Annotated in this window: 36 protein-coding genes, 1 tRNA gene and 1 pseudogene (1 of these 38 only partly in view); 20 read left to right on the forward strand and 18 right to left on the reverse strand. The window is 46.0% G+C overall.

The window, feature by feature from the left end; all coding sequences use genetic code 11:
* A protein-coding gene (locus KG118_RS02520) for an AraC family transcriptional regulator (RefSeq protein WP_117711075.1) crosses the window boundary here: on the reverse strand, nt 1–602 show its 5' portion. 268 nt of this gene lie to the left of the window's left edge; the window shows 602 of its 870 coding nt (coding positions 1–602); its start codon is at nt 600–602; the stop codon falls past the left edge of the window.
* 190 nt (nt 603–792) lie between these two features.
* Between KG118_RS02520 and uxuA the strand changes: the two genes are divergently transcribed.
* Together uxuA and KG118_RS02530 are read left to right on the forward strand one after the other, a co-directional pair.
* Nucleotides 793–2,049, forward strand: a complete 1,257-nt coding sequence (uxuA, locus tag KG118_RS02525; protein WP_233514865.1) for a mannonate dehydratase — start codon at nt 793–795, stop codon at nt 2,047–2,049.
* Nucleotides 2,021–2,836: an SDR family oxidoreductase gene (locus tag KG118_RS02530; protein ID WP_117711069.1), complete on the forward strand. Its 816-nt coding sequence runs from the start codon at nt 2,021–2,023 to the stop codon at nt 2,834–2,836. The genes uxuA and KG118_RS02530 overlap by 29 nt, the downstream gene beginning before the upstream one ends.
* A 60-nt stretch (nt 2,837–2,896) precedes the next feature.
* Here KG118_RS02530 and KG118_RS02535 read toward each other — a convergent pair whose 3' ends face one another.
* Nucleotides 2,897–5,677 carry a sensor histidine kinase gene (locus KG118_RS02535; protein WP_117711068.1) on the reverse strand — a complete coding sequence of 927 codons (2,781 nt, stop codon included), beginning with the start codon at nt 5,675–5,677 and terminating at the stop codon, nt 2,897–2,899.
* Between the two features lie 182 nt (nt 5,678–5,859).
* On the opposite strand from KG118_RS02535, the gene KG118_RS02540 reads away from it, so the two are divergent.
* The 9 genes from KG118_RS02540 (at nt 5,860) to KG118_RS02580 (ending at nt 17,858) form a co-directional block, all read left to right on the forward strand.
* On the forward strand, nt 5,860–8,568 hold the full coding sequence (locus tag KG118_RS02540; protein WP_117711067.1) for a TonB-dependent receptor: 2,709 nt from the start codon (nt 5,860–5,862) through the stop codon (nt 8,566–8,568).
* Between the two features lie 55 nt (nt 8,569–8,623).
* Nucleotides 8,624–9,787: a hypothetical protein gene (locus KG118_RS02545; protein ID WP_117711066.1), complete on the forward strand. Its 1,164-nt coding sequence runs from the start codon at nt 8,624–8,626 to the stop codon at nt 9,785–9,787.
* A 374-nt stretch (nt 9,788–10,161) separates the two neighbouring features.
* Nucleotides 10,162–11,907 (forward strand): tetratricopeptide repeat protein, encoded by a 1,746-nt coding sequence (locus KG118_RS02550; RefSeq protein ID WP_147331363.1) that lies wholly within the window; start codon nt 10,162–10,164, stop codon nt 11,905–11,907.
* A 180-nt stretch (nt 11,908–12,087) separates the two neighbouring features.
* Nucleotides 12,088–12,609: a hypothetical protein gene (locus KG118_RS02555; protein WP_147331362.1), complete on the forward strand. Its 522-nt coding sequence runs from the start codon at nt 12,088–12,090 to the stop codon at nt 12,607–12,609.
* Nucleotides 12,610–12,703: 94 nt separating this feature from the next.
* On the forward strand, nt 12,704–13,777 hold the full coding sequence (locus KG118_RS02560) for a toxin-antitoxin system YwqK family antitoxin (RefSeq protein WP_117711063.1): 1,074 nt from the start codon (nt 12,704–12,706) through the stop codon (nt 13,775–13,777).
* Complete coding sequence (locus KG118_RS02565; protein WP_117711062.1) at nt 13,752–14,444, forward strand: hypothetical protein; 693 nt, start codon at nt 13,752–13,754, stop codon at nt 14,442–14,444. Before KG118_RS02560 ends, KG118_RS02565 begins: the two co-directional genes overlap by 26 nt.
* Nucleotides 14,445–14,449: 5 nt before the next feature.
* Complete coding sequence (locus KG118_RS02570; RefSeq protein WP_147331361.1) at nt 14,450–14,956, forward strand: hypothetical protein; 507 nt, start codon at nt 14,450–14,452, stop codon at nt 14,954–14,956.
* 370 nt (nt 14,957–15,326) lie between these two features.
* The gene (locus KG118_RS02575) at nt 15,327–16,865 is read left to right on the forward strand and encodes a hypothetical protein (RefSeq protein WP_117711059.1); all 1,539 of its coding nucleotides are present in this window, start codon (nt 15,327–15,329) and stop codon (nt 16,863–16,865) included.
* A gap of 36 nt (nt 16,866–16,901) precedes the next feature.
* Nucleotides 16,902–17,858 (forward strand): hypothetical protein, encoded by a 957-nt coding sequence (locus KG118_RS02580; protein ID WP_117711058.1) that lies wholly within the window; start codon nt 16,902–16,904, stop codon nt 17,856–17,858.
* A 33-nt stretch (nt 17,859–17,891) separates the two neighbouring features.
* Here KG118_RS02580 and KG118_RS02585 read toward each other — a convergent pair whose 3' ends face one another.
* The 3 genes from KG118_RS02585 to KG118_RS02595 all read right to left on the reverse strand — a co-directional run bounded on the left by KG118_RS02585 (nt 17,892) and on the right by KG118_RS02595 (nt 21,083).
* On the reverse strand, nt 17,892–19,145 hold the full coding sequence (locus KG118_RS02585) for a mechanosensitive ion channel family protein (protein WP_117711057.1): 1,254 nt from the start codon (nt 19,143–19,145) through the stop codon (nt 17,892–17,894).
* A 43-nt stretch (nt 19,146–19,188) separates the two neighbouring features.
* Nucleotides 19,189–20,193: a DUF4435 domain-containing protein gene (locus tag KG118_RS02590; protein ID WP_117711056.1), complete on the reverse strand. Its 1,005-nt coding sequence runs from the start codon at nt 20,191–20,193 to the stop codon at nt 19,189–19,191.
* 62 nt (nt 20,194–20,255) lie between these two features.
* Entirely contained in the window at nt 20,256–21,083 is an 828-nt protein-coding gene (locus KG118_RS02595; RefSeq protein WP_117711055.1) for an AAA family ATPase, read from the reverse strand.
* 97 nt (nt 21,084–21,180) lie between these two features.
* Here KG118_RS02595 and KG118_RS02600 point away from each other — a divergent pair, with 97 nt between their 5' ends.
* Nucleotides 21,181–22,092: a DMT family transporter gene (locus tag KG118_RS02600; protein WP_117711054.1), complete on the forward strand. Its 912-nt coding sequence runs from the start codon at nt 21,181–21,183 to the stop codon at nt 22,090–22,092.
* 150 nt (nt 22,093–22,242) lie between these two features.
* On the opposite strand, the gene meaB is transcribed toward KG118_RS02600, so the two are convergent.
* The 5 genes from meaB to KG118_RS02625 form a co-directional block, all read right to left on the reverse strand.
* The gene (gene meaB, locus KG118_RS02605) at nt 22,243–23,340 is read right to left on the reverse strand and encodes a methylmalonyl Co-A mutase-associated GTPase MeaB (protein ID WP_117711053.1); all 1,098 of its coding nucleotides are present in this window, start codon (nt 23,338–23,340) and stop codon (nt 22,243–22,245) included.
* A 14-nt stretch (nt 23,341–23,354) separates the two neighbouring features.
* Nucleotides 23,355–24,425 carry a DUF1573 domain-containing protein gene (locus KG118_RS02610; protein ID WP_117711052.1) on the reverse strand — a complete coding sequence of 357 codons (1,071 nt, stop codon included), beginning with the start codon at nt 24,423–24,425 and terminating at the stop codon, nt 23,355–23,357.
* 115 nt (nt 24,426–24,540) lie between these two features.
* Nucleotides 24,541–30,348 carry an alpha-2-macroglobulin family protein gene (locus KG118_RS02615; protein ID WP_117711051.1) on the reverse strand — a complete coding sequence of 1,936 codons (5,808 nt, stop codon included), beginning with the start codon at nt 30,346–30,348 and terminating at the stop codon, nt 24,541–24,543.
* 872 nt (nt 30,349–31,220) lie between these two features.
* Entirely contained in the window at nt 31,221–32,678 is a 1,458-nt protein-coding gene (locus KG118_RS02620) for an aminoacyl-histidine dipeptidase (RefSeq protein WP_117711050.1), read from the reverse strand.
* A 78-nt stretch (nt 32,679–32,756) separates the two neighbouring features.
* A complete protein-coding gene (locus tag KG118_RS02625; protein ID WP_117711049.1) occupies nt 32,757–33,740 on the reverse strand; it encodes a lysylphosphatidylglycerol synthase transmembrane domain-containing protein in 984 nt (327 codons plus the stop codon).
* 109 nt (nt 33,741–33,849) lie between these two features.
* Between KG118_RS02625 and rsmA the strand changes: the two genes are divergently transcribed.
* The 4 genes from rsmA to KG118_RS02645 all read left to right on the forward strand — a co-directional run bounded on the left by rsmA (nt 33,850) and on the right by KG118_RS02645 (nt 40,520).
* Entirely contained in the window at nt 33,850–34,656 is an 807-nt protein-coding gene (gene rsmA, locus KG118_RS02630; protein WP_117711048.1) for a 16S rRNA (adenine(1518)-N(6)/adenine(1519)-N(6))-dimethyltransferase RsmA, read from the forward strand.
* Between the two features lie 34 nt (nt 34,657–34,690).
* A complete protein-coding gene (mgtE, locus tag KG118_RS02635; RefSeq protein WP_249671442.1) occupies nt 34,691–36,037 on the forward strand; it encodes a magnesium transporter in 1,347 nt (448 codons plus the stop codon).
* A gap of 115 nt (nt 36,038–36,152) precedes the next feature.
* Nucleotides 36,153–38,006, forward strand: coding sequence for a DUF349 domain-containing protein (locus tag KG118_RS02640; RefSeq protein WP_117711047.1), 1,854 nt, complete (start codon nt 36,153–36,155; stop codon nt 38,004–38,006).
* Between the two features lie 93 nt (nt 38,007–38,099).
* Nucleotides 38,100–40,520, forward strand: a complete 2,421-nt coding sequence (locus tag KG118_RS02645; RefSeq protein WP_117711046.1) for a polysaccharide lyase family 8 super-sandwich domain-containing protein — start codon at nt 38,100–38,102, stop codon at nt 40,518–40,520.
* Between the two features lie 128 nt (nt 40,521–40,648).
* Here KG118_RS02645 and KG118_RS02650 read toward each other — a convergent pair.
* A pseudogene (locus tag KG118_RS02650) lies at nt 40,649–41,845 on the reverse strand (phosphoribosylaminoimidazolecarboxamide formyltransferase); the annotation flags it as partial.
* An 87-nt stretch (nt 41,846–41,932) separates the two neighbouring features.
* A tRNA-Gln gene (locus tag KG118_RS02655) sits at nt 41,933–42,006 on the reverse strand.
* Nucleotides 42,007–42,225: 219 nt separating this feature from the next.
* On the opposite strand from KG118_RS02655, the gene rsfS reads away from it, so the two are divergent.
* From rsfS to KG118_RS02670, 3 genes are read left to right on the forward strand one after another with little or no spacing between them, the layout of a single operon-like run.
* The gene (gene rsfS, locus KG118_RS02660; RefSeq protein WP_009122981.1) at nt 42,226–42,585 is read left to right on the forward strand and encodes a ribosome silencing factor; all 360 of its coding nucleotides are present in this window, start codon (nt 42,226–42,228) and stop codon (nt 42,583–42,585) included.
* A gap of 9 nt (nt 42,586–42,594) precedes the next feature.
* Nucleotides 42,595–44,658 carry an ATP-dependent zinc metalloprotease FtsH gene (ftsH, locus tag KG118_RS02665; RefSeq protein ID WP_117711044.1) on the forward strand — a complete coding sequence of 688 codons (2,064 nt, stop codon included), beginning with the start codon at nt 42,595–42,597 and terminating at the stop codon, nt 44,656–44,658.
* 12 nt (nt 44,659–44,670) lie between these two features.
* A complete protein-coding gene (locus KG118_RS02670) occupies nt 44,671–45,510 on the forward strand; it encodes a phosphatidate cytidylyltransferase (RefSeq protein ID WP_117711043.1) in 840 nt (279 codons plus the stop codon).
* Between the two features lie 91 nt (nt 45,511–45,601).
* On the opposite strand, the gene KG118_RS02675 is transcribed toward KG118_RS02670, so the two are convergent.
* The 3 genes from KG118_RS02675 to surE form a co-directional block, all read right to left on the reverse strand.
* Nucleotides 45,602–46,345 carry a NigD1/NigD2 family lipoprotein gene (locus KG118_RS02675; protein WP_117711042.1) on the reverse strand — a complete coding sequence of 248 codons (744 nt, stop codon included), beginning with the start codon at nt 46,343–46,345 and terminating at the stop codon, nt 45,602–45,604.
* A 97-nt stretch (nt 46,346–46,442) separates the two neighbouring features.
* Nucleotides 46,443–47,591, reverse strand: coding sequence for a lipid-A-disaccharide synthase (gene lpxB / locus KG118_RS02680; RefSeq protein ID WP_117711041.1), 1,149 nt, complete (start codon nt 47,589–47,591; stop codon nt 46,443–46,445).
* A gap of 44 nt (nt 47,592–47,635) precedes the next feature.
* A complete protein-coding gene (surE, locus tag KG118_RS02685) occupies nt 47,636–48,400 on the reverse strand; it encodes a 5'/3'-nucleotidase SurE (protein WP_117711040.1) in 765 nt (254 codons plus the stop codon).
* A 107-nt stretch (nt 48,401–48,507) separates the two neighbouring features.
* Here surE and KG118_RS02690 point away from each other — a divergent pair, with 107 nt between their 5' ends.
* Nucleotides 48,508–48,981 (forward strand): DUF456 domain-containing protein, encoded by a 474-nt coding sequence (locus tag KG118_RS02690; protein WP_117711039.1) that lies wholly within the window; start codon nt 48,508–48,510, stop codon nt 48,979–48,981.
* 22 nt (nt 48,982–49,003) lie between these two features.
* On the opposite strand, the gene KG118_RS02695 is transcribed toward KG118_RS02690, so the two are convergent.
* The 3 genes from KG118_RS02695 to KG118_RS02705 form a co-directional block, all read right to left on the reverse strand.
* Nucleotides 49,004–50,860, reverse strand: coding sequence for a PL29 family lyase N-terminal domain-containing protein (locus tag KG118_RS02695; RefSeq protein WP_117711038.1), 1,857 nt, complete (start codon nt 50,858–50,860; stop codon nt 49,004–49,006).
* A 28-nt stretch (nt 50,861–50,888) separates the two neighbouring features.
* On the reverse strand, nt 50,889–51,101 hold the full coding sequence (locus KG118_RS02700; protein ID WP_117711037.1) for a hypothetical protein: 213 nt from the start codon (nt 51,099–51,101) through the stop codon (nt 50,889–50,891).
* A gap of 881 nt (nt 51,102–51,982) precedes the next feature.
* Nucleotides 51,983–52,513 (reverse strand): PD-(D/E)XK nuclease domain-containing protein (locus KG118_RS02705; RefSeq protein ID WP_213388342.1); only part of this gene is annotated, 531 nt, incomplete at its 5' end.

Genomic DNA, 52,513 nt, shown 5'->3' on the forward strand with positions numbered 1-52,513 from the left:
GAACGGGTATAATTACTATTAATAAAGGAGATAATCTTATCAATCCTTTTGTTTCCCACCGTGGGGAACTTCTCATAGTAACAAGGACTTGCCAATGGCTTCTTCCGAACAGATACGGATAACTCCTGCAACAAGTCCAACAATCCCGTTATCTGTCCGAAGCCTTTCAGTTCGGGGAAAGCGGATACCCTGCCACGGACAGTCCCGTTGTCGGCTGCATGAAAAACGACTCCCCGCTTGGCCTCTTTCAGCAACAATCGTATCTGATGAAACTGCGGATAATGGTCGAAAGAGTATTGCATGAAGTTCTCCTCAAACTGGACAATAGTGCCCTGAACCCTCAAAAGAGGATTGCCGCAATGATAAGCATCATCACTTCGCATATAATGAGGCAGATTGGGACCGAACAATATCATGTCTCCGTCTGAAAACTGCTCTATGCAGTCGCCTACAAAACAACGACCGTCTCCCTTCCTTACATAGATTATCTCATACTGGCTGTGGAAGTGCCAGGGATAAGTGAAGCGGTCGTAGTCATAGTAACGCGCCTTTATCGGATTGGATTCCGATATCTGGAGTTGTTCGTTTATAATCTGTCTCATAGCACAGCTAATGTTAGTTCCGACGTCTATTGCCTGTCCGTAGAACAAAGATACGAATAATAGTAATCGCTTTCTTTTGATACACGCAAATATTTGCAAATATCCTGCAAATATCCGTCTATCCTCGAACTGTTTTAGTGGCTATATTTGCAGCAAATAATCATTTTAAATCATTAATACAAAAAGAAGTATGGAAAAGACTTGGAGATGGTTCGGTAAGAAAGACAAGATAACACTCGATATGCTTCGTCAAATCGGCGTGGAAGGTATAGTTACCGCCCTGCACGATGTGCCCAATGGCGAAATATGGACAGAAGAAGCTATCAACGATTTAAAAAAATATATTGAATCCTACGGCTTACGTTGGTCTGTTGTGGAGAGCCTGCCCGTATGTGAGGCCATTAAGTATGCAGGACCGGAACGCGAACAGCTAATAGAAAACTATAAAGTCAGTCTCGCCAATTTGGGTAAATGCGGTGTAAAGACTGTATGCTATAACTTTATGCCCGTTATCGATTGGATACGCACCGATTTACAACACCCCTGGGCGGACGGCACTTCATCGCTCTATTTCGACCGGGTACGTTTTGCTTATTTCGACCTGCGCATTCTTCAACGCGAAGGGGCTGAGAAAGACTATTCGGCAGAAGAGCTGGCTAAGGTAGCCGAACTGGACAAAACCATTACCGAAGCCGAGAAAGAAAGCCTCATCGACACAATCATCGTAAAGACACAGGGATTCGTAAACGGCAATATCAAGGAAGGTGACAAGAATCCTGTGAACATCTTCAAGAACCTGCTGGCTCTATACAAAGGTATCGACCGCGACGCACTCCGCGAAAATATGCGGTATTTCCTTGCAGCTATCATGCCGGTATGCGAGGAGTACGGAGTAAATATGTGCGTACATCCCGACGATCCTCCTTTCCAAGTATTGGGTTTGCCGCGTATCGTGACCAACGAAGAGGACATTGCATGGTTCCTGAATGCCGTGGACAATCCTCACAACGGACTGACTTTCTGTGCCGGCTCGCTCAGCGCAGGAGAGCATAACGACACCCGCGAACTTGCCAAGAAATTTGCATCACGCACCCACTTTGTGCATCTGCGCAGCACTGCAGCCATGCCGGGCGGTAACTTTATAGAGAGCTCTCACCTGACAGGACGCGGACACCTTATCGACCTTATCCGTATCTTCGAGAAAGAGAACCCGAACCTGCCGATGCGTGTAGACCACGGACGAATGATGCTGGGCGATGAAAACAAAGGATACAATCCCGGATATTCATTCCATGGCCGTATGCTGGCACTGGCACAGGTAGAAGGCATGATGGCGGTAGTACAGGATGAGATGGGGAGTAAAATGAAGAATGAAGAACGAAAGATAAGAACGATAAATAAAAAAAGAAAGAAAAATTATGAACGAACAATTCAGTATTGCAGGTAAAGTGGCAGTCATCACCGGTGCAGGTGGTGTACTGGGTGGCAGCATTGCCAAGTGTTTTATGCAACAAGGTGCTAAGGTGGTGGCAGTAGACATCCGCCAAGAGCAACTGGACAAGCGTGTAGAAGAACTGAAAACATATGGTGAGGATGTAATCGGTATCGTGGGTAACGTACTGGACATAGCCAGTCTTGAAAAACTTGCCGATGATATTGTTGCCAAGTGGGGACGCATCGACATCCTGCTCAACATTGCCGGTGGAAATATGCCGGGCGCGACTTTGGCTCCCGACCAACACTTCTACGACATGGACATTGCCTGCTGGGAGAAAGTAACCAATCTGAATATGAACGGAACCGTTTATCCGTCTTTGGTATTCAGCAAAGTGATGGCAAAACAAGGCAAAGGATGTATCGTCAATGTGTCTTCAATGGCAGCTTACAGCGCTATTACCCGCGTACCGGGCTATTCGGCAGCCAAAACAGCCGTTGCCAACTTCACTCAATGGCTTGCCAGCGAACTGGCTCTGAAATACGGAGACGGTATCCGTGTCAACGCCATTGCTCCGGGCTTCTTCATCGGCGACCAGAACCGTGCCGTGCTCATCAATCCGGACGGCTCGCTGACCGACCGCAGCAAGAAAGTATTGGCAAAAACTCCGATGAAACGTTTCGGTGACATCAATGAGCTGAATGGTGCTGTACAGTTCCTATGCAGTGATGCCGCCAGCTTCGTCACAGGCGCATTGCTTCCTATTGACGGTGGTTTCAGCGCATTCAGCGGCGTATAAATCCATTCTTATAAAATGCACAAAAACAAAGGTATGTGTCGTGTGGCACATACCTTTTTTCTAAGCTATCGGTAACGTAAACCAAAAACACGCCCCTTTACCAGGTTCGCTATCCACACCGATTATGCCTCCCAACTGTTCAATAATACTCTTGCAGATAGGTAATCCTAATCCGGTACCATGCACAAAAGTATTCAGTTTGACAAAACGTTCAAAAATATCGGCCTGCTGTTCCCGACTGATACCTATCCCCGTATCAGCCACATAAAAGCGTAAATGGTTTGCATCCACCTGGTCATACCCTAAACGTATACTACCGGCTGATGTAAACTTTACCGCATTATTAATGAAGTTGAATAGAACCTGATTCAGACGGTTACGGTCGCTGACAATAATACACTCCGGCAAATGTCGTTCAAAAAGAATCTCCACTCCGGGCTGGGCTTTCATCTTCATGGTACGTACTATATCTTCACATAAGAAATTCACATCCAGTTCCTTGTGTACCAAGTCAAAAGTACCCGCTTCTATTTTTGAGAGGTCCAATATATCGGAAATAAGCTGCAACAATAGTTCATTATTCTCTTCCACAATCGCCATGTACTGTTCCCGCTCTTCGGGATTCTCATCTTGCAGCAACAAGCTGGAGAAGCCCACTATCGCATTCAGCGGGGTACGTATCTCATGGCTCATGTTGGCAAGGAAAGCACTCTTCAGCCTATCGGCGGTTTCCGCTTTCTCCTTGGCATCAATCAACATGGCTTCCGTTTCTTTCAGTTCCGTAATGTCGTAGTTCACGCCGATAAGTTCTATGATACCCTCTTCCGGTGCAAACTGATTCACCACTACATTGGTACGCACCCAGTTCCACTTGCCCTTCGTGCCCGGACGTAAGATGCGCATTTCACCTTTAAAGTTTTTGACCTCACCGATACGCGCTTTATAGAAAAAGTCCAGCATCCGCTTTCTATCATCCGGATGCATCTTGCTATACACGCCGACAACCTCCGGCAATGAAGCGCTTTCGTCCTCACCCATATTTTTATACCATTGCTTAATGGCATAACCTTTCCTGTCCAGCAAATTCAACTTGGCATAACCCACCTTTGCATAGTCGGAAATCAACAGGAAGAAGTTTTCAAAGTCACAGATACGGCTTAAAGCGTCTATGCGCTCGGTATTGTCTATATTAATCAGAGCATACCCGGTACAATTTCCGCTATTGTCATATAGCTTGCTGACTTTGGTATACAGATTTATTATATTACGCTTCGCAGAAGGATAATACCCCTCTATATTCTCAAATTCATAATCCAACCGGAAGTCCACTGCATCCAAAGCACGTATTTGTTCCGCCAGTTGGGGAGATATGTTCGGATTCTCAAACAGGTTAATGCCTATCACATCCGCTTTATCACGAATGCCGAATATCTCCATGTTCTTATTATTGATATCCAGCAGGAATCCGTTCTTATCATAAATCTCCACTCCGGCAGGTATGTTGGCAAAGATATTCTTAAAAAGTTTCTCGCTGCGGTCCAAAGCCTGATGTGCTTGTACAGTATCGGTAGTGTCCAGATAGAGAGACATAACCTCATCATTTCCGGGAGAGTAGAGAACTGTATGACACACCCTCCCGGTATGTTCAAACGTCAAGTCTTGTTCTTTATGCAAACCGCCACCCAGCAGCTCTAACAGATAATTAAGCTTCTCAGTAGGGTCTCCATAGATTTCGGAAGCAGTCTTGCCGATAAAGTTTTCCACCGGCTTTCCCAAGAATTCTTCGAATCTTCGGTTCACGCTTGTCAGACGAAAGTCGCAAGGCATCCCCTCCTTATCACGTATAATGGACATACGCACATATCCCAAAGGCATATAATGAAATAGATTGCTAAGGAAATTACGTTCACGTACGGCATTATCTTTACTATTACGCAACTCTCTACAAATAGATACGATATTGGCAAGTGATACCAACCATTGATAATCCTCGTTTGTCCACAGTACCGAACGGTCCAGAATATCCACTCCTACAAAGCCCCATACATGGTCATTCACAATAAGAGGAACTATCATTAAGGCCTTAACGTTTTGCCGTACATATATACTGTACTCATAATCCGACATCCCGGGCATCCGTCCGATGCTCTCCAGCATTACAGGTTTGCCTTGCAGCAATTGCGTATTGCACCAAGGTAACATCTCTACAGAGAGATGTTGCATCCGTTCTTTCTCAGAATCCACCCCGGAGGCTGAAACCTCATAAGTACAGTTCAGAAAATCATGATCTGCAGTATATTCAAATATATACGCACGACCCGCATGGAAGAAATCAAGAATATCTTTCAATACATTATAAACAGCACCGTCCACTTCATCTTCTTTGAGGAAGCTAAAAAGTGATTGTGAAATGGAAGTCTGGCGGAAAAGCAAGTCATTGAGCCGACGCACAATATCTTTTTCCTGAAGATCCTGTGAAGTATTGAGTAACTGCACTATACCGAACACATGGACGGAACCGTCGGGAGCCACTTCCTTATAGCCCACACGTGAATTAACCCACCGCAGCTCGTCACGCACCATCACAGGATAGGTTTGCTCATACACATCGAGATAGAGCAAGGCTTTGTACTGGCGATCTATACGGTCGCGGTAGTCTTCGGGAATCATGCGGAAGAAATCATCAAAGGTTATCACCTCGCTCTCCAGTTCCAACAGTTCGCAGACATATTCCGAACACAGAAAGGTTTGTGTAGCAAAGTCTCCCTCCCACCAACCTATTCGTCCCAGCTTGCTCATTTTCAGAAAACGTTCACTATCATCCCTATCGGTAACTGCCATAATCTCTTTTTTTGAATTAAAGCAACAAATATAATTATTTATGATAAGAACAGCAACATTTCATTCTCAAAAGCCATGTAACAGAACCTTAATACTTTTGAAAGCATAATGTACACACTCCGTATCAAACACGTAACATCATCAGCGCATCTTTGCAGCGAATTAAGAAACGTATAAAAGAGATGAGCACGAAATTAGATTTAGGAAAGATTTTCTTCCTTATTTTATTCCTTACACTTTCTGCCATGACGGTCATGGCAGGTACCATCAAAGGTACTATCACCGACAGGCAGACCCGGGAGCCGCTGACCGGAGCTACCGTACAGATAGCGGGAACTACGCAAGGCGCCATCGCCGATATAGACGGCAACTACTCTCTGGATGTAAAAAACGGAACTTACACATTATCCATTAAATATGTAGGCTACAAAGACATCGTCATGAATAATGTAAAAACAGGCAATGCCGATGTCGTACTGAACTTTGAGCTGGAGAGCGACGCGCAGGCGCTGGGTGAAGTATCCGTAGTAGCCCGAAAGAACCTTGAAGGCGAACGTGCACTGCAAATGGAACGCCAAAACGCCACCCTCGCCATCGAGAACCTCGGTTCAAAGGAAATGGGCATCAAAGGCATCGGCAATGTGGAAGAAGGAGTAAAGAAGATTACAGGTATCTCCATTGCCGACGCAGGACAACTCATCGTGCGCGGACTGGGCGACCGGTACAGCACAACCACCCTGAACGGACTTCCCATAGCTTCTCCCAATCCCGACAACAAACTGATTCCGCTGGACCTCTTTCCATCGAGCACCGTACAGAACATCACCGTAAGCAAAGTATATAATGCGGAAGCCTTTGCCGACTATTCGGGCGCGCACATCGACATCAACACCAAAGAGAGTATCACCGAAGATTTCTTCAATATCAGTTTCAACACCGGCGGCAAGTTCAACACTTTGGGCAAAGACCGCTACCGGATGAACCGCAACGGCTCGCTGTTCAAGACTTCCGGTGTAGACCAAGCCGCACTCGATATGTCCCTGTCGGATTTTGACGACTATGTAAAGACCGGAAATATATTCGACACCTCGTTTGCCGTAAAGAAGAAATCATCCCTGCCGGACTTTGGCGGCAACCTCGGTTTCGGCAAGAACATCGGCATTGGCAACCAGACACTCAGCATACTGGCATCCGTAAGCGCCGGCAACGGCTATCAAAATATGGACAACGCCTTCTATAAAACTCTGGAAGCGACAGGCAATGTACAGGATAACTTCTCATACGACAGCTATGCACAAGAGTTGAAACTCGCGGCACTGGGACACGTAGGCTATACCCTGCGCCGACACGACCGCATCGGTTACACCTTTTTCTATGCACGCAATGCCGTAGACACTTACCAGCGCCGCGAAGGTATAGACGCAGAGGACCACGAACTGACCGGAAGCAACAGCATCACACATATCTACACCCTGCAGAACCACCAACTGAACGGGCTCCACGACTTCGGCGAGCGCGAACAGTGGGAACTGACTTGGGGCGGATCGTACAGCAAGACCGGAAGCGAAGAACCGGACAGACGCCAAGTGATGTACATCAAGAATGACGACGGCACACTCGGCCTCTTCAAGCTGAACCGCCAAGAAACCATGCGTTACTTCGGCAGCCTGGACGAGGAAGAATGGAACGGGAACCTCGCCATGCGCTGGAAATGGAGTGAAAACAACTTCCTGAAACTGGGTTTCAACTACAAAAACAAGAACCGCGACTACAAAGCAACCCGTTTCTACTACAACCTGAACAGGATTAATCCCGACATCACCGACATTTACGACACCGACGGTTTCCTGAACCAAGCAAACATTGCAGACGGGAACATAGTAGTACAGCGTGTGATGCAGCCCAAAGACAGTTACCGTGCAGGAAACGAAATCTACTCCGGCTACCTTCTGACCGACTTCTACCCTGTACCGGCATTACTGGTAAACCTCGGCGTGCGCTACGAGATAAGCAAACAATGGGTGAACTATGCCACCGACGGCGGCGACTGGTATGCCGAACGACGTAACTTGGACAAGAACGACTTCTTCCCCACCCTGAATCTGAAGTATGCAGTGAACGACGCCAACAGCATCCGTTTCTCCGCATCCCGCACCGTTACCCGTCCTTCATTCATCGAAATGGCCCCCTTTCTCTATCAGGAGTCTTACGGTTCGGCGCAAATCCGCGGTAACGATGAACTGCAAAACGGCTACAACTATAACTTTGACCTGCGCTACGAACGTTTCGGCAAGAACGGAGACATGATTTCACTGACCGGTTACTTCAAATACCTCGACAGCCCGATAGAACGCATCCAAGCATTGCAAGGCGGAGCCACACTCCACAGCTTCCGGAACGCGGACAACGGAATGGCTGTCGGTGTGGAAGTGGAGTTTCGCAAGCAACTGGTAAACGACCTGCGTCTGGGTGCTAACGTCAGCTATATGTACACCAACGTAAAATTGCCCGAAGGCGGCGCGTACACCAACAAAGAGCGTCCCTTGCAAGGCGCATCCCCCATTCTTGCCAATGCGGACCTCACCTACTCCCCCCGCTTCGGCGAAGAGCGGCAACTGAACCTCGCCTTGCTCTACAACCTGCAAGGCAGCCGCATCCATGCGGTAGGCGTGTCCAAGCTGGGGGACATCAAGCAACAAACCCTGCACACTCTGAACTTCAGCGCCGGCTACGACCTCAACAAGCACTTCAGCCTGAAGCTGCAAGTAAACGACCTGTTGAACCGCGACGTTATCTTCAAGCAGGAAGTACCCGTCACCGGCGAAGAGGTGGAAGTGGAACGCTATAAGAAAAGCGCCAACTTCGAGATAGGTTTCAGCTACAAACTATAAATCCTTTTAAATAGAGTATAAACAGACGAACAGTCAATTTAAAAACAACTGAATTATGAAAGCAATGAAATTGAAATTCTATTCTTTGGCTCTTGCAGCCGGAATGCTTACCCTCACCGCCTGTAGCGATGACAACAACGACAACAACGGTGACAAAGGTAATGAGATAGAAAACGGCAGTACCCTGAAAGGTACTATCACCGAAGACGTGACCCTGACGGCCGGCAGCACCTACAAGTTGAGCGGAGAATATATTGTAGAGGCGGGCGCCACACTGAACATTGAAGAAGGCGTAAAGATTATCTCCGTCTACGACAATATCGTAGACTATATTTTGGTGAAACAGGGCGCTAAAATCAATGCCGTAGGCACTCCCGACAAGCCCATCATCATGACCAGCGAAAAAGAAGAACCCGGTGCATGGGGCGGTATCCACATCTGCGGAAAGGCACACACCAACGCTGAAGGCGGTAAAGGAAGCTCTGAAATAGGCGGCGCCGTATATGGCGGCAATGATGATGCCGACAACTCCGGTACGTTGCAATACATCCGTTTGGAATATACCGGTTTTGCTTTCGACGAAGAGCATGAAGCCAACGGAATCTCCTTCTACGGTGTAGGCAGCGGTACAATCGTAGACCACTGCGAGGCTTACAAAGGTTCGGACGATGGTTTCGAGTTCTTCGGAGGTTCGGTAAATGTAAGCAATATGGTGGTGGTGAGTTGCAGCGACGACTCCTTCGACTGGACGGAAGGCTGGAACGGAAAAGGCACAGACCTCGTTGCCTATCAGGAAGCCAAAGCTACATTGGGCTACGACTGCGACTGCCTCATCGAAGCCGACAACAACGAAAACGACAATGCAGCCACTCCCGTATCGCATCCTGTACTCAAGAACCTCATTCTTGCAGGTAACGGCGAAAGCAAGCAGGGCATCCGCCTGCGCCGCGGTACTCAAGCCGACATAGACAATGCCAAAGTATGCGGTAAAGGCCAACCGCTGGTTGTAGAAAGCCCGTTAACGAATGCCGCACTGAAAAACGGTACTTCCAAACTGACCAATATGACCATCACCGCCGCATTGAAATCCGACGGAGACTACACCAATAATGACTTCACCGCCGTAACAAGCAACAAAGTAGACGAAGCTCTGTCATACGCTTCCTTCGATGCCATTAAAGCCGCATGCGACTGGATGAAGGGAAGCTGGGTAAAATAATAATTCTTCCGACTTAGCTCTTACGGCTTGACCTTTACGCTAAGGCACATTCTGTCATTCTGAACGAAGTGAAGAATCTCCTCTCTTAATCATGAGGAGAAGAGATTCTTCACTCCGTTCAGAATGACAGTTTCTTCAACTACCCCTTCTTCTGCTTCTTCAACTCCTTCTTCACATCCTGTACCTTAATACATCCGGATGTTTTTCATAAAAACATGGAGATGTTATGGAACAAAAGAACGAGATGTTGTGACCGCTCAATATAGGCCTCAAAGGTGCTAAGTCCTAATGAGAAAAGCAATAAAGGAACATCCATTAAAAACAATCTCAAGGAAAAAGAACACACTACCGAAAACTTCCTTAATTTTGCACCCATGAGAATAAACAAGCAATCGGTAATTACCCTTTTCTTTCTGCTTTGCCTTTGCGCATGCAGGCAAGTACCCTACCCTACTGCCCTAATTACAGCCGACAGCCTTGCCAACATTATGCCGGACAGTGCCATTCACCTTCTGGAAAGCATCAAGACGGAAATATCCACCGCTCCCGAGGCCACACAAATGTACTACCGCCTGCTCTGCATCAAGGCCAAAGACAAAGCATACATCCTCAACACCACGGACAGCCTTATACTCCCCATCCTGAACTACTACGTAGAAAAAGACGACAAGCGTCATCTGCCCGAAGCCTACTACTACGCCGGCAGAGTCTATCGCGACTTGGGAGACGCCCCGCAAGCATTACCCTATTTCTACAAGGCAATGGAAGCTCTGCCCGAAGACACTGAATCACCGCTGAAAGGCAAGATATACAGCCAGATAAGCACTTTGCTGCTTTCCCAAAAACTCTATGAAGAGGGACTGGAAGTATTGAAGGAAGGGTATCGGTACAGTTTATTGAGAAGAGACAGCATCGATATGTTGTTCTGCTTGAGGGATATAGGCAGTGCCTACCGTGAACTGGAGAGGCCGGACAGCACCCTGCACTATTTCAGGGAGGCAAGAAAGCTGGCCTATGCGATGGACAACAGACGCATGATAAACATGACCGAAAGCCAGGTCGCAGCCGTCTGCGTACAATTGGAAGACTGGGAGAATGCCAAGCAAGCACTGGACATCGCCATCAAAAGTACCTATCTTCCGGGATTGTCGTCCACTTATTCCATTGCCGCAGAATACTACTACCTCACCGGGCAACCGGACTCCACCATCTACTATTGTAAACGGATAGAAGATGTAGGAAATGTCTATGGCAAAAGGAACGCCTGCCTGCGCATGGGAAACATATCTCTGGATCGCGGCAATCCGCAAGCGGCACTGAAGTACATCAATCAATATCTTCTATACAACGACTCGGTATCAAGACTGGAGAATATGGAAACTATCCGCAAGATGCACTCCATTTACAACTACCGGCTGCGGGAGAAAGAAAACGATGCACTGAAGACCGAAAACAGCCGGAAAACACTAATCATGGCGTATTCCATCGCGTCCGGCCTCATCCTGCTCTTGCTCTTCCTGCTATACTGGCAGCACAGCCGCCGGAAACAGTTACTGCTGAACGCCCAATTGGAAGACATCAGACGCCTTAAAGAAGAACAATACCAAAAGAGCACCCTCTTCATCAAAGAGAACAAGAAGAAGATAGCACTTCTGGAACAACAACTCCAAGCCCTCGGCGAAAAAGACAAAGCACTGAGAGCGCAACTACAGATGCAAAAGGAGATAACCCTCTATGCCAACAAAAGAGCCGAAATAGAGAAGGACGAACAACGTATGCTGTACTCCGTCATACAGGAATCGGATATCTACCGGTTGCTCAAAGAAGAAATCTTGCCCGACAACCGCCCCATAACCCGCGAAGAGTGGAAAGCCCTGAAAGAAACCGTGAACGATGTCTATGACGACTTCACCGGAAAACTGTACCGGTACCACAAACTCAGCGAACACGAGTTGCACATCTGCCTGCTACTCAAGATAAACATGTCACCCATAGAAATCGCCCGGTTGACCAGCCATACCAAAGAATCCATCTCTTCTGCCCGCCGAAGGCTCTACGAAAAGGTATTCAGAGAGAAAGGAGCCCCCGGAAAGTGGGACGAATTTATAGCATCCTTATAGCCGCTATGGAATAGTATGCACACAGAAATGCACACTATATGCACACTCTCCGATGAGTCATCATTCAATGAAATTGTCTTTATTTGTGATGCAAATTGAAATCTGTATCATACCCGGAAAGGTTCTTATTGTAGAAGCGCAAAAGGCATCCGGAAAGATGCACGCTAATACCATTGGGTTATGAACATTAGAACAATATTGATTATGGGATTGCTTAGTATGTTAATACCGGTTTGTAACGCACAAAGAATACTTACAGAGCAAGAACAGGCAGATATAGATACTTTTCTTTATTTACAAGCCAAGCACGAAACGGAGATAAAAGCTTTGATTACGACCGACACACTGTACTTGGTGGACAGGAAATATGTCTATGCTTACAAGGGTTACCATATTTCCTACGACAATACCAAAGTAATCCCTTTGACCTCCAAAGAGAAGCAGACAATCACCGATGCATATAAAGAAGGAACATTAGGTATTTCAGTTAATGACGTTGTTAATTATGCTGCCATTCCGACATTTTATACTTATTTATTTGTAACAGGAGACACATTTATATTATCTTATAACTATGGAATATTCAAATACGGGGACTTCGAAGAATATGATGTTACAATTTCTAATAAATGGCGACAAAAAGTCGAATCAATCATCAAGAAATACTGTCCTGACAGCTTTTCCCAAAGTGAACAGTATTGAAATGTACACTATATGCACACTTCCAAACCACTTCTGATTCAATAATATTACTTTTCTTTGCCGGAAAATAAACAATGCCCAAAACTATTATGGTATGAAGAAAATGTTTTTAATGTTCCTCCTATGCGGAGCGACCCTGCTGAACACATCAGCACAAGAGAAAATATATAAAATAGATGAAGTATCAGTTATCAACTACGGCGACGGACGATTACTGTACCGCCATTGGGATCAGGATAAAACTCCCCTGCAAGGCGAGCATCGCATCATCGATGGTTATCGTTCAGAATACTTTATTGCCAACTTCAAGGACGGAATGTATGACGGTCTTTACCGATACTACAAAAATAATGTATTGATGATAGAAAGCACTTACAAGAACGGTAACTTTGACGGCTATCGCAAAGCATTCTATCCAGACGGCAAAACCTTGGCAGAGGAATCGACCTTCATAAACGGGAAGATGAACGGCATCATCAAGTCCTATTATCAGAACGGACAGGTGAAAACCGAAGTCAGCTACAAAATGGGTGTACAGGACGGACCGGACCGCCGTTACAGCGAAGATGGAAAACTGCTTCTGGACACCTACTATAAAGACGGACTGCCGGACGGCAACTGGGTGGAGCACATCACAAGCAACAGAGGTGACTACACATGCCGCCGTAGCTTTAAGAACGGGAAAATGACGGGAGAATATTCCAGAATATGGGCAAGCGGAAAGCCACGCGAAAAAGGCACTTACAAAGACGGCAAGAAAGAAGGTGTCTGGACAGAATACCGCGACGACGGAACGCCATCCGTCTCGACCACCTATAAGGCCGATGAAAAAACCGGGGAAGAAAAGCATTACTTCACCAACGGGAAGGTAGAAACATCAAGAAACTTCCTGAACGGAAAACGTGACGGCATCAGCCGTGAATATTACAGCAGCAACGGCAAGTTGAAATCGGAACGCACTTACAAAACCAACAAAGAGGAAGGGCCCTACAAGCGTTTCTACGAGGACGGAACATTACGTGAAGAAGGACGCTGCGAAAACGACACAGAAGTCTATCGCAAGGAATATTACGATAACGGCAAGCTGAAAGCCGTAGCGGAACGCCCCAACGGTAGTGGTTCGTGGACTACACTGGAAAGGTATGACCGTAACGGGAACAAGCAATAAAACGCGTTTGCCGGGAATAATCAAGAGACTGCTCATCGGTTGTTTCCCGGCATTCGGCATCTGCATGTCTGCTTGTCCACAGGAAAGATGTGATGTAAAGCAAGACATTTACCGGTTGCAACAGGGCTATGAACTTTGCGTCTCTTTATCACCGGATAGCATACGCAGGTTCACCTTAAAGCATGGGGATGAGACGCGATTGATTGAGGAAGAACCGATAGAATGCACACAAGCCGATAAATATGCTTTGCGTTACAGCGGAATAGATTTCGAAAAGTATTTCGTATTAGACCGTTGGGAATCACAGTACAATGTCCGTCTGTACCTATACGAGAAGAGTACCGGAAAGAATCTTTTCAAGAACAAACTGTATTATGAAAGCGATTATGACACTACGTCAGACCTATTGCTCTACCGGGATGCCGACGACAAAACCAACCCCGATGGAAATTTGACCTTACTTGACTTGCAGACGCTATCCGAAACGAAGATAGACATAAGACGATTTATCCCTAAAGGAGAAAGCCCCGTCTATTACCAGGCAAATTTTGAGATAAGCAGGGTGAGCGGTGATTCTGTCTATATCACCTATCATACTGACGAACCGGTCAGTCATCCGTTTCTTCTATATAAAAGAGGGCGAACAGAAGTAACTGAAAACAAGTAAGACACATGATTCCAAACAAAAGCATAAAAGTCTTATCGATTACCATTGCAGTCATTCTGGCTGTTCTATTGGTACTCAATGCTCTGCAAGATACGGATGACTGCGGGTCGGCAGCAGCTTTGGCTGTTTTATGGGTAATCGCAGCTTTTGACCCTTTATGTCCTTACGCTATAGGTTGGCAAATAGCAGCATGGATGTCATTCGTAAGTTTTACCATCATACTGATTGCATCCGTATGTAAATGTACCCCTATTAAACGAATACTGATTTTCTATAGCATCATGCCTATCATATATATTGTAGTGACCATGATTTTAGACGCAAAGTTACATCCGGCCGAGTTTCCGGCTAATATTGATAAGCAGATTTATAAAGCAATAGCTTGTTTAATCGTATGCCGCATCAGTTGTTCTTATGTACGTTACTATATAGGCAGTGCATGGCACGGCGTATTGGCACTACTACTCTACCTTAGTATAGGCACCATCGTAATTATAACACAGGAATATTAATAAATAAAACGATTAGAATGAAAGCGAAACTAATTTTCTATGGCACCATGATTGCCATATACACAGGAATAATGATAATAAATATAACAATAGCTTCTTCCTCAGGATGTAGTACTACCTCATTCCCGATTTTAGAGTACGTTCTTGAAGCTTGGCTGATTTGTCTATTCGTATGTCCTTTCAGTTGCTTTTTTGCCCGACACTATACAGGCAGTGCATGGCATGGCGTACTGGCACTACTGTTATTCCTTATTATTGCAGGGTATATCTTTATATGGTATGATGTACTGGCATTACTACTATTATTCATTATTATCGTAGGAGGTATCATTACAGTACTGTTATATCGAAAAGCAAATAAATAGAAGATATGAAAAAAGTAGTCATCCTCCTCCTCTTGGCAATATTCATCAGCAGTTGCGGAAACAAGCAAAGTAAAGCAACTCATGCACAAGTTGAGACACCCCAAAGCGACAGCCTCACTCCAGCACCCCAATGCGACGACACTATCCCGGTGACCCGATATAGCGGCATCTATACATTCGGGGATTCCACCACCCGTCAGGGAGCACCCAAAGGGGAAGCTTATTTCTACCCATACGATGACACCACGCTGCTATTCTATATTTATGTCAACATCGGAGCACCTGCATATAACAGCGGTTCCATTGACGGACACATCGCCGTACACAACGGAAAAGCCACTTACCGTGCATACCTCGGCATGACAGAAAACGATTGTGTGCTACACTTCGAGTTCAAAGGCGATACACTGACCGTTGTTCAAGAAGGATACGAAAACTGCGACTGCGGTTTCGGTAATCATGTCTTTCTGGATGATACTTTCGTCCGGACTACGCCGGATATTCCCCAATACTTCGTCACCATCGCCAACGATACAGTCTATTTCAGCCAATTGAAGGAGCAGGAACAAGAAAAATATAAAACCTGCCCCAAAATAGACAGCCGCTTCATAAGCTACTTCCCCGATTTAGCTTTAGGCAAAGGGCATGATCGCGGAAAACAGATTCCGCAAGAAATCATCAATGAGTTCCTCCCCGATTTGTCCGATTCACTTTATATAAAGGAAGAATTCTATGCCGTAGGCAAAATCATCGGCTACAGAAATATGGATTTATTCGTACTGGACCGTGAGCAGGAACGGGAAGATGAAGACTCTTATGACAACCATGTAGACCACGAGCGCTTGCTATTGTTATTCGATAAGGCAGGTTTTCCGGTACAAAGTACTAATGAATACAATGAATTTAGTGAGTATTATTCAAACGAGAAAGAGACCCGCACCACTATCACAATGGCAAATCACTACTATGGAGAAGGCGGCGAGGCACATTTCAGTAGTTTTTTTGATAGAGATACCACTCTTATCAGCCATGAACATGTTTCGGCTTCCGAATCTGCCACAGGATACCAAACCTCGATTATCAGTGATAAGGAATGGCGATGGCAAATCAGCCGGGAAGGTAAGGAAGAGATAGTAGAAATCACAAAAATAAAATACTCATCTCCATTCTTTGAACGCAGTTTTTTAGTAAAACAAGATTGGGACACACTGCCGGACACATCATCCGACACCAAGCTCATCAGGCTCTTTCCCACAGAAACTCTCCCATACACATTATATAGTGATGACGATTTCAAGTTGAACGAAAAGATAGAACTGCGCTTTTATATCAGTAAAAAGGGAGATTACATTTTCACCACCTTTGAACTGGTCGATGATAATGGAGAGGTGATAGACCGCTACATTGTGGGCAGGAATCATGACGAGCCGCCAACCACCAGAGTTACCCCCGTGGAGAGTAAACGAAAATGCCCCATTATCATGGAAACTTCGGATGGAGAAATATATGTGAAACCGGGAGAGAAACATATTTCGTTCCTATAACACAATACCCAATCCCATAGAACCAATTATAAAGACATGAAATTCAATAGATACACTTGCCTGCTCTTGCCAAGTATAGCATTACTGCTCACCGCATGCGGTCACAATGCCCAACCGCAAGAACACTATAATTCAGTTTTAATCACAGAATACAACAACACCTACGATAATGCGGGCAGATTGGTGAATGTAAAAGCAGTAAATACGCATAATCTGTACTACAGTCAAGACAAAGCTTATATACTGACATCTAATAGTTTGCAGCAATATATCTATAGCAATGACACGGACTATATAGCCACAGAGATTTCCGACTCTGACATAAAGACAACAAGCCGTCACAAGAACATAAAAGAGGAACTTTGGCTAAAAGATGGCAAGGATACCACATTCTACTCATTTACCAGATATTACGCCAAGGACAAACCGGAATACATAAAAGATATATCCGCATCCGCCGATACTCCTTCGGAGAAACAGGTCTCCGAAAGTTTTTATACTTATGACAGTCAAGGAGAACTCCTTAAAACAACAGACACAGACTTGATAACCGGGCAGAAAACAGAAAGATACTTCTTCAAAGGGATTACCTACGAGGAAGCTCTACAAAAGATACCTCACTCCGAATGTACACAGGAGATAGTTTGCGAAAACACTACGACAAACAATGACACCGTTATTGTCCTGACTACCATTGACGGAGCGCCCAGTAAAACCCGGAAAGAATACAGAGACGGAGAACTAAGGATTGAAGTTCTCAATAGGGAATTCGAAGATTTTCATTGGACAGACAGTACCTACTACAAGAATGGCATGAAGTTCAAAGAAACCCGTATTGATTCAAACCGGACAAATAAAACCATAACAATCTCAATTTATGATGAAAAGGGGCATTTATTGAAAGAAACCGATAAATACAAATACAATATAAGTACAGAACAAGAAGATTTACTGCCATCCTATCAGATACCCTATATATCAGATGAGCTTTGATGAAGCATCTATCAATAGCCAAATTCCCTAAAATCACGAGAAGGCTCTTTGAAAATCCCTGCCTGACGGAGACTGGAATACCTGCAAATCAAATTCCGGGATAATAGCAAGTACATGGTCGAAGACATCAGCCTGTACTCCCTCGTAAGGGACCCAGTCCTTGATAGCACAGAAAAAATAAAGCTCCATAGGAATGCCATGATCTGTGGGTTGCAACTGGCGCACCATGCAGACAAGTTCCTGGTTTACATCAGGAAGGCTTTTCAAGTAGGCAGTCAGATAAGCCCGGAACACGCCCAAATTGGTTTGGCGGCGACCGTTGACAAGAATGGAATTGTCGATATGATGTTCCTTGTTATACTCCTCTATCACTGTTTCCGTATGCTCCACATAGTCTTTCAGCAAACGAATCTTACGATACTTGTCCAGCATCTCCGGAGTACAGAACTTCACACTGTTCATATCGATATTAATGGAACGCTTGACGCGCCGCCCTCCGCTCTCGCGCATACCGCGCCAGTTCTGAAACGAATCGCTGACCAGCAGATAGGGCGGAATCGTAGTGATGGTATTATCCCAGTTACGCACCTTTACCGTATTCAGTGTGACTTCTATCACCGTACCGTCTGCACCGTATTTGGGCATTGCAATCCAGTCGCCCACCTTCAGCATATCATTGGCGGAAAGCTGCACACCCGAAACAAATCCCATAATAGAATCCTTGAACACCAGCATCAGGATAGCGGCAGAAGCACCCAACCCCGCCAACAACGACAATGGAGACCTATCAATCAGAATACTTACCACGATAATGGCGCCCACAAACCAGAGAATCACCTGTACCGTCTGCAACATTCCCTTCAACGGGCGGTCGCGGAGTTGTTCCTTCTCGCTGTACACAGCATAAACAGCCTTCAGGAACGAATTGATGAAACTCAGGAACGTAATAAGAATATAGATAAGGCAGACACGCTGGATGAATCCCAGAGTGGAAGAGCTCGTCTCGGCAAAAGCAACCGGAATAAAAATATAGATAATGACAGGCGCCACCATCCGGCTAAGGTGAATCAACACTTTACGGTCGAAAACAATATCATCCCATGTAGCTTTTGTTTTCCTTATCAGATGCGCCACCACTTTCAACAAAATGTTCCGGCAGATAGCATCCGCCAGAAAAGCGACAATCAGTACCAGCGCAAAAGCTATAAATTGATCGAGTATATCGGCCAGAGAAGGGGCTGTTCCCCAAGAAATCAATAATTCGTCGATATTCTTTAATATGTCCATGATGCTTAAATATAAAGTATGAGGTATAAAATACGACAGGGGGTCATAGTTTCTCCCGTTCGAGGAATTCCCTTATATCTTCTTTCAACCACTGATAGAGATAAAGGTTTTTGTAACCGCTGTTTTTCTTCAACATAACAGCCACATTGACCTGACTGTTCTCATAACCCGTCAGTTCATTGCGGAACTGTTCGTTATGCTCCGCCAGACGTTTAATTTCCTGTTCACGCTCACGGCGGAGTACTGTGCAAACGGGTATCAACAGCTTCAGCACCACACAGTCCATAATGTGATGTCCCTGCATATAGAGATAGGTGTTATCGGGAATTAATCCTAATTTCCGCAACTCCTCACCCAACTTATCAACGTGCTCTATGTACTGCGGAAAGCGTACTTCCATTTCGGATAGTTTGGCAGATACCGTACGCTGCATAGCGTCCAAAGCGCTATAAGGATGCCGCAGGCTTATATCCTGCAAACGGACATAGGCATTGAAATCGTATATGGGGAAAGTATGCGTATCATGCCGGCGATAGAACCATACGTTCCACAGGAACAACGGATAAGCTATCTGTGAATAGCGTTTCAGGAAAGCGGGAAAATCGAGAATATGACGGTCGTTCAACGTTGCCTGCACGCAAACTTCATGAAGGCTCTCGGCAAAACAATGAAAGTTCTCAATAGCATATCCGTAAGTCTGGAAGATATAAGGGTTGCGGTTTATCTTCCGTGACACATTGGTAGCCCCTTGCAGCAGAAAGTCGTAATCACTGTCCACACAAGCTATCAGGCTGCGCCCCAGTTCCGTTGTATTGAGCGTATTCATCAACACCATCTTCTTGCCCTTTGCCAATGAAGTGGCAGACGGAAGCATTACTTGGAAATAACGCTCCTCATTCTCGAACTCAGCCAAAAGAGTACGCCAGAAAGCTATATCATCATAGCTTTCCACATACGCCACAATGCGTCTGCGCCCTTTCTTCGACGAGAACTTATGCGCGGCGTCCAGATAAGCGGAAGTCAGATTATGTCGTAAAGATGTTGCCAAAGCAGTGATGAATTATAAATTATCCTTTTCAGGAGTTAAAGAAGTTTCAAGAATTAAAGGAGTCAGTTGCTGATTATCGTCGAAATATCCTCCACTTCCGTCACTGCATCCAGCCAGCCTTCCATAATAACGGCCGGAGAATGGGTAGTGAGGATAAGCTGTGCATTCGGATTCAAATCGCGTATCATGCCGATAAGCTTTTGCTGCCATTCAATGTGCAATGATGCTTCCGGCTCGTCCATAAAGAGTACACAATGGTCTTCGTCGCGCACAAGGACTGTCAGCAGGATTACCAGCATCTGTTTTTCACCGGATGAGAGTTTATAGGGAAGCAGTTGCTCACCGTCCTGAAAAAAGACGATGTCATTACTTTTGCGGTCAATCTTCTTTCGGGTATAGCTGAACAGTTCGTCAACCATATCCTGAAATTTCCGTTTAGGTACGGACAACGCCGGAGCCATACTCCGCTGTTCCTCGTCACCGCTCAGCAATTCAATCATTTTATTGCCGATATTCACTTGGTAGTCAAGATAACGGCGTTGGAGCAGATAGAGTTGCCAGTCCAGTTCGGACTTTACGTTCGGATCTGCCATACGGGCGGTAAAATCTCCCATGATAAGGGGGCGGTCGTAACTGCGGATTACATCATAGGGGATAAAAGTTGCTTCCGGATTATCGAAGAATACGTGCACTCCGCTCTTCTCATCGCTCTTCACTTCTCCGGTGGTTTGCTCCAGATATCCCACCGAGCGGTTTAGAATCGTAGTCTTTCCTACTCCGTTGATGCCGGAAAGTATGTTGACATCGGGACGCAACTCCCAAGCTATATTATACCGATGCCACAACCCGTGTATCTCGATACGTCTGATGTAATTGGCTTGTACTTCCATGATTCCTATATATTCGTATTACAAATATAAAGAAAGAGATTGAGAATTTAGTTACCTTTGCAGCGTTTTTCACCACAAACAATACATATTTCACAATATGAACAAGAACGTACAAGGTCACCTGTTTGCTCTGACCGCCAATATTCTATGGGGGTTAATGGCGCCCATCGGTAAATCCGCTTTAGTTGAGTTCTCCGCTTTGTCTGTCACTACCTTCCGCATGGTAGGTGCAGCGGCTTGCTTCTGGCTACTCTCACTGTTCTGCAAACGCGAGCAGGTAGACCACCGGGATATGTTGAAGATATTCTTCGCCTCGCTTTTTGCATTGGTGTTCAATCAGGGAGTCTACATCTTCGGACTGTCCATGACTTCTCCCATCGATGCCTCCATCGTAACTACTACCCTTCCTATCGTCACCATGATTGTAGCGGCTGTTTATCTGAAAGAGCCCGTTACCAATAAAAAAGTGCTGGGCATCTTTGTAGGAGCAATGGGAGCATTGATACTTATTATGAGCAGCCAAAATGCAAGTAGCGGCAACGGAAGCATCATAGGTGACTTACTGTGTCTCGTCGCCCAAATCAGTTTCTCTATCTATCTGACCGTATTTAAAGGGTTATCCCAAAAATATTCTCCCATCACCCTGAACAAATGGATGTTTGTGTATGCATCCATGTGCTACATCCCTTTCTCCTATCACGATGTGGCTGCCATACAGTGGGCGGAAATCTCTACTGCGGCACTGTTACAAGTGGGCTATGTAGTGGTAGGCGGCAGTTTCCTTGCCTATATATGTATCATGACAGCACAAAGACTGTTGCGCCCCACAGTAGTGAGTATGTACAACTATATGCAACCTATTGTAGCTTCAATAGTTACAGTCGTAATCGGTATGGCTGTATTCAATCTGGAAAAGGGAATAGCCATTGCACTGGTATTTCTCGGTGTATATATCGTTACGCAAAGCAAATCACGCAAGGACTTTGAGAAGGAAGGAAAAGAGGTGTAGGGAACAAGAAGTTATCAAAACGTAGTTGATGATTTTTTTAGGCACGGATTACACGGATTTCACGGATTTACTTTATTCTTTTCCGTGAAATCCGTGTAATCCGTGCCTGAAAAACAGACAGTAAGTATTCTTTGCTTTGATATAGCCCCGCTATTTTTTCAATTCCGCAAAATAAGTATCCAGCAAGTTCTTGGCAGCGACAAAGGAGGTCAGGTTACCTTTTAGCACTTGGCTTTCTTTATCGGCCAGCATTGCTTCGATTGTAGAATTATGATAGAAACTGTCGCGGAGTTGTTCATTAATGGTTTCGTACATCCAATATTTGCTTTGCTCGTTGCGGCGGTATTCAAAGTAGCCGTTCTCTTTCACAAAGTCGATATATTTATAAACCATATCCCATACTTCCTGTACCCCAAGGTTGTAAAAACCGGAATAGGTCAGTACCTGCGGCGTCCAACCGCTCTCCGGAGCCGGGAAAAGATGCAGCGCATTACGGAACTGGGTGGCAGCCAGCTTGGCACGTTCCAGATTATCTCCATCCGCCTTATTGATGACGATGCCGTCCGCCATTTCCATAATTCCGCGCTTGATGCCTTGCAGTTCATCGCCCGTACCGGCAAGCTGGATAAGCAAGAAGAAGTCCACCATTGAATGTACCGCAGTTTCACTCTGTCCCACACCCACTGTTTCTACAAATATCTTATCGAATCCGGCAGCTTCACAAAGCACAATCGTTTCACGCGTCTTGCGTGCCACGCCACCCAGCGAACCTGCCGAAGGGCTGGGACGGATAAAGGATTTAGGATGAACGGAGAGCTTCTCCATGCGGGTTTTATCACCCAAAATACTGCCCTTGCTGCGCTCGCTACTGGGGTCGATGGCCAATACCGCCAGTTTGCCGTCGTACTTCTCCAATACGTGCAGTCCGAATACGTCGATAGACGTACTCTTGCCGGCTCCCGGCACACCGCTGATACCTATGCGGATAGAGTTGCCGGAGTATGGCAGACACTTTTCTATCACCTCCTGAGCTATGGTCTGATGTTCGGGCTTTACACTTTCCACCAACGTCACAGCCCGGCTTAATGTCGTGATATCGCCTTTTACAATACCCTCTACATACTCTGCAACGGAAAGCTGGCGTTTTTTCGGTTTCCGCTTCAGATAAGGATTGACGGACGAAGGCTGTTCAATGCCTGCATTGACAACCAAACCTTTATATTCTCTGTTATTTTCAGGATGTTCCATAGTAAGATTTTATATTATTTCGCTTTAATATTAATCTCTACTTTCGGCTGCATCGGGTCATTCGTAATCATCAGCAAGCGCAGATGACGGCGTTTCTTCCCGATATTCCGTTTCGCCACCGTTACACGGAGGCGGGTGCTTTCGCCCGGTTGCAACACACTCTTCTTCAAGCTGGCGCCCACAGCCGGGTGGAATACCTGAAGTTTGCTGATTTGCAAAGGAGAACGGCCGGTATTCGTTATAATAATGTCCTGACGCGCCTTCGATTTCTTTGCCAGTACGGTACTCATATCAATATCCTTAATGGAAAGATTGATGACGGGGGCATTCGCCTTTGCCGTCTCGGTCATGCCCGAGAAGTCCGGCAGAAGAATGGCGGACACAGGAATCTCATTTTCATCCCCCACCTTGTCGCCCGCAAAACGTGCCAGATAGACAGAGGCTTGTGTCAGTCCGAAGTCCGTCAACCGTTCGGAATCCAACGTAACGGTGATGACACCCTTCTCCCCTTTTTGCAAGACATTGGGCTTCACTTCCGTTTGCAGATAAGGCGGCAGGTGCATCAACACTGGTTCGTACGGACGGTCTGACAGGTTCACAACCCCTATGTGCATAACAGGCTTCTCACCGGCCTGCACATCGGGAAAGTCAAGATTGTTCTTATCTATGCGTATCTGCCCGATGAGGTATGGATGAGTTTTAGTGAAATCCTTGATTTCACGCACCACCTCACCGTTGAACTTTAAATAAACCAGATGGGGTTGCGCATTACTGTAAATGGCTACGGATTTGTTGAAGTGCCCCAAAGCCTCCGCATCAAAAGTCACATTGACTACTCCCTTTGCACCCGGAGCGATAGGAGTCTTTGTCCACCGGGCCACGGAACAGGCACAATCGGGCTCCACCTCGGTAAGTACCAAAGGTTGGTTGCCGGTGTTTGTAATGGAGTATTGCACCGTTACCGGATGTTTCCATTCAATCTGTCCGAAATCATACATTTCCGTATTAGAGGTAAAACGCGGTTGCGCTACGGCTGTTAATGCCGTAGCTGCAAGCGCATATAGAGTGATAAAACTGCGTCTCATTTATATTGCTTCTAAATTAGTTGCACAAATGTAAAGTTTTTAAGTGAGATACACAGATTTTCTTTCCGCTTTTTATAACCTATAAACATTCGATAGCAAGTAAAATCCACCTACCCTATTTGATTACAACAGTTCCTCCCGCAGAGTGGGAAGCATATTCCGGTGCATAAGCGCATTGCACGGTAGCCAGTCCGGTTTCGTACGTACCGCCACGAGCCACCCGGTAGCTATGCTCCAGTACATAGACGCCTTTGCCCAAGTGGTCGAAGAAGAAATTGGCCCCGGCATCTTCCACCTCTGCATAATATCCGAAACCGCTGCTCCAACGATACCCCGAAAGCGAGCTTACCGGTTCGAAGCAAGCGCCACGTTGATCTTTCAACTGAATAAAGTCCATGGCACGGTCCAAACGGAGCGTGAGCCGGGACACAACCTTATCACCTACTGAAAGCTGTGCGGCATCCGACAATGGTTGCAGAGATTTCTGTCCGTCTGCCGAGATACGCTCTACAAAGAGTTTCTTTTCAATATTCAGTTCACCGCCTTGTTGTTTCACGTCGGATATGGGCGACAAATACTGCGCATAGACAGCTCCCCATGCAATGCCCGCATCCCTCTTCTCTATGGTAACGGACGTTGCCTTCAGTTCAGGACTGCCTTGCGTAAAGACTTCCTTGATGTATCCCAATCCCGGCACAGTGGTCTTTGCCGGAGAAAGAGTTTCCAGCACCTTATTGCCTAAAATAATGCGGACATCCCCTTTGCTTTCCAGCAAATTGTTGCCCCGGCAAAGCAAAGCATAAATCGCATCGGCGGTAGCCACCGGAGAATTCCATGCCGTCGCCTGTTTCTGTTTCAACAGCCAAAGCTTCATTTCTTCTACCAAAGCATCATTGCCGCCTGCCTTGTGCAAGGCTTCCATGACAGCCACATGAGCAGGAACCGGCATCATGCCCCAAGTATAAGGATTGGCATAGAAAGCAAAATGCGCTCCCATCTCATCCGTTTGTACAAGATGTTCTTTTATGGAAGCTATAAACTCATTCGCTTCCGTCCTGCGTCCCACCGTCTGCAGAATAATGGCGGTCTGCGCTTTACAAATCATTGTACCGTTCTCAAGGTTACGTCCCAACTTGGTAAGAAAGTAATCGAATGCTTTGGCATATTCACCGGACAGTTTTTCCGAACCGAGAGCCACCAGATACAAATATTCCATAACGGCATCCGACAAAACGGTAATTTTAGCCCCATTCTTCTCTGCCTTGCGGATAGCCCGGTATTCTTTCAGGGCTTCCTTATTCAGATAATCAAAAGCCTTATCCTTCATTCCCGCTACTTCTTCCGGCAGTGTCTTATCCGTAAACAAAGAAAGCCGGACGAGCAACCCGGTGATATAACTTGTGACATAACGGTTGCCGGACATACCGCCAAACCAACTCCATGCGCCTTCCTCACCCTGCAATTCTTTCAGTTTAAGCAAAGACGACATATTACGGTAATTTAATTGATTAACATCGAACAAGGTAGCAATGCGTTGTTGTTGCTCCGCCTCAGTAGTAGCCTCCAGCAACCAGGGAGACTCATCCAACAGGATGTTTTTCACATCTTGGTTCTTCTCCAATTGGCTGAGGAAAGTCTCTTTTGTTCCGCCCGACAGTCGCCAGTTATCAAACACCGCCTTAATGCGCGGCTGGCTATTAGCGATATACCCAGCCAAGCTGTTAGCATAGAAAGCGGTTGCCCAAGAAATGGCATTATCGGTTGCAGGCTGGCTCAAGACAGGCAAAGCTTGTACGGCATACCATGCTGGATTACCCGTAAATTCCACCGTCAGACGACGGTCGGTTGCCGTACGACTGTTACCGTTGAACAGACTGTCCAGCGAGAAAGTACGTGTTTCTTCACCACGAACAGGCATGGCAAGCGTCTCCGTAATATACTCCTTATTGCTTAAAACAGGCAACAGATGCTGTTCCCCGTCACTGAATGTACCGCCGTCTGCCACCATACGTACACCAAGCAGGTCGTAACGTTCCGTTACATCAAACCTGAAATCAACCGATACCGTCTTTCCGGCTTCTACCGAGAACTTCTGACGCCGGGTGGAGATAATCTTCTCCGTCACCGGATCGAAAAGGGTGAATACGACTGTGCCTTTTACCGCCTTCCCCGTCAGGTTGGCAACACCGGCAGCTATCTGTGTCTTATCGCCTACCCGTACAAAGCGGGGCATATTCGGAGTAAGCATAAACTCTTTGGCAGTGGCAGCAGTAGCATCAAGCATACCTGTCATCATATCCCGAGTATGGGAATAGCCCCGGAAATTCCAGCGTGTCAGGCTCTGCGGCATAGTGAAGGAGAAAGCAATCTCTCCCTGTTCATTCGTACGCAGTTGAGGATAGAAGAAGGCCGTTTCGGCAAAATTAGTACGCAAGTCAGCTACCGGTTGTAATGTCTGCCCGTCAAGAGGAATAGTTTCCGATTCAAAAACAACATCCGCAACCCCTTCTTCCACCTGTGCCGGAACATACTTCGCTTCAACCGCCCGTCCGGCTATCATCTTGTTTCTGGTGGTTCCGTATCCGGATCCACTGACAATCGCACTATTTTCGACAATTTGCAAGACTTCCGCCACTCCGGTATAGGGCGAAATGAAATAGTCAAAGTGCCAAACGGGAACCGTCCACGACTTCGTGGGGAAATAAGGAGCATAACTCTTTCCGTTGTTATTATTGCTATCCCAATAGTAATAAGGAATATACCGGTTGTAATAAACGCTTAACGACTGGCTGCGGCTATAAATCCGGTCTAATGAGGCATCATACATCATTGCCAGCATCTCAGCGGCAGCAGGAAAACCTTGCGGAGTCTTGATAACCAGCCTCCACTCTTCTTCCTGTCCCGGACGCAAACGGTCGCGGAAGACTTCCCACTTCATATCCAATGTCCGTTCAGGCAGGCGTTTCCGCAATTCCACCCTACGGGTATATAGCTGTCCGTTCTTTACGAAGGTAAACTGCACGGCAACCCCGTCTCCATACTCCTCCCGATAAGGATATTCCATACGGAGAATCGAATCGCTCAATGACAGAGTACGGCTCTCCAGCCTTCCCTTCCGCCCGAAAACGTCTACCAAAACATAGGCGTCCTTCATGGAAGTGCCGAAGTAGAAGAGTGCCGGATGGGTTGCATCGAACTCCGTATTCTTTTCATAGAGGAAGGTTTCCATAAACATAGCCGGACGGGTATCTGTCAATGAGAACAACACAATATTCACCGTATTGTCCGCATTGCTGACCTCCTTACCGTCGCGGTCGCGAACCGACATGACAAAGCGGTACTCTCCCGACGGTAGTTGTTTCCAAGCAGCGAAGTCTTTCGTTTCACCCGATGTAAAGGTACTTTCATAAACCGGCTTATCTGATATTCTTCCCGTTTTAGAGTCGAGCACCGGATACAGACGACAAATTCCTTCCATGGACAACGTCTCGTTCACGGCATTCATCACTGCCAGTTTTCCCGATATGGAATCTTCTTTGCACAACTCCCTGTTAATATCGGGCATAAAGAAATAGGCTTGACGGGCAGCGCTTAGGTGACACTGCGAAGTCTGCGTTTCGCCCGCATCCCCTGTGACCGACACTTCTATTTGATAGGAAAAGCGTTCCCCGCCCATTCTGTCCGTATCTGCGCCCGGCTTCAGAACAACCGGAATGGAGAAGTTACCTTTCGCATCCAGCTGCACCGTGTCCGAGGCAAGCGGTGCAGCACCTTGTCCCCAGTATCTCCAATTGTTACGACGGGTAACAGTATATACCAACGGAACATCCTGAATGGCCATGCCATTATATGCCTTGACATTGCCGGTCACATCTACCGTCTCTCCCAAACAGAAGGCTTCTTTCACCGGATTAAAAGTAATCTCAAAGGTAGGCCGCTTGTAATCCTCCACCCGTACGGAAACGGACGTTCTGTTTTTGACTTCAACCGTAAAGTTACCATTCAAGCAAACTGTCGGCAACACCAATTCTGTCGTAAAGGAACCGAATTCGTTGGTATTGACGTTCTTCTGTACCAGTTCTTTTCTGTTTACGTCCAACAAACGTACCTGATAACTCTTTCCTGCCAGGACTTGGGCCTTATCCGTTTCCTGTTCATAAGCGATGCCTTTGACATAAACAGTCTGACCGGGACGATACAAAGAACGGTCCGTCAGCAGAGTGATATGTTCTTCCGGACGCGACTCACCGCGCTCGTAATATCTGTTCAAATAAATAATCTGAGGCATCATAGCGGTATCTGTCCCTTTACGCGCCACATAGCTGCGGATAGTTTTATTCCATTCTACAACAGCCTTGCCGCCGGCATCGGTAGTAACCGTCTGCACCAGTTTGCGGTCTTTTTCATTGTACGCGGAATAGAAACTGACCGTTGCATCGGAAATAGGTTGTCCGCTACGGCTATCTACCGTAACCACTTCCATTTTGTTATCCGGCAGAGACAGCGTCAATACCTTGAAACGGGTTGAAACAAGAAATGAATCTGCCGTACGGGCTGTTGCGACATCCGGCACAATCTGTAATATATAAACGCCCGGTTCGTCCGGCACATAAAACTTCAAGTCCGTACGTTGCAGGTTGTTTGATGACTCTCCTTGTTTTCCATCTTGCCCAGTGAAAGCATCCAGTTCAAAATGAGTTGCAGACAATTTACGGGCATGTTTCTGATAGAATGCCTTGCTTATTCCGGTATCCATCCAAGGTATTTCGGACAGATTCGTACGGTACAGGTTCAGCGTAAATCCTTTCAGATTACGATAGGTCACGTCCAACTTCAATGAGTCACCGGGATAAACACTCCCCTGGGTATTAATATCCAAATAGGGTTGCAGGATATTTTCCCGTATGTTCCGCAGTTCATTAACACGCTTATAAGCCGAGTAGCGTTTCACCCCTTCATCACAGGTCTGCAAAGCCCCATCAATATAAGTTCCTCCCAAACTGCGGAGCCGGTCGGCCTTACAAATGTAGACTTCCGCACAGACTTCACGCGTGCCATATTCCCGAATCAGATTGTCCAAAACTTCGAGATATTCTTTATTGAGTTCTTCTTTTCGCTCACGATAAGCGGCATAAGGTTCGCGGTTTATACCGCCACCGGCTACTTTCCACTTCCAGTAATCAAGCGTTGCCAGTATCACGGCGTCTTCCGCCCCGTTACGATGCCGGTAAGCCTTTATCATCTCTGTATAAATACCGCCAATCCGGGCGCGTTGCAATGAATCCACCCGAAAGCCGTCCAATAGCCGATAAGTGTCGACTGCACGGGTCGCCAGCAGATGGTACATATCGTGCCCGTAAAAACGGCTTCCGTCTTCCAGCACTACAAAAGGCACATATTCCTTGGAAGAGACTTCAAGCAAGCGGAGGGAATCCCGCAATGAGGCAAGGTTATGTTCGTCTACCTTAGCAACAAAAAGATTATCGCTCCACTCACGAATGTCTGCAGGGGCTTCGTCTACGTCCAAAGACGTACGTTCCGACAACAGCCGCCGGTTGCCTCGCATATAATCCGCATATTCGCGGGCAAGCAGTGAATGCAGAATAGCTTTGCTTACGGGGTTCGGTTCCGATTTCACCCAACTTTCCAGATTCCTTAAATTAGTATACAGGCTATCCGGAGTCAGTCTTTCCTGATAAGCTTCCCGATAGATATATGCCTTTAGCATTTGCGGAGCGTTCTTCTCCAGCTCGGCTTTCCGGTAAATTTTCCCCGTCAGCTTCACTGCAGTTTGCGGCAAACTCTTCTTTTGAGCTTGCTCTACCTGTTTCCACAGGTTGTCATAGGACTGAGCATGCAAGGAAAGGAAGCACACTCCAATCATCAGCAGAAACAATGTACAAAATCTTTGGAATTTCTTCATAGCTATTCTATTGTTATAGTGGTTAGAAACAAAAATAACAAATTAATAGTTATGTTGTGCCGACTTTTAGTAAAAAATAAAAAAAACAAAGCATATGCTGACACAATCCTCCTCGGTAACAAATATAAAAAAACGAGGGATACATTCTCAGAACATATCCCCCGGTCTCTTATCGATTACTACACTCATCTTGGGTAGTTATAATACTTCATTGCTTCAATCCAGTTCTCACCAACTTTAGTAAGAACCTCTTTGAAAGAATTTACAATCTTTTTTCCCATAATCTTATCAATTAAATTAAATACCCTGAAAACTTTTTTTTCTTTACTTCTTAATGGTGTAACCCATCATTAACATCTCATTACGACCTACCTCTGCGAGAATACGTCTGAATGAGCTCATAATCTTCTTTTTCATAACCTTAAAAAATTAAACTAACATCTTGAAAACTGAAAACTAATTTCTCTCTTAAAAAGGGGATGAATGCTTAAAGCATTACATAACCCCAAATGTTCTTATCGGCCTCGCCGAAATGTCTGAACAAACTCCTTAACTTTTTCATTTTGTTATCCTCCTAAAATCAATCTTGTTACTCTTAAAAATAACCTGTTATCCTATTATTTCTATGTTTTACAACACAAAAATAAGGCCTTTGTTCAAGATAGCAAGTGAAAACACATAGAAAAAGATGTTTTATAACATATTTCTTGACCTAAATCAATTTTCTGCAAAGTTGCAACAATAAGAAGAGTCAGAATGGCGGTAAAGCAAAGTTATTCTGACAGGCCAAAGTCAAAATGGCAGTAATAAAAAGCGGGGCACGTTTAAAGTGTCCCGCTTTCCGTCTTATTATGTATAAGGTATAAAGAAAATTACTTTTCAGGAGTCTGTTCCAAAGTCGCAACCAAGAAGTCATAGAACTTCGTCACAGACGGAATGTATGCACGTTCATCGGGTGAGTGCGGTGAGCGCAACGTAGGACCGAAAGAAATCATGTCAAGCCCCGGACAGTTGGCACCGATAATGCCGCATTCCAAGCCTGCATGAATCACCTTCACAGCCGGTTCTACACCAAATTGTTGCTTATAGGATAATGTCATGGCATGCAGAATCGGAGAATCCACATTAGGTTGCCAGCCTGAGTAGCCGCCGCTCAATTCCACTTTCATGCCTGCCATAGAGAAGCACGCAGTCAAGCTATCTGCCAAGAAGTCCTTCATTGTATCACAAGAACTGCGAGCCAATATACGAACATCCGCCTTGCCGCCTTCAATCGTCACAATGGCCAGATTGGAAGAAGTCTCCACCGTATCGGGAACTGTAGGAATCATACGCATTACTCCATTTTGACAAGCCATTAGCACACTAATCATATTGTCCTGAATTTCTTCGGGAACAATGGCGGCAGGCAAATCTACATTTTCCAATTTCAAGGTAATGCCTTCTTCAATCGGTGTATATTCTTCATTAATCTGCACCTCATATTCCTTGATATAGTCTTCCAATCCTTCGATGTCTTCAGGATTAAACACCAATACAGCGTGTGCCTCACGCGGAATGGCATTGCGCATATTACCACCTTCAAAACTTGACAACTGGCAATCGAACTCAATCAGTAAGTCATGTACGATACGGGCAAGCAGCTTATTGGCATTGCCACGTCCCTGATTGATTTCCAATCCGGAATGTCCGCCACGCAATCCCTTCAAAGTTATCCGACGGGCTACGAAATCAGCTGCAGGAGCTTCTTCCTTATATTCCAGCGTAGCCGTAATGTCGATGCCGCCCGCGCAACCGATATAAAGTTCTCCTTCGTCCTCCGAATCAAGATTCAGCAGAATCTCACCGTTCAGCGTGCCCGGCTTCAAACCGAATGCGCCGTACATACCCGTTTCCTCATCCTTGGTAATCAACGCTTCCAATGGACCATGTTTCAGGTCTTTCGCCTCAAGTACCGCCATGATAGCGGCTACACCCAAACCATCATCTGCGCCCAGAGTGGTGCCTTTGGCCTTCAGCCAATCACCGTCAATGTAGGTTTCAATGGGGTCTTTGGTAAAATCATGAACTGTATCGTTGTTCTTCTGCGGAACCATATCCATATGGGCCTGCAGAATGACACCTTTGCGGTTTTCCATACCCGGAGTAGCCGGTTTGCGGATAATGACATTGCCGACCTCGTCAACAAATGATTCCAAACCCAAGCCCTTACCGAAATTTATCAAGAACTCAGTTATTTTCTCCATATGTCCGGACGGACGGGGTATCTGAGTCAGCGAATAGAAATGCTTCCACACATTTTGTGGAGCCAACTGTAAGATTGTACTCATAATTATAAAAGTTGTTTTCGCAAATATAAGAGTTATTTTTCAATATCCCTCCAATCGATAATGCAAAAGTCTTCTAATTCATTTTGCACGGTTCGCCAACGAAACGTGCAGCCCGCCGTAGATACCAAGCACTATAACCAGTAAGGTTTGAATACCGTGTACTATCAACGCAAACACGCCCGCATCCGTGGCATTCACACCGTAAAGCATCATCATGGTGATAACGGCAAAGTGCCAAGGCCCCGCCCCGTTGGGCGTAGGAACAATTACTGCAAACGTTCCGCCAACAAACATCACCATTGCGGCTTGAAAACTAAGATGTTCCGTAAAAGAAAAGCTATAGAAAGTCAGATAGAAATGATAGAAATAACATCCCCATATAAGTAAGGTATAAAGAATAAATAAGGGGATATTCTTCACATTACGAAGCGACATCACCCCTTCACACACATTCAGCACAACTCCCTTCACCTTCTCAAAAAAAGAAAGCATCCGCATCAGATAGTACATCAGCACCAGCACACCGATAACACAAAACAGGGAAACATAAAACCAGGGAGAGGTCAGCAGGTGCATCAGTGAAGGGATTTTTGTACCCGTCTCCTGAAAGAAGCGGAGAAACACCGGCATCTGCACCAGAAAAGTAAATCCCGTAATCAGAAGGATACACAAAGTGTCCACCAAACGCTCGGTTACCACAGTTCCCAAAGATTTGGAGAATGAAACATCATCATACTTAGCCAGAACACCACAACGCGACACCTCGCCCACACGGGGCAATATCAAATTGGTAGCATAGGAAATGAATATGGCATCCACGCAATCGCCCCTCTTAGGGTAAGCCCTCAGCGGTTCCAACGTCTGCCGCCAACGCCACCCGCGAAACACATGGCTCATCACGCCAAAGAACAGTGAAAGCAACATCCAGCCCCAATTCGTGCCATACAAAAGCACCTCTTTTGCGCGTTCAAAATCAAAATCACGATACACCCAATACAGGATAAAACCGCCCAAAAGAACGGGCAACACGATTTTCAATGTCTTTTTTATTATCTTATTCATCGTTTTACCTTAAAATTCATCCGGCACACGTCGTAATTTGTGATTTGTAACTCGTAATTCGCCGAAAAGGATTACCTTTGAACCGCAAAAGTAACGATTTAGTTGATACATGAGATTAGTTAAACCTAAAAAGTTTCTCGGCCAGCACTTTCTGAAAGACTTGAAAGTGGCTCAGGACATTGCCGACACCGTAGACGCCTGCCCCAAACTTCCGATACTGGAAGTGGGACCGGGTATGGGGGTGCTGACGCAATTCCTTCTACCCAAAGAGCGCACGGTAAAAGTTGTGGAAGTGGATTACGAATCGGTGGCCTATCTGCGGGAAGCCTACCCGCAATTGGAGGATAATATCATAGAAGACGACTTCTTGAAAATGAATCTGCAACGCCTGTTCGACGGGCAGCCTTTCGTACTGACGGGTAACTATCCCTATAACATATCCAGCCAGATTTTCTTCAAGATGCTGGACAACAAAGACCTGATACCATGCTGTACGGGCATGATACAGAAAGAAGTTGCCGAGCGCATCGCCGCCGGTCCGGGCAGCAAGACGTACGGCATTCTGAGTGTACTGATACAGGCTTGGTATCGCGTGGAGTACCTCTTCACCGTAAGCGAGCACGTATTCAACCCGCCTCCCAAAGTGAAAAGCGCCGTTATCCGCATGACGCGCAATGACACGCAACAATTGGGATGCGACGAAAAGTTGTTCAAGCAGGTGGTGAAAACCACATTTAACCAGCGCCGGAAAACCCTGCGCAACTCCATAAAACCGATACTTGGCAAAGAATGTCCGCTGACCGAAGACGTCCTCTTCAACAAACGTCCCGAACAGCTTTCCGTACAGGAATTCATAGAGTTGACCAACCGGGTGGAAACAGCGTTGAAAGAGATGAAAGAAGAAACGGACAAATGAGAATTTAACGGCTTTCAGCCTTAGGCGATACACAATGGAAATAGACGAAGAATACATAGATAAAGTCAAAAGCTTTATAGAGCAGAAAGACGCGGAAAACGTCAAGGCGCTTCTTATCGACCTGCATCCGGCAGACATTGCCGAATTGTGTAATGACCTCGCGCCCGAAGAGGCACGCTTCGTTTATCGTCTCCTCGACAACGAAACAGCCGCCGACGTACTGGTAGAAATGGATGAAGACGTCCGGAAGGAGTTCTTGGAACTTCTGCCTTCGGAAACCATTGCCAAACGGTTTGTGGATTATATGGATACGGACGATGCCGTAGACCTGATGCGTGACCTCGATGAGGAGAAAAAGGAAGAAGTCCTCTCGCATATTGAGGATATAGAGCAGGCCGGAGACATCGTAGACCTGTTGAAATACGATGAAGACACCGCCGGCGGTTTGATGGGTACGGAAATGGTAACCGTCAACGAGAACTGGAGTATGCCGGAATGTCTGAAAGAAATGCGCCTGCAAGCTGAACAACTGGACGAAATCTACTACGTATACGTCATTGACGATGACGAACGCCTGCAGGGTGTATTCCCGTTGAAGAAGATGATTACCTCGCCGTCCGTCTCCAAAGTGAAACATGTAATGAGGAAAGACCCCATTTCCGTCCATGTAGACACTCCCACGGACGAAGTGGTACAGATTATCGAGAAATACGACTTGGTAGCGGTGCCCGTTGTCGACAGTATAGGCCGTCTGGTAGGACAAATTACCGTAGACGACGTAATGGACGAGGTTCGCGAACAATCGGAACGCGACTACCAATTGGCATCCGGTTTGTCACAGGACGTAGAAACAGACGACAACGTCATGCGCCAGACTTCCGCACGCCTGCCGTGGTTGCTTATCGGTATGCTGGGCGGTATCGGCAACTCCATGATATTAGGTAATTTTGACGCGACTTTCGCCGCACATCCTGAAATGGCGCTGTACATCCCGCTAATCGGCGGTACGGGTGGAAACGTAGGAACCCAATCCTCCGCAATCATCGTGCAAGGCCTTGCCAACAGTTCTCTGGATGCAAAAGATACATTCAAGCAAATTGCCAAAGAATCCGTAGTGGCGGTAATCAATGCGACTATCATATCCTTATTGGTATACATATATAACTTTGTACGATTCGGCGGTACGGCCACAGTTACCTACTCCGTATCTATCAGCCTGTTTGCCGTTGTCATGTTTGCTTCCATATTCGGAACATTAGTCCCCATGACACTCGAAAAGCTGAAAGTGGACCCGGCCATTGCCACAGGTCCGTTTATATCCATTACCAACGACATTATCGGCATGATGATGTATATGGGTATCACCGTACTATTGGCCTGAAACGGCTAATTTGAAAAAAATTAAAGGAAAAAGTATGAAGTAATCATTTTATTTCATTAATTTGTAACCTAATGTAACCCGAACGGGGCATCCCGTTTCTAAAAAGTAAATACAAATGACGGACACTCATGACACTAATCTCCCCGACAAACCGGTGGAATTAGAAGAAGACAAGAAAACAGCAGAGGTTTCTGAGCCGGCAACAACAGAAACTCCCGCTGAGGCAACCTTGACTGACAAGCCGGCCGAATCAGTTCAAAAGCTCACTAAAGAAGAAATCCTGAACAAGCTTAAAGAGATTGCAGCAGACGTGGAGAATGCAGCCAAATCGGAGATAGACGGTTTGAAACAGGCTTTCTACAAACTACATAACTCAGAGCAGGAAGCCGCAAAGAAGCAATTCGTTGAGAATGGAGGAGCTATTGAAGAGTTTGTTCCACAAGCCGACGCTTTGGAAGAGGAATTCAAAAACACCATGTCCGTCATCAAGGAAAAAAGAAGCGCACTCAATGCAGAACAGGAGAAACAGAAAGAACTCAACCTGCAAATCAAGCTTTCTATCATCGAGGAACTGAAAGAATTGGTGGAATCTCCGGAAGACGCCAACAAGAACTATACGGAATTCAAGAAGTTGCAGCAGCAATGGAACGAGGTTAAAATTGTGCCGCAAGCCAAGATTAACGAATTGTGGAAGAACTACCAGCTGTACGTCGAGAAGTTCTACGACCTTTTAAAACTGAACAACGAATTTCGTGAATATGACTTCAAAAAGAATCTTGAAATAAAGAATCATCTTTGCGAAGCCGCCGAGAAACTGGCAGACGAACCGGATGTAGTTTCCGCTTTCCACCAATTACAGAAATTGCATCAGGAATTTCGCGATACAGGACCGGTAGCGAAAGAACTGCGCGACGAAATATGGGCACGCTTCAAAGCTGCCTCTACTACCGTAAACCGTCGTCACCAACAGCATTTTGAGGCTTTGAAAGAGACTGAACAACACAATCTCGACCAAAAGACCGTAATCTGCGAAATCATCGAGTCCATTGATTATAGTGAGCTTACCAACTTTGCTTCTTGGGAAAACAAGACTCAGGAAATCATTGCTTTGCAAAACAAATGGAAAACTATCGGCTTTGCCCCGCAAAAGATGAACGTAAAGATATTTGAACGGTTCCGCAAAGCCTGTGATGAGTTTTTCCAAAAGAAAGGCGAGTTCTTCAAGTCTCTGAAAGAAGGGATGAACGAGAACCTTGAAAAGAAACGTGCCTTATGCGAAAAAGCAGAGGCTCTGAAAGACAGTACTGACTGGAAAGCAACAGCGGACGAACTGACCAAACTCCAAAAAGAGTGGAAAACAGTAGGTCCTGTTGCCAAGAAATATTCGGATGCCATATGGAAACGGTTCATCTCCGCCTGCGACTACTTCTTTGAACAGAAGAATAAAGCAACTTCTTCACAACGTTCCGTTGAGCAGGAGAATCTGGAGAAGAAAAAAGCCATTATCGAGAAACTGACCGCCATTGACGAAACAATGGATGTGGAAGAAGCCACTCAACTGGTCCGCGAACTTATGAAAGAATGGAACGGCATAGGGCACGTGCCATTCAAAGAAAAAGACAAGATTTACAAACAATATCACAGCCAGATAGACAAGTTGTTTGAACGCTTCAACATCAGCGCTTCCAATAAGAAGTTAAGTAACTTCAAATCATCTATCAGCAATATACAGGAAGGCAGCCCGCAAGCCCTCTACCGTGAACGAGACAAACTGGTACGTGCCTGCGAAAACATGAAAAACGAATTGCAGACCTACGAAAACAATCTGGGCTTCCTTACAGCGTCTTCCAAGAAAGGCAACAGCCTTTTGACCGAACTTAACCGTAAAGTTGAGAAACTGAAAGGTGATATAGAACTGGTTAAACAGAAAATTAAAGTGATTGACAATTCAATCAACGAAGCGGAATAATTTTTTGAACCTAATTATACGAGGTTATGCCAAAAGGATTGAAGGCTTTTTGACATAACCTCTTTTTTATCTAATCTTATCTCACTCTAAATTATGAAAAGAATTCTAACCTTAGGTATCGTACTACTGACCGCAAACAGCCTGTTACCGGCACAAGAGATTACATTCTCGGAAACCAAATTCAATTGGGGAACCGTTCTGGAAAAAGACGGAAATGTGAGCCATGATTTCCGGTTCGTGAATACCGGAGACAAACCTTTGACCATCAAAAACATCATTACCGGTTGCGGATGCACCTCATCCGAGTGGGCCGACAAAGTCTACCGCCCCGGCGAAGAAGGAACAATACGGTTGGTCTATCACCCGGAAGGCAGAACGGAAAACAGCATCAACCTTGTAGCCGAGATTTACACTAACAGAGCGGCAAAAGAAGTAGTTACTTTGGAAATGTCAGGAGAGATAAAACGTCAAGCCCCCTCCTATCCCGCCTACTACAATCCTGCCAATGGAAAACGCAGCCAAAGCCAAACCGGCATTCCGCAAGATGAATATGAACAAATACTTAAACGGGTGCGTGAGGAACTATATGCCAAAGCTACTTCACAGCAAACAGACCAAATCACAGAAAGATTATTACGTTCCATGCTTCCGGAAGGCAAATGGAGCGATTTGGATTATGCTTGCTTCTTCCGTACCAATTGGGAACCGGTGGAACACTTGAAGCGTTTGGTTACAATTGCCACTTCATATACTGATGAAAGCTCCCGCTATTACGGCAACGAAGTATTATACAATGCCATCAGAACCGCCCTCCAATATTGGGTGAAACAAGACCCTACCTGTTTTAACTGGTGGTTCAACCAGATTTCCGTACCGCAGACACAAGCCTCACTCCTCGCCCTGATGGATGCAGGACAAAAGAAACTCCCATCCGAAATCAGTGCTCCTATTTTACAAACAATGAGCGAACGCAGCGATCCGCGCAAATGGACCGGCGCCAACAAAATGGACATTGCCATTCATCATTTAGTAAGAGGCTGCCTGTTGAAGAACGACAGTATCGTACGTGTCAATGCCGATGAAATATTCTACCCCGTACAAATCGTTGTGAACGAAGGCATACAGGAGGACTTGTCTTATCACCAGCACGGACCGCAACTCTACATCGGCGGATACGGAACAGTGTTTGTAGACAACATAGTGCGTATGGGCAATATCCTCAACGGTACGAAATATGCCATGAACCGGGAAAAACTCAGCCTGTTTTCCAATTTTATCCGCAGCACCTACTTCAATGTATTCCGCAGCAGGTATCTGGACTTCAGCGTAACAGGCAGGGGTGTCAGCCGCAAGGGAACATTGGATTATGGAGATTGTGCGGCCCTGTTCGGAAACTTGCAGACTCTCGATGCCGCACACACTGACGAATATGCAGCCATTGCCCGCCGTTTCCTCACCCGGGAAGCATCTTACCAACGTTCGGACAGGAATACAATGTATTATTGTTCAGACTATATGCTACACAACAGACTGAATTACGACTTTTCCGTACGCGCTTCCTCAACACGCACCAACAAAACCGAAAGCGGCAACGGTGAAAATCTATACGGAACCTATATGAGTGACGGCGCTACCAATATTCGTGTCAATGGTAATGAGTATGTTGACATCTTCCCCGTTTGGGAGTGGGACAGAATACCGGGAACCACCCTGCCCGCAGGCGAGAAACGCAATCCCGTTGACTGGGGAACCAAAGGAACCGGTACATTCACAGGCGGAGTATCCGACGGGAAATACGGTGTAATGACCTTCAAGATGAATGATTATGGCGTAAAAGCCCGGAAATCATGGTTTATGTTCGACAACGAAGTAGTCTGCTTAGGCAGCGGCATCGATTCAAATATTCCGGCAGACATCGTTACCACCATCAATCAATGCCATTTAGACGGGAAAGCATGGATAAGTACAGGAAGAAAAACGCTTCAGCAAGCTGTCCAAGGGGAATTTTCTTTTGAACAAACTCCGTTATGGATTTGGCATGACAGCATCGCCTACTTCTTCCCTAAAGAGAATAATGTAAAACTAAGAATGAACAAACAAAAAGGCAGCTGGGCAAAAATCAACTTCAATTATCCCGCTACGGAAATCAACATACCTGTATTTAACCTGAGTATTAATCACGGAAAATCACCCCGGAACGCATCTTACGCATATATCGTTGTGCCGGGAATCAGCCATCCGGAAAAGATGAAAGCATACTCCCACCGATATCTGAAAATTGAACGGAATGACATGGAAATACAAGCCGTTAGCAATCAGAAATCGGGAATTCTGCAAATTGTTTTCTTTAATCCCGACACTTTTGACAATGGAAAAATAAAGGTGAAAGCCTTGAAACCCTGCGTTGTACAAATAAAGAGAAGCAAAGGAAAAGTGACAGATATACAAATTGCCGACCCGCAGAACCAAGAAAAACTAAAGCCGGGGGTAGATGTAATAGTTTCAAATGACTAATCATCCGCATTCTTCCCCTGACTCTCCCGACAAGCCATAAGTCATACTGAAATAAACCTCTACTCTACGTCTCTAAAATTCAACTTGAGAGATGTAAAGTAGAGGTTTATCATAGCTAAGCCAGCATCTTAATGGTGGAATAAGCGGATACCCGTAAACGCCATTGCAATACCGTACTTATCGCAAGTCTCAATAACATGATCATCGCGCACCGAGCCTCCGGCCTGCGCTATAAACTCTACGCCACTCTTGTGCGCACGTTCAATATTATCACCAAAGGGGAAGAAAGCATCAGAACCCAGTGCAACCCCTTTTAAAGTATCCAACCAAGCACGCTTCTCTTCACGGGTCAGTATTTCCGGCTTCTCCGTAAAGAATTGTTGCCAAACGCCGTCAGCCAATACGTCATCATAATCGTCACTGATGTAAACATCAATCGTATTGTCACGGTCGGCACGGCGTATCTTCTCAATCCAAGGCAGACTCAATACTTTCGGATGTTGGCGCAAGTACCATATATCAGCTTTATTTCCTGCCAGACGGGTACAATGGATTCGGCTTTGTTGACCGGCACCAATACCAATCGCCTGACCGTCTTTCACATAACACACGGAATTAGACTGAGTATATTTCAAAGTGATAAGCGCTATCATCAAATCACGCTTGGCAGCTTCGGAGAAATTCTTATTCCGGGTAGGAATAGTAGCAAACAGCTCCTCGCCATTCAATTTTATCTCATTTCGTCCTTGCTCAAAAGTAACTCCAAACACATCTTTATGTTCAATCGGAGCCGGTTTATAAGCCGGATTAATCTTGATTACATTATAAGTTCCCTTGCGTTTGTTTCTCAATATTTCGAGTGCCTCATCGGTATATCCCGGAGCAATTACCCCGTCTGAAACCTCACGATTGATGAAACGGGCTGTAGCCTCATCGCATACATCACTCAAAGCTATGAAATCGCCATAAGAAGACATACGGTCAGCGCCACGTGCACGCACATAGGCATTGGCGAGCGGTGAAAGAGGCAGATTATCAACAAAGTAAATCTTTTTCATGGTTTCGTCCAACTCCAATCCGATAGCGGCCCCTGCCGGACTCACATGTTTGAATGAAGTAGCGGCCGGCATCCCGGTAGCTTCTTTCAATTCTTTCACCAATTGCCACCCGTTCAAGGCATCCATAAAATTGATATACCCCGGACGTCCGTTCAAGACTTCGATAGGCAACTCTCCCTCCTGCATAAAAATGCGGGCCGGCTTTTGATTAGGGTTACAGCCGTATTTCAACGATAATTCTTTTGCCATAATTAGTAATGTTTGAGTTGCTGCAAATTTACTCTTTTTTACCCAATAAAAAAACCCACTAAATTATGATTTTAGCGGGTTCTTTAGCTTTAAATATATGTCTTATGGTTGGGCTACCTGGATTCGAACCAGGAATGACAGGACCAGAATCTGTAGTGTTACCATTACACCATAGCCCAATTGAGCATCACATTTCTGTTTTGCGGTGCAAAGATACAAAGTTTTCCATAATCCAAAACATTTTCTGTTATTTTTTTCATTAAAATCTGATAAGACACCATGACACAAAGAATTATATACCTAAAAAAAAACAAAAAATGAAAGACTTTTTCCCTTTTGCGTGTTTGATATAATAAATCAACGTATATTTGTCACCTGTTTAATATTAATAATGTGTAATGAACGAAGCTAAAAAATTAATTCAACAAATAACAGAAGGTATTCAAGATAAAAAAGGAAAAAAAATCGTCATAGCAGACCTTACCCAAATAGACGATACAATATGTAATTATTTCGTCATCTGTCAAGGAAACTCTCCAAGCCAAGTAAGCGCCATTGTAGATTCTGTAAAAGACTTCACCCGTAAAGGGGCGAACAGCAAACCTTTCGCAGTAGACGGTTTACGTAACGCCGAATGGGTAGCCATGGACTATTCCGATGTACTGGTTCACGTTTTTCTGCCGGAAGCGCGTGACTTCTACAATTTGGAGCACCTGTGGGCAGATGCCAAACTAACTCAAATCCCCGATCTCGACTAATTTAGACTTATGGACAATAACAGCAATAAAAAGCCCGCTAAAACCAATATGCCCAAGTTCAACTTGAACTGGTTGTATATGATTATAGCCATGATGTTACTGGGACTGTACCTCACCAACGAAAGCGGTACAGCCAGCAAAAACATCCCCTACGATGAATTTCAGGAATACGTACGTAACGGCTACATAAGCAAAGTGACCGGTTATGACGACAACTCCGTAGAGGCATACGTCAAGCCGCAATATGTACCCAATGTATTCAAAGCAGATTCCAGCCGTGTAGGCAAGAATCCTCTGATTACGACAGAAGCTCCCTCACGTGAAAGTCTGGGTGACTTCCTGCAGAAGGAAAAAGACGAAACGCGTTTCGACGGCTCCATCAGCTACGAAAAGAAACGCAACTACTTCGGTGCAATCCTTTGGCAGATATTGCCGTTTGCATTCCTTATCGGTTTCTGGATATTCCTGTCCCGCCGCTGGAGCGGCGGTGGCGGCATGGGCGGCGGTGGCGGCATCTTCAGTGTCGGCAAGTCCAAAGCACAGCTGTTTGAGAAGAACTCTCCGGTAAAGGTAACCTTCAAGGATGTAGCCGGACTTGCAGAAGCCAAACAGGAAGTAGAGGAAATCGTAGAATTCCTGAAAGAGCCGCAAAAATATACAGACTTGGGAGGTAAGATACCTAAGGGTGCATTGCTCGTAGGCCCTCCGGGAACAGGTAAGACGTTGTTGGCAAAGGCGGTAGCCGGAGAAGCCAACGTACCGTTCTTCTCATTGGCAGGTTCCGATTTCGTGGAAATGTTTGTCGGTGTAGGCGCTTCCCGCGTCCGCGACTTGTTCCGCCAAGCCAAAGAGAAAGCGCCTTGCATTGTATTCATCGACGAGATTGATGCAGTGGGACGTGCGCGTGCCAAGGCAGCCGCTATGGGAGGTAACGATGAACGCGAGAACACACTGAACCAATTGCTGACCGAAATGGACGGTTTCGGTTCCAACAGCGGTGTCATTATCCTTGCCGCAACCAACCGCGTGGACGTTTTGGACAAAGCATTGCTGCGTGCCGGACGTTTCGACCGCCAGATACACGTTGATTTACCGGACTTGAATGAACGTAAAGAAGTATTCGGCGTACATCTGCGCCCCATTAAGATAGACAATACGGTGGACGTAGAGTTACTGGCCCGCCAAACTCCGGGTTTCTCCGGCGCCGACATCGCTAATGTCTGCAACGAAGCCGCCCTGATTGCCGCCCGCCATGGAAAGAAGTTTGTAGAAAAGCAAGACTTCCTGGATGCGGTAGACCGTATCGTAGGCGGTTTGGAAAAGAAAACCAAAATTACGACTGAAGAAGAACGCCGTTCCATCGCCATACACGAAGCCGGACACGCCAGCATCTCATGGCTGTTGGAATACGCCAACCCTCTGATTAAAGTAACAATCGTTCCACGCGGACGTGCCCTCGGCGCTGCCTGGTATCTGCCCGAAGAACGCCAAATTACCACCAAAGAGCAGATGCTGGACGAAATGTGCGCCACTTTGGGAGGACGTGCCGCAGAGGACTTATTCATCGGAAGAATCTCAACCGGCGCAATGAACGACTTGGAACGTGTAACCAAGCAGGCTTACGGCATGATTGCCTATTTGGGCATGAGTGACAAATTGCCGAATCTCTGTTACTACAATAACGAAGAATATTCTTTCAACCGTCCGTACAGCGAAAAGACTGCCGAGTTGATTGATGAAGAAGTGAAGCGTATGGTAAACGAGCAGTACGAGCGTGCCAAAAAGATACTTTCCGACAACAGAGACGGCCACAACAAGTTGGCTCAACAGTTGATAGACAAAGAGGTCATCTTTGCGGAAGATGTGGAAGAAATCTTCGGCAAACGCCCGTGGGCTTCCCGTTCCGAAGAAATCATCAGCGCCGGCAAAACCTCCAAAGAGCTGAAAGAAGCCGAAGAGCAAGAAGCCGCCAAGGCCAAAGAAGCTGAAAAAGAGGTGAAAGAAGAAGAAAGCCACAACACAGAGGCTTCCAACAATACCGATAATACGGATAATACCGAACCAAATAATTAAAACGAAAACACCTTGAAAAACAATTTCATACAACGTGCAATTACAGGTGCATTATTTGTAATCATACTGGTGGGCTGTATCCTTTACAGCCCCCTCTCATTCGGAATTCTGTTCACCATCATCAGTGCATTGAGCGTGCATGAATTCGCCCATTTGGTAAACAAAAGCGGTGAGGTCAGTATCAACAGAACGATTACCGCTTTAGGCGGAGCTTATCTGTTCCTTGCACTCATGGGATTTTGCACATCCGCCATTGATGCGCGTGTATTCCTACCTTATTTAGGCCTATTGCTCTATTTGATGATTACGGAGTTATATCTGAAAAAGAAGAATCCCATCGGCAACTGGGCATATTCCATGTTGAGCCAGTTATACGTAGCCTTGCCTTTCGCATTACTGAATGTGCTTGCTTTCCAGAATTCACCGGAAACAAGCAGCGTAACCTACAACCCCATCCTGCCGCTTTCCATCTTTGTATTCATCTGGCTGAGCGATACAGGGGCATATTGCGTTGGCTCCCTAATAGGCAAGCATCGTCTGTTCGAACGTATTTCTCCCAAGAAATCATGGGAAGGCAGCATAGGCGGAGCGATTTTCTCCATCGCCTCTTCCTTTGTATTTGCCCGCTTCTTCCCTTTCATGTCTATGTGGCAATGGGCAGGACTGGCAGTTATCGTAGTCATTTTCGGTACTTGGGGAGACCTGACCGAATCGCTGATGAAGCGCCAACTCGGCATCAAAGATTCCGGCAACATCCTTCCGGGACATGGCGGAATGCTCGACCGTTTTGACAGTGCACTAATGGCTATCCCCGCAGCGGTAGTCTACCTGTATATATTGACAATGATTTAACAAGAAACCATTATTTCAGGCACGAATTACACGGCTTTTCACGGTTCTCTTCAAACTTATCCGTGTTTTCCGCGTAATTCGTGCCTATTTCCTATCTCAGCTGCATTTTCGACAAATCAACATCACGCATATCCTTCGCGTTATCATCGGCGCTCTTAAAATCGAATGTCAGTTCCACTTCGTCATTTACCTCCGAATTAAGTTTCAGCTTAATGCCCTTTGTCTCTGAGGTCACATTGAGACTGTTCAGATTATACGATACCGCACCGTAGTCACGCAGCCCCGTCACATCATCATAGTCGTTATAGCGGAGTTCCAAATGTATGTAGCCGTCCTCTCCGTACAAATCCGCATCGTCTTGCGGACGCACCAGACTGATACGATGTTTATTCTTGGAAGGCAGGTTCTGCATGAATATGATATTCATATATCCCCCGCTAATGCCGATATCCCCCTTAAATATCAGAACCGGGTCATTACCGAACTCTTCCTCGGTTTCAGGAGTCAATGTCTCCACTTCCTTAGTCAGCACATCATGCAGGCGCAGAAGCTTCACGGCATGATCGTATCCGTCAAATCCATCAGACAAAGGATTAAACACAGTAATCACACGTTTTCCGTCAACCGGTTCATACCATCCTAAATCCGTATTCACGGGCCAAAGCGTTCCCCAAGCATCACAGTCCAGATAAAAAGCATTTCCCGTGACACGCACCGTAGCCCATAAAGGCGGAGTGAAATCACCGATTGAATATCCGTCGTTGTCATCACAGGATTGCAGTGCAGGCATTACAGCCAGACAAACTGCCATAAATAACCAATGTAGCTTTCTCATAATTAAAGTCCTTTCGTTTATTTCTGTATAGAAAATACAAAAGCCGGGCATTTACTGCACCGGCTTCATTCCTTTTAACAAGAAATTAAATATCATCCTATTTTTTGAAACGTTTCTTAAGCAATGCTGTCATCTTCTTGGCGGCACGTTCGGGCGCTCCCGCTTCTCCCAAGCGGGATGCCATGTATTCGTAACCGTCGAGCATCTGTTGGCGATACTTCTTATCATATAAAATACGTTGAAGTTCCGCCCTCACCTGCTCCACCGTCATGGTGTCGGCAACCAGTTCTTTCACGACCTCACAATCCGCAATAAGATTAACCAAAGAAATATACTTCACTTTTAAGATATGCCGTTTCAAGAAAGCGATAATCTTTCCTATCGGCGTATGGTAGCATACCGCCTGCGGAACCCGGAACAATGCCGTTTCCAATGTTGCGGTGCCCGAAGTTACCAGTGCGGCTTCCGCATTCCGAAGCAAGGGGAAAGTACGGTTAAAGATTATTTTTACATCCGAACTGCCGACATATTCCTTGTAATATTCCGGAGAAATGCCCGGAGCTCCCGCCAGCACCAACTGATAATCGGGGAACGAAGCGGCAGCCCGAATCATATCCGGCAAATTATCCTTAATCTCCTGTTTGCGGCTACCTGCCAACAACGCAATGACAGGCTTTGAAGAAAGACCGTTGGCACGCCGGAATTCATCCGAGGTTTCAGCATAAACGGCTTGAAATGCGGTAACCTCATCCATTGTCGGATTACCGACATAATGTATGGGATAGCGGTGCTTGCCTTCAAAGAACTCCACTTCAAACGGAAGGATAGAGAACAATTCATCCACATCCCGCTTGATGTTCTTGATGCGGTATTCTTTCCACGCCCATATCTTGGGAGAGATATAGTAATACACCGGTATTTGCGTGCGGGCATGAATAAACTTGGCAACATTCAGGTTAAAGCCGGGATAGTCCACCAGAATAAGTACATCCGGTTGCCAGGCCACAATATCTTCCTTGCAGCGCTTCATATTGGCGAAGATGGTGCGCAGATGCAGCAAAACAGGAATGAAGCCCATATATGCCAATTCCTTATAATGCTTCACCAACGTTCCGCCCACAGCAGCCATTAAGTCACCGCCGAAGAAGCGAAACTCGGCTTGCGTATCTTCCGCTTTCAAAGCACTCATCAGGTGCGACGCATGCAGGTCGCCGGAAGCCTCGCCGACAATCAAATAATACTTCATAAATGCCTATATTTAAATACCTTGCTACGTTCTGAAGGCATCCGTTAGAACCAAGCCTTCAATTCGTCTATCAAGCCGTATGCAGTTACATCTACGGTAGTCGGAGTAATCGCCACATAGCCGTTCTCAAGCGCCCAATGGTCACTCTTTTCATTTCCCTTTTCAGACTCTTCAAACTCGCCGGTTAGCCAGTAATAGTGCGCATCACCTCTGTGGGCGAAGTTCTCCCATTCATTTATCCACTGGCCTTTGGCCTGTTCGCAAATTTTCACTCCTTTCAGTTCCTTTGTATCAGGGAAGTTGACATTAAGGCAAGTCAACGGCGGCAAGCCTTTTTCCAGCACCTTGCGGGCTATCTCGCGGATATATGTTCCTGCCGGTTCAAAATCGGCATCAGGTTCGTGGTTGCATAATGAAAAGCCGATAGAAGGAACACCTTTCAGGCAACCTTCGATAACAACACCCATTGTACCGGAATAATGTACATTGACCGAAGAATTATCGCCATGATTAATACCGCCCACTACAAGGTCGGGCTTGCGGTCGAGCACCGTATGAAAAGCCAGTTTGATGCAATCGGCCGGTGTACCGGAGCATTTATAAACCGTCAGCCCCACATCCTTACGGAGCAGCTGATAGCGGATAGGCTCTGTCACAGTCAGCGCACAAGCACTGCCCGAACGTGGCGCATCCGGAGCCATCACCACAATCTCGCCCAGCGGACGAAGAAACTTTATCAACTCGCTAATTCCTTTCGCAATGATGCCGTCATCATTGGAAATCAATATTAAAGGTCTCTGATTTTCCATATTCCAATTAATTTATTGCTTGCAAAATTAGCGAATTTTCTCATAACATTTTCACCTTCTCAATATAAAATCATACATTTGAGCCCTAATCACAACCCACTGAGACAATGGATATCCTGCTTATTATCATAGGTGCTTTATGCTTGCTTGCCGGACTGGCGGGCTGCATACTTCCCGCCATACCCGGTCCGCCCGTAGCCTATGCCGGTTTATTACTGTTGCACTTCACCGACAGAGTGCAGTACTCCACCACGCAATTGCTACTATGGTTGCTGATTGTAATCATCGTGCAGGTGCTCGACTACATCGTCCCCATACTGGGTAGCAAATACAGCGGAGGCACCCGGTGGGGAACACGCGGATGCCTCATAGGAACTATCATCGGGCTGTTCTTCATGCCTTGGGGCATTATCCTCGGCCCGTTCTTAGGCGCATTCATAGGAGAACTTTTCGGTGGTAGAGAAACCGGTCAGGCATTAAAGTCCGGAGTTGGTTCTCTACTCGGATTTCTGTTCGGTACGATACTGAAATGCGTTTTATGCGGATACTTCGTATGGGAATTTGTAGCGGCATTGGTATAATAACTGCGCACCCACGGTATATTTAAAAAGCGAGTATCGGACGCAACAACACAATATTTCCAACCCTCTTATCGTAGTTCAATACATAGCCATTGGGCATATTCACAAACAAAGCGCACTTATCCGGGTAGAGCCAGCCCTCCGAAGAGGACCAGTAGGGAAAATCATTTATCTGCACGGCAACAGTACTGCCCAATGCGTTTAAAGCATTGTTGACTATTTCAAAATTATCAGTATCGGATGATGAACCATTGGGGACACCTTCATCGCTCAATTCATTCCAACCCGAACAAAGGGTGGACAACTCTTTGACAGAGGGAAGATACCAACCGCTACTACCCGTGGGGGCTTTGGGCAAAATCCTGTTGTTATCTGCATCGGTACAGGTATTCTCGCCGATGACGCTGACGGCGGTAACAAGAGCATCCCCGCTTTTACCCTTGTTGTACTCACGAATCACTTCTGTATTATTGTATCCAAGCATCTGATTGACAGTTCCGCTTGTGCCCTTAGTGGCGGTTATGTCGGTATAGCCGCTCATGCTATTGTTTCCTATCCGAACACCAAAAGCTCCCCATTTTACAAAATCATAGCTTGCATCTTTCAAGGCAACAACCAAACCGTGAATGTCGCTACTATTGTAATTATTAGCATCACCGCCACCTAACTTTGCTTTCAGTTGCCCGTCATTTTTTGCTACATCACCCACGTAGAATACGACACCGATAGGAGTCTTACTACTGATGATTTGACTGGAAATGCCACCGTCACTGTAATAATAGTCGCCGGCAATAGGGGTAATAGCTGTACCGGCTTTCAGTGCACGACTGGACACAATCTTGCCGCCGTCACTGCCAACAAGGGTCACTTCGAGCAATGCACCCTCGCTCGCTCCAATACTTGTAGGAGTATATACGGTTACTTTGGCGTCATTATTACAGACACCGTCTGTAAATGTCGGCTTCGTCACCTTGACTCCCCACGGGTCTGCGGCGGCACGCGTCTGAATATCTGTATTCGTGCCCTTGTTGCTGATGATTTGAGCCATGACAGCCGTATAGTCATTCTCTTTGAAGCCGCCGGGGAGCACAAGAGGGATTTCCGTTGTAGTTTTGGTGATAATCAGTGCAGAGTTGCTTTGGGATTCCGCATCGCTACCGATGTAGAAAGCCTTGTAGAGGGGAAGCTTTATCTCTGTGGCGATAGCAGTTCCCTTCGCATCCGTATTGGTGATGGTGACGATAATGGGGTTACTACTGTCATTTACCGTTATAGAACAGGAAGTACCGTTATTTCCGTTAGTACCGTCCTTACCGGTAGCCTTTATGCCTGTTGGCGTCCAGTTACTGCCGCCATCTGTGGAAATCTCCCATTCATTATTGGTTGCATTGATTCTGACTTGCGGGGCAATACCGTTGTCACCCTTTTCCCCCGCATCGCCTTGCTCGCCTGTCACACGTAGCGGGTTGCCGTTATTGTCCTTTATATACTCGCCGTCCAAAGTCCAGTAATAGACGCCGCCGTCTTCTTTGACACCGATATTGGGGACATTGCCGGAGGTACCTGCATCGCCTTTATCTCCTTTGTCGCCCTTAGCACCGTTCCTGATGGTTACAGCCCCGCTTTTCAGGAAGTTTATCACGTAGCCCGAACCGTCGGACAGTTCGCTGACACCCGTCACGTAGTCCTTATCCTCAAGGGCGGAGACAAGGCTTTGAATACTTGAGATTTGTATGTTGACTGTCTTCTGCCACTCTTCAAGGGCGGAAAGGCGTGCGTCGATGCGTGCTTGTTCAGCGCGTATCTCGGCGAGGTCTTGCTCGCTACAGCCGCAAAGGGTCAGGGTGGCAGCAAGCAATAAGAATAGAAGCTGTTTCATAAGGATAAGTGTATTATTGGTTGATAAGTTATTTCAGTTTCCACAACACGCTGTTCTTCAGTTGCAGGCTCCAAGCGGGAGCGATGTGGTAGCGCAGGGACAATGCGCCACCCAAACCGAGGGAAAGGGGTACGGGGCTTTGTTGTGCGGCGGCTTGCAATGTCATAAAAGGAGAGAACGACAGGAACACCGCCAATAGTCTCGTCAGAATACGAGTAGAAATACATTTTCTTTTCGTCATGTGCCATAGTGTTAAGTTAAACATACAAAAAAGGACGCGAGCAGCTATATTTATTCTAACACCAGGCCTTCGCATTGCCCAACCAATGAATAAACAGCAGCCACTCACGTCGTTTTTGTATATAGATACTTCTCTACCGGGTTTAATCGGCAGAGAAGCAGGTCTATAAACACAGACGCAAGCGTTGTTGTTGTCATCTTCATTGGTTCTCAAAGTTGCGAAGTTTGATGTTAGAAGATAATTTCAATAACGCTTTCCAATAAAAAACAGCCCCATTGCACCCAATAGGACTATTGCAAAGATAAACAGTTTTTTGTTACAAAGGACGGAATTGTCCACTTTTTATTTGACTTTATTTAAGGGTAAAGTTGGCCTGTTTATTATTCACCGACACCCTTTCCACCCTCTGCACACACCTGTTCATGAGAGATAGCGGGTGGAGGGGGGGGGGGGAGGTAATGACGCACGTTGTCTCTCCAAATGACGCATCTCAGTGCCCGAAACCACGCATCTCAGTAAGGCAAACCACAGGCATTTGGGGAGGTAATGTGCGTCAATTGAGGAGATGACGTGTGGCATTACCCCCTTCCACCCGCTATTCCCTATGGATAGGGATTTGTGGAGGGTGGAAGGGGGATAAGAGAAGAGATTCTTCGTCGCAAGCTCCTCTGAATAACAGGTCGGATAATGTGTATTGATAAAACAGATAATGTATTTCAATGAAACAGATAATGTATTTCAATGAAACAGACCATGCGTTCTAATGAAACAGATAATCTGTTTTTCTACGATGATGAATCCGTTTGATATACTTGAAAAAAATGTTTGATGCGCTTAATTATTCGATTTGATGTACATCAAACGCCGTAAAGAAGCATACCCTATTGGAGTTCCTCTACCACCCAACGTTCAATATTGCGCGTGGTATTACTGAAGTTCACCCCTATCTTGAGCACTTTGCGGCTGTCCGCGGCAAAAGGCAACGCATACTGCTTATCATTGATTTGATGCAAAGCCTCTTCGGCAGTGCCATCCAGTTTGAACTCCATGACATAAATGTACTTGTCGGTTTGCAGCACCAAGTCTATTCTGCCCTGCGAAGTGTGGTATTCCGCTTTCACATAAAAGCCCACCAGCTTAAAGACGATGAAAAGTACATTCTGGTAGTGCAGCTCCAAGTCCTTCACCAGTTCGTAAGGCGTATCGGCAAAGAAACTTTGCAGACGACGGAAGAAAGCGTCCGGCTCACCCGCACGTATCTCCTGTACGAATCTTTGTATTTCAAACGGCGCTTCAATCTTATTGAAACGAGTATAATAAGGGATAAGGAACTTCACAAAACCCTCCTCCACCTCACGATTAGGAAAACCGAGACGGTAAAGGCCAAACTCTTCATTATACCCCTTTATCGT

The sequence above is a fragment of the Bacteroides propionicigenes genome, from assembly GCF_018390535.1.
In the GTDB taxonomy this organism is placed as follows: Bacteria; Bacteroidota; Bacteroidia; order Bacteroidales; family Bacteroidaceae; genus Bacteroides; species Bacteroides propionicigenes.

Bases quoted from the DNA above. Each gene is read 5' to 3' on its own strand.
- KG118_RS02600 (WP_117711054.1), top strand. From the start codon at position 21,181: ATGAACAAGAACGTACAAGGTCACCTGTTTGCTCTGACCGCCAATATT.
- rsmA (WP_117711048.1), top strand. From the start codon at position 33,850: ATGAGATTAGTTAAACCTAAAAAGTTTCTCGGCCAGCACTTTCTGAAA.
- KG118_RS02575 (WP_117711059.1), top strand. From the start codon at position 15,327: ATGAAAAAAGTAGTCATCCTCCTCCTCTTGGCAATATTCATCAGCAGT.
- lpxB (WP_117711041.1), bottom strand. From the start codon at position 47,591: ATGAAGTATTATTTGATTGTCGGCGAGGCTTCCGGCGACCTGCATGCG.
- KG118_RS02645 (WP_117711046.1), top strand. From the start codon at position 38,100: ATGAAAAGAATTCTAACCTTAGGTATCGTACTACTGACCGCAAACAGC.
- KG118_RS02570 (WP_147331361.1), top strand. From the start codon at position 14,450: ATGATTCCAAACAAAAGCATAAAAGTCTTATCGATTACCATTGCAGTC.
- KG118_RS02675 (WP_117711042.1), bottom strand. From the start codon at position 46,345: ATGAGAAAGCTACATTGGTTATTTATGGCAGTTTGTCTGGCTGTAATG.
- KG118_RS02625 (WP_117711049.1), bottom strand. From the start codon at position 33,740: ATGAATAAGATAATAAAAAAGACATTGAAAATCGTGTTGCCCGTTCTT.
- KG118_RS02580 (WP_117711058.1), top strand. From the start codon at position 16,902: ATGAAATTCAATAGATACACTTGCCTGCTCTTGCCAAGTATAGCATTA.
- KG118_RS02695 (WP_117711038.1), bottom strand. From the start codon at position 50,860: ATGAAACAGCTTCTATTCTTATTGCTTGCTGCCACCCTGACCCTTTGC.
- KG118_RS02565 (WP_117711062.1), top strand. From the start codon at position 13,752: ATGACCGTAACGGGAACAAGCAATAAAACGCGTTTGCCGGGAATAATC.
- KG118_RS02535 (WP_117711068.1), bottom strand. From the start codon at position 5,677: ATGGCAGTTACCGATAGGGATGATAGTGAACGTTTTCTGAAAATGAGC.
- uxuA (WP_233514865.1), top strand. From the start codon at position 793: ATGGAAAAGACTTGGAGATGGTTCGGTAAGAAAGACAAGATAACACTC.
- ftsH (WP_117711044.1), top strand. From the start codon at position 42,595: ATGGACAATAACAGCAATAAAAAGCCCGCTAAAACCAATATGCCCAAG.
- KG118_RS02620 (WP_117711050.1), bottom strand. From the start codon at position 32,678: ATGAGTACAATCTTACAGTTGGCTCCACAAAATGTGTGGAAGCATTTC.
- KG118_RS02640 (WP_117711047.1), top strand. From the start codon at position 36,153: ATGACGGACACTCATGACACTAATCTCCCCGACAAACCGGTGGAATTA.
- KG118_RS02555 (WP_147331362.1), top strand. From the start codon at position 12,088: ATGAACATTAGAACAATATTGATTATGGGATTGCTTAGTATGTTAATA.
- meaB (WP_117711053.1), bottom strand. From the start codon at position 23,340: ATGGAACATCCTGAAAATAACAGAGAATATAAAGGTTTGGTTGTCAAT.
- KG118_RS02550 (WP_147331363.1), top strand. From the start codon at position 10,162: ATGAGAATAAACAAGCAATCGGTAATTACCCTTTTCTTTCTGCTTTGC.
- KG118_RS02615 (WP_117711051.1), bottom strand. From the start codon at position 30,348: ATGAAGAAATTCCAAAGATTTTGTACATTGTTTCTGCTGATGATTGGA.
- surE (WP_117711040.1), bottom strand. From the start codon at position 48,400: ATGGAAAATCAGAGACCTTTAATATTGATTTCCAATGATGACGGCATC.
- KG118_RS02595 (WP_117711055.1), bottom strand. From the start codon at position 21,083: ATGGAAGTACAAGCCAATTACATCAGACGTATCGAGATACACGGGTTG.
- KG118_RS02530 (WP_117711069.1), top strand. From the start codon at position 2,021: ATGAACGAACAATTCAGTATTGCAGGTAAAGTGGCAGTCATCACCGGT.
- KG118_RS02560 (WP_117711063.1), top strand. From the start codon at position 12,704: ATGAAGAAAATGTTTTTAATGTTCCTCCTATGCGGAGCGACCCTGCTG.
- KG118_RS02700 (WP_117711037.1), bottom strand. From the start codon at position 51,101: ATGACGAAAAGAAAATGTATTTCTACTCGTATTCTGACGAGACTATTG.
- KG118_RS02610 (WP_117711052.1), bottom strand. From the start codon at position 24,425: ATGAGACGCAGTTTTATCACTCTATATGCGCTTGCAGCTACGGCATTA.
- KG118_RS02545 (WP_117711066.1), top strand. From the start codon at position 8,624: ATGAAAGCAATGAAATTGAAATTCTATTCTTTGGCTCTTGCAGCCGGA.
- rsfS (WP_009122981.1), top strand. From the start codon at position 42,226: ATGAACGAAGCTAAAAAATTAATTCAACAAATAACAGAAGGTATTCAA.
- KG118_RS02540 (WP_117711067.1), top strand. From the start codon at position 5,860: ATGAGCACGAAATTAGATTTAGGAAAGATTTTCTTCCTTATTTTATTC.
- mgtE (WP_249671442.1), top strand. From the start codon at position 34,691: ATGGAAATAGACGAAGAATACATAGATAAAGTCAAAAGCTTTATAGAG.
- KG118_RS02690 (WP_117711039.1), top strand. From the start codon at position 48,508: ATGGATATCCTGCTTATTATCATAGGTGCTTTATGCTTGCTTGCCGGA.
- KG118_RS02585 (WP_117711057.1), bottom strand. From the start codon at position 19,145: ATGGACATATTAAAGAATATCGACGAATTATTGATTTCTTGGGGAACA.